The sequence below is a fragment of the Polynucleobacter sp. genome (assembly GCF_044342855.1).
GTDB lineage: Bacteria > Pseudomonadota > Gammaproteobacteria > Burkholderiales > Burkholderiaceae > Polynucleobacter.
In genome coordinates this window covers 1-41,213 of sequence record NZ_JBIIPA010000019.1, presented here as the reverse complement: position 1 = coordinate 41,213, position 41,213 = coordinate 1, and the positions used below count along the sequence as shown (strand labels likewise).

43 protein-coding genes, 1 tRNA gene and 1 pseudogene are annotated in these 41,213 nt (G+C 46.1%); 9 read left to right on the top strand and 36 right to left on the bottom strand.

Annotation, left to right across the window (positions count from 1 at the left end; genetic code table 11):
• Positions 1-21: 21 nt before the first annotated feature.
• From ACIQZ3_RS07545 to petA, 8 genes and pseudogenes are all read right to left on the bottom strand, one after another.
• A pseudogene (locus ACIQZ3_RS07545) lies at positions 22-138 on the bottom strand (transposase); the annotation flags it as partial.
• Positions 139-263: 125 nt separating this feature from the next.
• Positions 264-1,769, bottom strand: coding sequence for a tetratricopeptide repeat protein (locus tag ACIQZ3_RS07540; protein ID WP_397391843.1), 1,506 nt, complete (start codon positions 1,767-1,769; stop codon positions 264-266).
• A 105-nt stretch (positions 1,770-1,874) separates the two neighbouring features.
• A tRNA-Thr gene (locus tag ACIQZ3_RS07535) sits at positions 1,875-1,950 on the bottom strand.
• Positions 1,951-1,968: 18 nt separating this feature from the next.
• Entirely contained in the window at positions 1,969-2,370 is a 402-nt protein-coding gene (locus ACIQZ3_RS07530; RefSeq protein WP_397391841.1) for a ClpXP protease specificity-enhancing factor, read from the bottom strand.
• Positions 2,371-2,401: 31 nt separating this feature from the next.
• Positions 2,402-3,013: a glutathione S-transferase N-terminal domain-containing protein gene (locus tag ACIQZ3_RS07525; RefSeq protein ID WP_015420301.1), complete on the bottom strand. Its 612-nt coding sequence runs from the start codon at positions 3,011-3,013 to the stop codon at positions 2,402-2,404.
• 79 nt (positions 3,014-3,092) lie between these two features.
• A complete protein-coding gene (locus ACIQZ3_RS07520) occupies positions 3,093-3,866 on the bottom strand; it encodes a cytochrome c1 (protein ID WP_397391839.1) in 774 nt (257 codons plus the stop codon).
• 29 nt (positions 3,867-3,895) lie between these two features.
• On the bottom strand, positions 3,896-5,296 hold the full coding sequence (locus tag ACIQZ3_RS07515; protein ID WP_397391837.1) for a cytochrome bc complex cytochrome b subunit: 1,401 nt from the start codon (positions 5,294-5,296) through the stop codon (positions 3,896-3,898).
• A gap of 10 nt (positions 5,297-5,306) precedes the next feature.
• Positions 5,307-5,909 (bottom strand): ubiquinol-cytochrome c reductase iron-sulfur subunit, encoded by a 603-nt coding sequence (petA, locus tag ACIQZ3_RS07510; protein ID WP_015420298.1) that lies wholly within the window; start codon positions 5,907-5,909, stop codon positions 5,307-5,309.
• A gap of 137 nt (positions 5,910-6,046) precedes the next feature.
• On the opposite strand from petA, the gene mscL reads away from it, so the two are divergent.
• Positions 6,047-6,469 (top strand): large conductance mechanosensitive channel protein MscL, encoded by a 423-nt coding sequence (gene mscL, locus ACIQZ3_RS07505; protein WP_397391835.1) that lies wholly within the window; start codon positions 6,047-6,049, stop codon positions 6,467-6,469.
• Between the two features lie 688 nt (positions 6,470-7,157).
• Here the strand turns inward: mscL and ACIQZ3_RS07500 are convergent.
• Entirely contained in the window at positions 7,158-8,378 is a 1,221-nt protein-coding gene (locus ACIQZ3_RS07500) for a porin (RefSeq protein ID WP_397391833.1), read from the bottom strand.
• A gap of 208 nt (positions 8,379-8,586) precedes the next feature.
• On the opposite strand from ACIQZ3_RS07500, the gene ACIQZ3_RS07495 reads away from it, so the two are divergent.
• Entirely contained in the window at positions 8,587-10,062 is a 1,476-nt protein-coding gene (locus tag ACIQZ3_RS07495) for a tetratricopeptide repeat protein (RefSeq protein WP_397391831.1), read from the top strand.
• On the opposite strand, the gene tatC is transcribed toward ACIQZ3_RS07495, so the two are convergent.
• The 10 genes from tatC to hisB form a co-directional block, all read right to left on the bottom strand.
• Entirely contained in the window at positions 10,047-10,844 is a 798-nt protein-coding gene (gene tatC, locus ACIQZ3_RS07490) for a twin-arginine translocase subunit TatC (protein WP_397391829.1), read from the bottom strand. The two genes, ACIQZ3_RS07495 and tatC, sit on opposite strands and share 16 nt — an antisense overlap.
• Before the next feature lie 28 nt (positions 10,845-10,872).
• A complete protein-coding gene (gene tatB, locus ACIQZ3_RS07485) occupies positions 10,873-11,349 on the bottom strand; it encodes a Sec-independent protein translocase protein TatB (protein ID WP_397391827.1) in 477 nt (158 codons plus the stop codon).
• A gap of 28 nt (positions 11,350-11,377) precedes the next feature.
• Positions 11,378-11,611 (bottom strand): Sec-independent protein translocase subunit TatA, encoded by a 234-nt coding sequence (gene tatA / locus ACIQZ3_RS07480; RefSeq protein ID WP_397391825.1) that lies wholly within the window; start codon positions 11,609-11,611, stop codon positions 11,378-11,380.
• Between the two features lie 15 nt (positions 11,612-11,626).
• Positions 11,627-11,983 (bottom strand): histidine triad nucleotide-binding protein, encoded by a 357-nt coding sequence (locus ACIQZ3_RS07475; RefSeq protein WP_397391823.1) that lies wholly within the window; start codon positions 11,981-11,983, stop codon positions 11,627-11,629.
• A 44-nt stretch (positions 11,984-12,027) separates the two neighbouring features.
• The gene (locus ACIQZ3_RS07470) at positions 12,028-12,429 is read right to left on the bottom strand and encodes a phosphoribosyl-ATP diphosphatase (RefSeq protein WP_397391821.1); all 402 of its coding nucleotides are present in this window, start codon (positions 12,427-12,429) and stop codon (positions 12,028-12,030) included.
• Positions 12,430-12,474: 45 nt separating this feature from the next.
• Entirely contained in the window at positions 12,475-12,879 is a 405-nt protein-coding gene (hisI, locus tag ACIQZ3_RS07465; protein WP_397391819.1) for a phosphoribosyl-AMP cyclohydrolase, read from the bottom strand.
• A 40-nt stretch (positions 12,880-12,919) separates the two neighbouring features.
• Positions 12,920-13,678: an imidazole glycerol phosphate synthase subunit HisF gene (gene hisF, locus ACIQZ3_RS07460; protein ID WP_397391817.1), complete on the bottom strand. Its 759-nt coding sequence runs from the start codon at positions 13,676-13,678 to the stop codon at positions 12,920-12,922.
• A gap of 11 nt (positions 13,679-13,689) precedes the next feature.
• On the bottom strand, positions 13,690-14,451 hold the full coding sequence (gene hisA / locus ACIQZ3_RS07455) for a 1-(5-phosphoribosyl)-5-[(5-phosphoribosylamino)methylideneamino]imidazole-4-carboxamide isomerase (protein ID WP_397391815.1): 762 nt from the start codon (positions 14,449-14,451) through the stop codon (positions 13,690-13,692).
• Positions 14,452-14,471: 20 nt separating this feature from the next.
• Positions 14,472-15,134: an imidazole glycerol phosphate synthase subunit HisH gene (gene hisH / locus ACIQZ3_RS07450; protein WP_397391813.1), complete on the bottom strand. Its 663-nt coding sequence runs from the start codon at positions 15,132-15,134 to the stop codon at positions 14,472-14,474.
• 62 nt (positions 15,135-15,196) lie between these two features.
• Entirely contained in the window at positions 15,197-15,784 is a 588-nt protein-coding gene (gene hisB / locus ACIQZ3_RS07445) for an imidazoleglycerol-phosphate dehydratase HisB (RefSeq protein ID WP_397391811.1), read from the bottom strand.
• A 126-nt stretch (positions 15,785-15,910) separates the two neighbouring features.
• On the opposite strand from hisB, the gene hisC reads away from it, so the two are divergent.
• Positions 15,911-16,984, top strand: a complete 1,074-nt coding sequence (hisC, locus tag ACIQZ3_RS07440) for a histidinol-phosphate transaminase (RefSeq protein ID WP_397391809.1) — start codon at positions 15,911-15,913, stop codon at positions 16,982-16,984.
• Positions 16,985-17,022: 38 nt separating this feature from the next.
• Here the strand turns inward: hisC and hisD are convergent, their stop codons facing one another.
• From hisD to ACIQZ3_RS07360, 16 genes are all read right to left on the bottom strand, one after another.
• Entirely contained in the window at positions 17,023-18,345 is a 1,323-nt protein-coding gene (hisD, locus tag ACIQZ3_RS07435; protein WP_397391807.1) for a histidinol dehydrogenase, read from the bottom strand.
• Positions 18,346-18,356: 11 nt separating this feature from the next.
• Positions 18,357-18,983 (bottom strand): ATP phosphoribosyltransferase, encoded by a 627-nt coding sequence (gene hisG, locus ACIQZ3_RS07430; RefSeq protein ID WP_088526716.1) that lies wholly within the window; start codon positions 18,981-18,983, stop codon positions 18,357-18,359.
• Positions 18,984-19,003: 20 nt separating this feature from the next.
• Positions 19,004-20,278, bottom strand: a complete 1,275-nt coding sequence (gene murA, locus ACIQZ3_RS07425; protein WP_397391805.1) for a UDP-N-acetylglucosamine 1-carboxyvinyltransferase — start codon at positions 20,276-20,278, stop codon at positions 19,004-19,006.
• Between the two features lie 33 nt (positions 20,279-20,311).
• Positions 20,312-20,560, bottom strand: coding sequence for a BolA family protein (locus tag ACIQZ3_RS07420; RefSeq protein ID WP_215334184.1), 249 nt, complete (start codon positions 20,558-20,560; stop codon positions 20,312-20,314).
• Between the two features lie 68 nt (positions 20,561-20,628).
• Positions 20,629-21,417 (bottom strand): ABC transporter permease, encoded by a 789-nt coding sequence (locus ACIQZ3_RS07415; protein ID WP_397391803.1) that lies wholly within the window; start codon positions 21,415-21,417, stop codon positions 20,629-20,631.
• Positions 21,414-22,166 (bottom strand): ABC transporter ATP-binding protein, encoded by a 753-nt coding sequence (locus tag ACIQZ3_RS07410; RefSeq protein ID WP_397391801.1) that lies wholly within the window; start codon positions 22,164-22,166, stop codon positions 21,414-21,416. Before ACIQZ3_RS07410 ends, ACIQZ3_RS07415 begins: the two co-directional genes overlap by 4 nt.
• Before the next feature lies 1 nt (position 22,167).
• Positions 22,168-22,428, bottom strand: coding sequence for a lipid asymmetry maintenance protein MlaB (locus tag ACIQZ3_RS07405; RefSeq protein ID WP_397391799.1), 261 nt, complete (start codon positions 22,426-22,428; stop codon positions 22,168-22,170).
• Positions 22,429-22,441: 13 nt separating this feature from the next.
• Positions 22,442-23,089: a phospholipid-binding protein MlaC gene (locus ACIQZ3_RS07400; RefSeq protein WP_397391797.1), complete on the bottom strand. Its 648-nt coding sequence runs from the start codon at positions 23,087-23,089 to the stop codon at positions 22,442-22,444.
• A 73-nt stretch (positions 23,090-23,162) separates the two neighbouring features.
• On the bottom strand, positions 23,163-23,909 hold the full coding sequence (locus ACIQZ3_RS07395; RefSeq protein WP_397391795.1) for a VacJ family lipoprotein: 747 nt from the start codon (positions 23,907-23,909) through the stop codon (positions 23,163-23,165).
• Positions 23,909-24,391: an outer membrane lipid asymmetry maintenance protein MlaD gene (mlaD, locus tag ACIQZ3_RS07390; protein ID WP_397391793.1), complete on the bottom strand. Its 483-nt coding sequence runs from the start codon at positions 24,389-24,391 to the stop codon at positions 23,909-23,911. Before mlaD ends, ACIQZ3_RS07395 begins: the two co-directional genes overlap by 1 nt.
• Positions 24,392-24,412: 21 nt before the next feature.
• Positions 24,413-25,210, bottom strand: coding sequence for a lipid asymmetry maintenance ABC transporter permease subunit MlaE (mlaE, locus tag ACIQZ3_RS07385; protein ID WP_397391791.1), 798 nt, complete (start codon positions 25,208-25,210; stop codon positions 24,413-24,415).
• A complete protein-coding gene (locus tag ACIQZ3_RS07380) occupies positions 25,207-26,073 on the bottom strand; it encodes an ABC transporter ATP-binding protein (protein ID WP_397391789.1) in 867 nt (288 codons plus the stop codon). The genes mlaE and ACIQZ3_RS07380 overlap by 4 nt, the downstream gene beginning before the upstream one ends.
• Positions 26,074-26,083: 10 nt before the next feature.
• Entirely contained in the window at positions 26,084-27,547 is a 1,464-nt protein-coding gene (locus tag ACIQZ3_RS07375) for a glutamate synthase subunit beta (protein ID WP_397391787.1), read from the bottom strand.
• A gap of 38 nt (positions 27,548-27,585) precedes the next feature.
• On the bottom strand, positions 27,586-32,331 hold the full coding sequence (locus ACIQZ3_RS07370) for a glutamate synthase-related protein (protein ID WP_397391785.1): 4,746 nt from the start codon (positions 32,329-32,331) through the stop codon (positions 27,586-27,588).
• A 195-nt stretch (positions 32,332-32,526) separates the two neighbouring features.
• Positions 32,527-33,231, bottom strand: coding sequence for a transposase (locus ACIQZ3_RS07365; RefSeq protein ID WP_397391783.1), 705 nt, complete (start codon positions 33,229-33,231; stop codon positions 32,527-32,529).
• A gap of 12 nt (positions 33,232-33,243) precedes the next feature.
• On the bottom strand, positions 33,244-35,580 hold the full coding sequence (locus tag ACIQZ3_RS07360) for a penicillin-binding protein 1A (RefSeq protein ID WP_397391781.1): 2,337 nt from the start codon (positions 35,578-35,580) through the stop codon (positions 33,244-33,246).
• Positions 35,581-36,116: 536 nt separating this feature from the next.
• Between ACIQZ3_RS07360 and ACIQZ3_RS07355 the strand changes: the two genes are divergently transcribed.
• The 4 genes from ACIQZ3_RS07355 to aroB are packed head-to-tail and all read left to right on the top strand — an operon-like array spanning position 36,117 to position 39,147.
• Positions 36,117-36,401 (top strand): hypothetical protein, encoded by a 285-nt coding sequence (locus tag ACIQZ3_RS07355; RefSeq protein WP_397391779.1) that lies wholly within the window; start codon positions 36,117-36,119, stop codon positions 36,399-36,401.
• A 5-nt stretch (positions 36,402-36,406) separates the two neighbouring features.
• Positions 36,407-37,519 (top strand): secretin and TonB N-terminal domain-containing protein, encoded by a 1,113-nt coding sequence (locus ACIQZ3_RS07350; protein ID WP_397391777.1) that lies wholly within the window; start codon positions 36,407-36,409, stop codon positions 37,517-37,519.
• 12 nt (positions 37,520-37,531) lie between these two features.
• Positions 37,532-38,056: a shikimate kinase gene (locus ACIQZ3_RS07345; protein ID WP_397391774.1), complete on the top strand. Its 525-nt coding sequence runs from the start codon at positions 37,532-37,534 to the stop codon at positions 38,054-38,056.
• An 8-nt stretch (positions 38,057-38,064) separates the two neighbouring features.
• Entirely contained in the window at positions 38,065-39,147 is a 1,083-nt protein-coding gene (gene aroB, locus ACIQZ3_RS07340) for a 3-dehydroquinate synthase (RefSeq protein ID WP_397391772.1), read from the top strand.
• A gap of 13 nt (positions 39,148-39,160) precedes the next feature.
• On the opposite strand, the gene cyaY is transcribed toward aroB, so the two are convergent.
• Positions 39,161-39,544: an iron donor protein CyaY gene (gene cyaY, locus ACIQZ3_RS07335; protein ID WP_397391770.1), complete on the bottom strand. Its 384-nt coding sequence runs from the start codon at positions 39,542-39,544 to the stop codon at positions 39,161-39,163.
• 47 nt (positions 39,545-39,591) lie between these two features.
• On the opposite strand from cyaY, the gene ACIQZ3_RS07330 reads away from it, so the two are divergent.
• Positions 39,592-39,783, top strand: a complete 192-nt coding sequence (locus ACIQZ3_RS07330; RefSeq protein ID WP_215302355.1) for a lipoprotein — start codon at positions 39,592-39,594, stop codon at positions 39,781-39,783.
• Positions 39,780-41,078: a diaminopimelate decarboxylase gene (gene lysA, locus ACIQZ3_RS07325; RefSeq protein WP_397391768.1), complete on the top strand. Its 1,299-nt coding sequence runs from the start codon at positions 39,780-39,782 to the stop codon at positions 41,076-41,078. Before ACIQZ3_RS07330 ends, lysA begins: the two co-directional genes overlap by 4 nt.
• Positions 41,079-41,213: the final 135 nt, after the last annotated feature.

Below are 41,213 nucleotides of genomic sequence, written 5' to 3'. Positions count from 1 at the left end.
CCAACGGAAATCCCTTTAGGGATAGAAAGTGGCACCGCTAATCCCGTGCGTTCGGAGTAAATCGGCCATCGGTAATCCGCTTTCGGCTTCCTTCAATATCCCGACAATCTGGGTTTCTGTAAATCGTGACTTTTTCATAGTGATTCTCCTGTTGTAAATACTGCCATAAACAACAGAAAACGCTACTTTTTAGATGTACGAATCCAGGGGGATACTACAGTGGCAATATTGTTTTTGCCAGAGACAAATCAAACCAATCTAAATCACTGATTTAGTTGCTTAAGTGCTAGTGCACTTAAGTCAATTTTCACTTGCTCTAGAACCCTATTCCAATCACCTGGCCTGGACTGCTGGTAAATCTTTGCCGTAGGATACCAAGGGCTATCTGATCTTCCGCGTAACCAGCGCCAGCAAGAGTCATAGCGATTCAAAATCCAGACCGGTTTTCCCAAGGCTCCAGCCAGATGGGCGATGGACGTATCAACTGAGATTACTAAGTCTAAGTTTTCAATCAATGCGGCTGTATCCGAAAAATCATCCAACCATTGAGCGCAATTAATAATATTGGGCCAAAGCTCATCTTTCTTGGCAATCAACTTGGATTCTGCAGGATCGCCTTTCTGGAGGCTATAAAAGTCCACCCCAGGAATACCTTTTAAGCTTGCAATTTGCTCAAGCTCAATATTGCGACGCTTATTGGTTGCCCATAACTCAGGGTGATCAGACCTAAAACCTCCATTCCAAACAATCCCAACACTTAGGTTTCGATCTGCATTAAGCTTTGATTTAAATTGTAATTTTTTAGCTTGATCACATGTAATGTAAGGAATTTCTGAAGGAATACTCTCAATAGTAGTCTTAAATAAAAGAGGCAGGCTAAGCAATGGGGATTGAAAGTCAAAACTTTCAAGCATAGGATCAATTTTATCAACTAGCGTGCAATATCCACTCATTGAACCTAGTACCTGAACCAAAGGTTTTTGCACAACAAACGTAACAGCGATACCCAACTCCACAAGCGGCTTAATATAGCGACAGAACTGCAGCGTGTCCCCTAAGCCCTGCTCAGCCCAAATCAGAATATTTGCCCCTGAGATATTATGTAGAGTCTCCAACCTTGGAACATTGCCGTACAGAAGCTTGGTTGCATGATTTTTAAACCAGCGAGCCTCGTAGTTCTGCCAACCCATCTCATAATTGCCCCCAGAGAGTTGACCTAAGGCCTTATGCCAATAACCATCTATAAATCTTGGGTTAATAGAGGTGGCAGCATCAAAATGCCCCATTGCCTCATTATGACGTTGAAGCAACTCTAAAGCATTTCCCTTGTTGCTATAGGCTTCAGCATAATCTGGCTGCAGTGCAATTGCCTTGTCATACCACTGAAGCGCTTCTTCATAGCGATGAAGATCCTGTAGGACATTACCTTTATTGTTGTAAGCTTCCGCATAATCTGGCTGCAATTTAATCGCATTATCCAAGCTGATCAAGGCATCATTAAAGCGACACAGCTCTTTGAGAATATTTCCACGATTGCTCTGTGCAACTGCATTATCAGGTGACAAGGAAATTACCCTATCAATCAGCTCCAGCGCGCGCACATAATCAAATTTCATGGCAGCTACTACTGAGAGTAACCGCAAAATGTGCGGATTATCCTGATCGAGGGCATGCGCCTTCAAAAGCAATTCCTTACCCTTCTCAAGCTCTTGAGCACGGATATGGGATAAAGCATTATCAATAAGGATAGAGACGGATTGAGATGTCATGATCTATTTATTGGGTCGCTCCATTTTTGAGCTTCATTAGATTATGCATATTTCCAAATGAAAAAAGGATTCACTAGCTCGCGCAGTAAATCCTTTTGGTATTTTTGGTGCCCCTTGTCCGACTCGAACAGACCACCTACTGATTACAAATCAGTTGCTCTACCAGATGAGCTAAAGGGGCAACAGATAATATTTTAGCCTATTTCACAATCGTTAAGGAAGGTCTTGTGGATTTTGGCTTCTCAACCCCACCCAGACTCGCTTCCTTGGATTTTTTTGCATGAGTGGCATCAAATGGAAACGACATTCCTTGTCCATTTTCTCGGGCATAGATTGCCAGAACATGGCTTACTGGAACCATGATTTTCCTTGGAACACCCCCAAATCTAGCCTGGAAGCTAATCCAATCATTATCTAAATTGAGCTGGTGACAAGCCTCAAGGGATAGATTGAGAACGATCTCATCATTCTTGACAAACTCCATGGGCACTTCCACACTAGAATCTACAAAGACAGCCATGAAGGGCGTAAAACCAAAATCCGTGCACCACTGATGTAGGGCACGGATTAGGTAAGGTTTATTGCTTGGGATATCTGACATGCTTATCTTGCCAGCATGAGCAATGAGCCGCTTAGCGACGCATTACCTTTTCTGAAGGCGTTAAAGCTTCAATGTAAGCAGGTCTGCTGAAAATACGCTCAGCGTACTTCAAGAGTGGGGCCGCATTACGTGAGAGGTCGATACCGTAATGCTCTAAACGCCACAATAACGGGGCAATAGCTACATCCAGCATTGAAAACTCTTCGCCCAACATGTACTTGTTCTTCACAAAAATGGGTGCCAGCTGAGTTAAGCGATCGCGAATAGCTAAACGAGCCTTTTCATGAGACTTCTCTGCTGCCTTACCTTTTTCGTTCTCCAAGGCGGCAACGTGTACAAACAATTCTTTCTCAAAATTGAAAAGGAAGAGGCGTGCGCGTGCGCGAGCAACTGGATCAGGCGGCATCAATTGTGGATGGGGGAAACGCTCATCAATATATTCATTGATGATGTTTGACTCATACAAAATCAAGTCGCGCTCAACCAAGATTGGAACTTGGCCATAAGGATTCATTACCGAGATGTCTTCTGGCTTGTTAAACAAGTCCACATCACGGATCTCAAAGTCCATGCCTTTTTCGAAAAGCACCAAACGGCAGCGTTGCGAGAATGGGCAGTTAGTGCCCGAGTACAACACCATCATAAATTTATTTCCTTAAATATCTACTTCAATACAACAAACGCAAAAATAACTGCGACTTTAAATCTTATAAAAACTTGGCTTAGTGAATATCTTTCCAGTAAGCCTTATTCAAACGTGAAGCTAAGAGCGTGAAGATCGCCAAGAAAATCAGCACAATCACACCCAGACGCTTGCGCTCGAGTTGAACTGGTTCAGCCATCCAAGACATGAAAGCAACTAAGTCAGCAATATTGTCGTCATATTCTTGAGGCTTCATGGTTCCAGGCGTCAACTGCTCAAAACCAACAAATACCTTTTCCATACGGCTTTCGTCATGCGGATCTTTGCGCTCTTCAAACTTTGCAGCACGCTCACCCTGCAATTCCCATAGAACATGTGGCATACCAACGTTTGGATATACCAAGTTATTCCAGCCAGTTTGAGTTGTATCGTCTTTGTAGAAGGTGCGGAAATAGGTATAAAGCCAATCAGTACCACGTGCACGTGCTTCTACAGATAAGTCAGGAGGAGTTTTACCGAAGAACGCCTTACCTTCTTTTGGCGTCATGGAGATCGTCATTAGATCGCCAACCTTAGCGTCAGTAAAAATCAAGTTGTCTTTGATTTGCTGATCAGTCAAGCCAATATCACGCAAGCGGTTGTAACGCATGCTTGTAGCGGAGTGACAGTTCAAGCAATAGTTCACAAATAACTTGGCACCATTTTGTAGAGATGCATTGTTGCTAACGCGATTTGGCGCTGCATCCAATGGAAAGCCGCCTTCATTGGCATTAGCGCTGACGCCAAAGCCTAGGGCGGCAACTAGAACAGTTGCTTGGCAGACGCCCATCAAAGTTTGCAGAATTCGTTTCATACTAGTTCCTAATTTCTCGGGTATCTGAATTAATGGGACTTAAAAGTAACGCGAGTTGGAACCGGCTTGAACGTACCAAGCTTGCTCCAGAAAGGCATCGCCAAGAAGAAGCCCAGATAATAAATAGTACAAATCTGAGAAATCTTTTCAAACACTGGTGATGGCGGCTCGATACCCAAATAACCCAAAATCACGAAGCTCACAATAAATACTCCGTAGATGTATTTATGGAACTGCGGACGGTAACGAATAGACTTGACTGGAGAATGATCGAGCCATGGCAAGAAGAACATAATCACGACAGAGCCGCCCATAATCACAACACCCCAGAACTTCGCATCAAACGCATAGAAGCCTGCAGCCAAGACTAGTGCAATTGCTACGCATGCACCCTTGACTTTAAGGTCCTTAGACTTCAGGGCAAACATTCCCAAAATCACTGCCAAGAAAATCCACAGCGGCAGTAGGAAGTTAGAAGTCGTTGCACGCAACATAGAGTAGAACGGCGTGAAATACCAAACCGGCGCAATGTGCGTTGGAGTCACAAATGGATTTGCAGGGATAAAGTTGTTTGCCTCTAAGAAGTAACCACCCATCTCTGGAGCAAAGAACACAATGCAAGCAAATACCATTAAGAATCCACCCAAATACATCACGTCATGGACGCTGTAATAAGGATGGAATGGGATGCCATCTACTGGATGGCCATTTGCATCCAGCGTATCTTTGATTTCTACGCCATCTGGATTATTTGAACCAACTTCATGCAATGCAAGAATGTGGGCTGCAACCAACCCAATCAATACCAATGGGATCGCAATGACGTGGAATGCAAAGAAGCGATTCAGAGTTGCATCGCCAACTACATAGTCACCACGCAACCACAAAGATAAATCTGGGCCAATCAATGGGATAGCAGAGAACAAGTTCACAATCACTTGAGCGCCCCAATAGGACATTTGACCCCATGGGAGCAAGTAACCAAAGAATGCCTCACCCATCAGGCACAAGAAGATCGCGCAACCGAAGATCCAAATCAACTCGCGTGGCTTGCGATATGAACCGTAGATCAAGCCACGGAACATGTGCATGTACACGACAACAAAGAACATTGAAGCGCCAGTGGAGTGCATGTAGCGGATCAACCAACCCCATGGCACTTCACGCATGATGTATTCAACTGATTCAAATGCTTTAGCTGCATCTGGCTTGTAGTTCATTACCAAGAAAATGCCGGTAATGATCTGAATTGCTAAAACAACGATAGCTAACGCACCAAAAATATAGAAGAAATTGAGATTTTTAGGAGCGTAGTACTCGCTCATATGACGCTTAAACGCTTCCGTTACTGGTAGACGTGAATCCACCCAAGCCATGAGCTTTTGTGCGCTAGAAGCATCTGCAGGGACTTCTTTTTCGTGAAATGCCATTTATCTCTCCTTAGGCCTTCTTATCTTCGCCAACCAGAATCTTGGTATCGCTCAAATACATATGTGGCGGTACTTCCATATTGTCTGGGGCTGGTTTGTTCTTAAATACACGGCCTGCCATATCAAATGTAGAGCCATGGCATGGACATAAGAAGCCGCCTGGCCAAGTATTTGGTAAGGAAGGCTGAGGGCCCGACTCAAACTTCGCTGTTGGAGAGCAGCCTAAATGCGTGCAAATGCCTACTACAACGAGGTATTCAGGCTTAATTGAACGCCACTGGTTCTGGGCGTAAGGAGGGGTAAATTGGGCTGGATCCCTTAACGAATCAGGGTCTGCAAGCTCAGAATCAATTTTAGATAGCTCGGCAACTTGCTCAGGTGTGCGACGTACCACCCAGACTGGCTTACCGCGCCACTCAACCATACGCATCTCGTCTGGCTGCATGCCAGAGATATCAATTTCAACAGCGGCTCCAGCGGCTTTTGCACGCTCCGAAGGCTCAAAACTGTCCACAAAAGGGTAAAGGGCTGCGGCTGCACCAACACCACCGACCGCCGAAGTCGCGATCAACCAATTACGACGATCCTTATCCATACAGGGCTTGTCACTCATTTACAGAATTCCTTGATAGAGCATTTTTAGATGGAAATTGCTTAAAGGTAAGATTTTAAAGTAAAAAGTGGGGTATGCAAGAAAGTTATGGGGTTAATCTTGAGATAATCCCAATGAATTAGAAAAGAGAGGGATTTATGACTGTTTTAAAGGAATTTCGGGACTTTGCGGTCAAGGGCAATGTCATAGATTTAGCAGTTGGTGTGATCATTGGCGGAGCTTTTGGAAAGATAGTCGACTCCCTAGTAAATGACATCGTGATGCCAGTTATTTCAACGCTACTGGGGGGTCATATTGACTTTACCAACCTATTTCTGGTGCTAGGCAAAATCCCAGATGGCGTGCCAAGAACTTTTGATGCCCTCAAGAAGGCTGGAGTACCCATTTTTGCTTATGGCAACTTCATCACCATCTCAATAAACTTTATCCTTCTAGCATTTGTAATTTTTCAAATGGTGAAAGTCGTCAATAGAGTCCGCACTATGGATGCGCCACCAACACCTCCAACACCGGAAGATATTTTGCTACTAAGAGAGATAAGGGATAGCTTGAAAAAATAATTGCAGATCAACCCAAAAACTATTGAGCCCCTTTTGAGGATGCTGAATATCTGGAGTATTGGTTATAAAACAATTTCGTGCAACAGCAAGAGCAAGTGGTATTTTAGTGAGAGCGTCAATTTTGCAATCAAAAGCTTGCATACACTGTTGGTGCTGATAATTAATCAGTACTCCTGTGGAGATTTAGCATAGGCATCGCGGATGTTATTAAACCTCCAACGCCAGTGCAAGCACTATCGACACTATGCAATTACAAGTAAAACAAGCAAAAACGTGCAAAACGAGAACGCATCCATCAACAACAGGTAAAGTTTGACCGCTAGAACAGTATCCTTGGCTGCGTGCAATACGTTTCCAAAAAACCCGCTATGTTTCCACAGCGTGGACTAATTTACATCTCAATATATTAATAATCAACCTCCACCAGGCTGGCAGATTAACGGCCATGTCCAGTCGGGCCCTTTTTGTGTATCGTTATTGCATGCAATACCATCTGGCGAAGTGGTGCTGGCCAAACAACCACTTAATAATAAGATTGGCAAAATTAGAAAAAATGCTCTACAGGAGGAGTTCACGGCAAATCCACTAAAAGTTAATGTTGCATTCCATTTATTAAAAAAACCCACTGTGTCGCCACAGTGGGTTTTAATGCCAAACCAATTGTTAACTAGCTCGCGCTAGCGCTAAATTAGAAAGTGTGACGTACGCCAACTGCGTAGTTACTAGCGTTAAAGCTTACAGGATTGCCACCAGCAACGCTTGAAGCATTAGATGTACCATTTTGACCATAGATTGCGTACAAGTTAGTACGCTTGCTCAAGAGGTAGTTTGATCCAACCTGCCAGCCAACGATGTTAGCTGTAGGTGAGCCAGCACCAAAGGCGCTTACTCGTCCATTACCAGCACTTGCCCAAGCCTCTACTGTTGGAGTAATGAAGCTACGAACACCGATTTCTTGTGCAGTACGCTTAGCAAACTGATTTGCATCAATTTGAGATGTAACCTTGCGGTTAACCCAGCCAGCATAAGCCTTCAAAATACCGAAATCATAAGTTGCGCCAACATAAGCTTGATTGTCTTGTACGTTAGTACCAACACCGAGACCATAAGCAACAGGTGTTCCTGACGTAGTTGTGCTTGTAGTATCAATATTAGTTCCGTAAGGATTTGCTGCTCTGAATGACTGATAAGCAGCTGTAACTAACAACTTCTTCCAACCGTAATCAGCACCCAAGCCCCAACCGTTTTGGTTGTTTTTACCGCCAGAGTAACCAGTTCCACTGTTTGCAGGAGTAGTTTGTGTGTCGTTCTCATTGTTCATTACGAACATAGCACGAGCAGTGAAACCAGCGAAGTCATCTGATTGGAGCTTAACTGTGTTTGTTGTACGGAATGTAAATGCATCAGTGTTTCCGTTTGTATTTCCAGCGTTAACAGATGATGAACCGCCTAAAGTTGCAACACCTGTATAGGATGGGAACAACATGCTACCAGCAATATTGTTTAATTGGCCAGTGATAGTTTTGCCGATAGAGTCAGTAACAACAGTGTTTTGTGTACCAACAGCAGCCTGACCTAAGCCCTTCTTGTTCAAACCAACGAAAGCCGCACGAGTTTGTAAGCTTGAGTAAGTTGCTGAATTTGGCTGAAGTTGTGTTTCGAAATTGAAGAATGCAGATGTACCGCCACCCAAATCTTCAGAACCTTTGAAACCTAAGCGGCTTGTTGATTCAGCTGATTGGCCAATTGTGTTAAATGTTTGCTTACCAACTGCTTTACCAGTGGCTACACGCTCGTTACCACCAACATAACCAACATCCAAAAGACCGTAAACAGTCACTGATGACTGAGCTTGAGCTGCGCCAGCAAATGCTGTCATTGCTGCAACTGCTAATAGCGATTTTTTCATTCTTTAAATCTCCATAAATTGAAAGTAATGCCCAAATAAAACTGGGACTTACGAATTTTGCTTGTTTTGCCCTACTAGACTGGGGGTAAGGGTATTTAGGAGATCTTTTTGCTTGTCAAAAGGCAGTTTTTTGGCTTTCTTCGTTGTATCAGGGCAACAAGGGCTTTGATTTCTGTCTTTTTAGCCTTCTGAATGCCAAAATTGTCATATGGCAAGCCGTGAATTCTTAAAAATCCTCCAATCTGCCCGAATGGGTGATGTATCCGCACAACAAAATTTGGCGTCCGCGTATTTGACAGGGGCATTTAAAACTCCTATTCAACCGGCTAATGCCTTGATTTGGTTGGAAAAATCTTATTTTTCTATTCAAAATCAATTACTTAGCCAATTGGGCTCAAGTGATACTGAAATCGCTGGCTTCCTGGACACTTCCCCAGAGGTCTTGGACATCTTGGAGCAAATTTCAGTCGTTCCTTTGGAGGGGACCTTTAATTCCCCCGCATTTTCTTTTGGCTGGGAATCATTCTGGAAGTTAGCTGAGGCCAATATGGACGCAAGTTATGCAGCGCAGTGGCAGCTCTCAGAACTATTGCTAAGCCCTAGTAAAAAAGATTTGCAGAGTGAATTGTCTGCTTGGCTCTTAAGACAGGGTGATGGGGATGGCTTTCTATCTCTCCAAAAAAAGGCAAAAGATTTTTTGTTTGGCCTGGCAGATTCTGAAACACCATTTACTAACAGCGCAAAAGAACTACTCATTCAGTTGCAACCAAAAGATGAAGCACTCTCCTCGCTTTGGAATGCCTGGCTCTCAGATAAAAATGAAGCTGCACTGATACAAGCTGCAGAACTTGGGCTGACGATTGCCAAACTTACACTGGGATTACGTCTAGCCCAATTTAATGAAGTTGATTCCGCCGCGAAAGATGTGATTGGGGTGGGTGGTGGCAAATCGAATGCCTCTCTCAAGAAAGCAGCCTACTGGTTAGAGCTGGCTGCCAAAGATGGTGATCGTGATGCCTGGTTTGCCTTGGGCGAGATTTATCGTCGCCCACAGTTCTCTGGATACAACGCAGCTGAGAGTGATCACTGCTTCGATCGCGCAGCAGATTTAGGCCATCCAGTGGCTCAATTTAGAAGAGGTGCGAACCTCTGGCGTAAGCGGGAGAAAGTTGAAGAGAAGGTTCGCGGCCTCCAGGCCTCTTACTGGGTTTGGCAAGCACACCAACAAGGAGTACCTGAGGCAAAAGAATTACTCGGAAAGATTTTAGAAAACGTCTCTAATCCTAAAGAGAACGATTGGTTTGAATTAGCCACTTTTGCTGAAAGAGCCTTAAACAATCATGCGGAGCATAAATTGGATGAGGAATGGATCTTGCTATGTCACCGACTCATTATCGCCAATCAATTTAACTTGAGCAAGGCTGAGCTATTGCTATGTGAGGTTGGACAACTTCAGCATGAACATTGTGTCGTAGTAGATATTCGTCACGAGTTACCCAAGATACTGCCTAGATTAATTCAGATTGATACCACTCAGCAGCGGCGATCATTACTTGCAGCAGGAAAAGTATTCGCAGGAAGCGAGTCAGACTTGGAGGGGAATCTCAGGCAAAGGCGCTATCGTTTTGATCGAGTAACAGAATGGCTTACCGCCACCTTCTCGCAAGATCAAACAGTTGCTTGAGTGTCTGGGTTTGCTGTTGCGCCAGCATCGTCGTCTGATGGCTTAGGCACATAAAAACGCGCTATCAACAATCCCAACTCATAGAGCAGACTCATTGGAACAGCGAGAAGCAATTGTGAGAGCACATCTGGAGGTGTGACGATTGCTGAAATCACAAAAGCGCCAACAATCACATATGGGCGAATCTCTCTGAGTTTTTGCAGTGGCACCATACCCATGCGAACAAGCACCACCACAACAACTGGGACCTCGAAGGTGATGCCGAAGGCCAAGAAGGTTGTCATCGCAAAGCTCAGATAATTATCGATATCCGTAGACATCTCCGCACCTAGCGGGGCGTTATAACTCGCCATAAACTGGAATACCGTTGGGAAGACCAAGAAATATGCGAAAGCCATTCCGAAAATAAACAGGCTATAGCTACTGATAACCAAAGGCACTATCAACTTACGCTCATGTTGATACAGACCTGGAGCAATGAATGCCCATAACTGATACATCACCACCGGTAGAGCAATCAAGAAAGCAACCAGCATGGTGACTTTCATGGGCACAAAGAATGAGCCCGTCACATCAGTGACGATCATCTTGCCACCTGCAGGCAAAGCTTTAAGAAGCGGCTGCGCAAATAAATGAAAAATGTCCGGCGCCCAATATACGAGACAAATAAATACAACAATAATGGCCAATGCCGCTTTAATAATGCGATCACGCAACTCAAATAAATGAGACAAGAAGGATTCTTGCAAACCTGAATCTTCAGTTGAATTATTTTGAGTCATTGTTAGAGGTTTTTACTTTTCTTTGGGCTTACTTACCGGCACTGTGATGAAAACGCTTCATACGTGCAGCACCAGACTGAACTCTTGTGCGCATACCAGTGGAATGCTTAAACCATACCGGTCTTGCTGCACGCCTAACACCCCAACTCTTGCGACCCTGACGCATAGACTTACGAAATACTTCTTTTTCATCAAGAGGGGGTCTAGTGAAATTATTCACAAAGATATCAGCTTGATCGCTAAGATTTGCATTCGCTTCGTTGACGGTAGATTGAATACTACTTTCTACCTCCTTGAAAACCGAAGCACTCTCTTCACGAAGTTTCTTAAACTCTTCCACTTCCATCTGGCGACTAACTTCAGACTTCACATCCGCCATATAGCGCTGCGCACGTCCGAATAGATTACCTGCCATACGAGCCACCTTAGGAAGGCGCTCGGGGCCAACCACCACCAATGCAACTACTGCAATGAGTGCAAGCTTTGAAACTCCGAGATCAATCATTCCAGCTACGCATTATTTCCATCCATAATTATTTATTGATGTCTTTTGCCTGAACATCGACAGTTTTTTCTGTTGATGCTTCAGTATTCTGAATTTGTTCTTTGGCTTTGTCTTGTGACTCTTCAGATGTCTTCATGCCATCTTTAAAGCCCTTAACAGCACCACCTAAGTCGGTACCGATATTGCGTAATTTTTTGGTACCAAATACCAACATCACGATTACCAAAACAATTAACCAATGCCAAATGCTAAATGAACCCATTTTTATCTCCTTGGACTATTTTTTCCAGGGGCGCGGACCCCCCATCACATGCAAGTGCAGGTGATAAACCTCTTGCCCACCATCTGCACCATTGTTCACCACCAATCTAAAGCCACCATCTTTTCCAGGACGGCAACCCTGCTCCTTGGCGAGACGCGGTGCTAATTCCATCATTCTACCTAGCAATGGCGCATCTGCCATTTCCACCGATTCCAACATAGGGATATGTTTTTTAGGAATCATCAAGAAATGGATGGGTGCGGCTGGATTGATATCTGTAAAAGCGTAAATCTCCTCATCCTCGTATACCTTTTGGGAGGGGATTTCACCTTTAGAAATCTTACAAAATAAGCAATTAGGATCGTGGCTCACGCTTTCGCCTTCAGTTTTGATGAATTAATCGAGTTTTTATCTATTTACTCTTGGCCAGCAGCTTTTCTGGCTGCCTTCTCTTCGATACCTGAAGTACCTAAACGACGATTGAGCTCCTCCACCACATCTTCTGGGCGCAAACCAAACTGCGACAAGGCAATCAGGCAATGGAACCAAAGGTCAGCCATTTCACCCACTAAGAGCTTTTGCTGTTCAGGGGCTAAGTTGGCATTACGCGCATCCTTAGCTGCCATAACCGCCTCAGTGGCCTCTTCGCCAATCTTTTTGAGGATCCCATCATCGCCTTTGGAGAAAAGCAAAGCGGTATAAGAGGTCTTCGGATCTGCTTGACCGGCCTTAAATGCATCGCGTCGCTGATCCACCACATCAGCCAAATGAGCCAAAGCGGAGTCTAAATTAGAAGGGGTTTGTGCTGGACTAGTCATAAAGCGATTTTATGTCTTTTATTGCCGGGAAAGACTAAGGGGGTCTTATTTATGAGCCTTGGACTCATCTACCCAGGCAGATTTACCGGAATCCCAGCGCAGAAAGAAGCAGCTGTGCTCACCGGTATGGCAAGCAATACCATCCTGTTGCTCAACCATGAGCAAAATCGTATCGCCATCACAGTCAAGGCGGATTTCTTTTACTTTTTGGGTGTGACCAGATTCCTCACCCTTATGCCACAGCTTTTGTCTTGAACGAGTCCAATACACCGCCTCACCCAAACGCAAAGTAGCCAATAGCGCATCGCGATTCATCCAAGCCATCATCAAAATATCTTTACTGCCCACTTCCTGAACAATCACCGGAACTAGACCTTGGTCATTCCAAGTAACGGCGTCAAGCCATGCGCCAGCCTCTAAAGACTCAACTGGGGTAAAGGTATTTTTCATGGTCATCTTCGTATGATTCTCTCAGTAGATCTATTTGCGCTCAAATACGAACAGGAATTCCTTGGCTTGCCATATATTCTTTTGCTTGGCCAACAGTGTATTCACCATAATGAAAAATACTAGCTGCGAGAACTGCATCAGCATGGCCTTTGGTAATGCCATCGACTAAGTGCTGCAAATTACCCACGCCACCAGAAGCAATCACCGGCACACTCACAACATCACTCACAGCGGCAGTTAACTCAAGATCAAAACCGTCTTTACTGCCATCGCGATTCATACTCGTCAGAAGGATTTCTCCAGCGCCACGTTTAGCAACTTCAGAAGCCCATGCCACTACATCCATACCAGTCGCAGTCCGGCCGCCATGCGTAAATACTTCCCAGTTGCCAGCTTCAGTTTTTTTAGCATCAATGGCAACTACGATGCACTGCGAACCGTAATAGGCTGCAGCATCAGAAACTAAATCTGGATTTGCTACGGCGGAGGAGTTCATGCTGACCTTATCGGCACCGGCATTGAGTAAGCGACGCACATCCGCCACCGCACGCACTCCACCACCAACCGTCAAGGGAATAAATACTTGGGAAGCAACATCTTCAATGATGTGCAAAATCAGGTCGCGTCCATCAGAGGTTGCGGTGATGTCTAAGAAAGTAAGTTCATCAGCGCCTTGGGTGTCATAGCGTTTAGCAATCTCAACCGGATCGCCTGCATCACGCAAGCCAACAAAGTTCACGCCCTTCACAACGCGCCCTGCCGTGACATCGAGGCAGGGAATGATTCTCTTAGTTAGCACTGATGGTCACTCTAAAAATTTTTCTTGGCGAACTTCAAAGTTAACTCATCGGCATATTTTTGCGCTGTAGTTAAATCTAAATCACCGGCATAAATTGAGCGCCCTGCAATCACGCCCATGACGCCTTCAGCTTCAGCTTCGCATAAGGCTTCAATATCTTGATTGTTAGATAAGCCGCCACTAGCAATCACCGGTATCCGAATAGCTTGCGCTAATTTAACTGTGGCATCCATATTGATACCCTTCATCATGCCATCGCGACCAATGTCGGTATAGATAATTGCTTCAACGCCGTAGTCTTCAAATTTTTTAGCCAGATCGATCACTTCATGACCGGTAATCTTGCTCCAACCATCGGTTGCTACTTTGCCATCGCGCGCATCTAAGCCCACCATGATGTGGCCAGGAAATGCTGTGCAAGCATCTTGCACAAAGCCAGGACTCTTCACAGCGGCAGTACCAATAATCACCGTACTAATGCCGTCATCCAATAAACGTTCAATCGTTTCGAGATCGCGGATACCGCCGCCTAACTGAACTGGGATCTCATCGCCGACTACTTTCAAAATCGATTTGATGACAGATTCATTTTTCAGTTTTCCGGCAAAGGCACCGTTCAAATCCACGAGATGCAAACGACGCGCGCCCTTGCTAATCCAATGCGCAGCCATCGCTCCTGGGTCCTCAGAAAAAACAGTGGCTTTATCCATGTCACCTTGTTCGAGACGAACACAGTGACTATCTTTTAAGTCAATCGCGGGAATGAGCAGCATAGCGGTAGGTTAGAAATGTATTAGGGTTGCCAAGAAACAAAATTTTTGTAAAGCTTCAGTCCGTATTCTGCACTTTTTTCTGGATGAAATTGCGTTGCAAAAATATTACCCCTTGCAACAGCAGAAGTAAACCAGTCGCCATATTCAGTTGAGCCTGCAATATCTTCTTTGCGCTGCGGCACAACATAGTAGCTATGTACAAAATAAAAACTGGTCAAATCTGGAATGCCATCCCATATTGGGTGCTGACGATCCTGACGCACTTGGTTCCAACCCATATGCGGCACTTTATACGCAGAACCATCTGGCTGCAATTTGCCAGCCAAGTCAAAACGCCGAACTTCACCAGGAATCAAGCCCAAACAAGGTGTCCAGTCAGTATTGGAATTAGTTCGCACTTCAGCGCTTTGATCGAAGAGCATCTGTTCACCAACGCAAACACCCAAAAGGGGTTTATTTTTAGCAGCATCTAGTAGTGCCTCCAATAGGCCAGACTCTTCGAGATGCTTCATGCAATCAGGCATCGCACCTTGCCCTGGGAGTACTACGCGCTCTGCGGAGATGATTTCTTCAGGGGTGTGTGCAATCACTACATTGGCATCGGGAGCCACATGATGAAAGGCTTGATATACAGAACGGAGATTGCCCATTCCGTAATCAACGATCGCAATGGTTTGCGCCAATTGTTAGCCTATGTTCTGTAGTTTGTTGACAGTCTGCTACTCAACACTAGAAATTTTCTAGATTAGAGGCTGCCCTTAGTAGAAGGAACAACACCGGAAGCACGTGGATCAAGCTCCAAAGCCATGCGCAATGCACGGCCAAAGGCCTTAAACACAGTTTCAATCTGGTGGTGAGCGTTAATGCCACGTAAGTTATCGATGTGCAAAGTTACTCCGGCGTGATTTACAAAACCACGGAAGAACTCGATGCTGAGATCCACGTCAAAATCACCCACGCGTGCACGGGTAAATGGAACGTTGAACTCCAAGCCTGGACGACCGGAGAAGTCGACAACAACACGAGAGAGGGTTTCATCCAAAGGAACATAAGAATGGCCATAGCGAGTAATGCCCGCTTTATCGCCAACTGCCTTGGCAAACGCCTGACCCAAGGTGATGCCCACATCCTCAACGGTATGGTGGTCATCAATATGGGTATCTCCTTTGGCAACCACTTTGAGGTCGATCATGCCGTGACGGGCGATTTGATCCAGCATATGGTCTAGGAAGGGTACGCCAGAGGCTAGCTCAGCTTTACCTGTGCCATCTACATTAATGGCAATTTGAATTTTGGTTTCCGAAGTGTTTCGGGTAACGTCGGCTTGCCGCATGCTTCAGTGCGCCGCGAGGCGAAGTGTTGATTGAAGCCTCATAATATCATTCCTAATACAGATATAAATGCCGATTTTGATTGGTGGCGTTTATTCACTTTTGCTGATTTTTGACTAGAGTCCCTCATGAGCCGTTTTTGGAGCCCCGTTGTTCAGACCCTCACCCCTTACGTTCCTGGGGAGCAACCGCAAATAGAGCGGCTGGTAAAGCTCAATACAAATGAGAGCCCTTATGGCCCATCCCCTAAGGCTCTAGCAGCTATAAATCAGCAAAACACCGATGATTTAAGGCTCTATCCAGATCCAGAGGGGGCGGCCCTTAAGAAGGTAATTGCCGATTTACATGGCTTAGACCCAAAACAGGTGTTTTTGGGGAATGGCTCCGACGAAGTCCTGGCCCACGTATTTTTAGGCCTACTCAAGCAAGCTAAGGCTGTTCAGTTTCCAGATATCACCTATAGCTTCTACCCGGTTTATTGCAAGTTATTTGGCATCGACTATCAAACCGTCGCCCTAGGCCCTCATTTTGAAATTCAGACCGAGAATTTCAAAACCCCAAATGGCGGGATTATCTTTCCCAACCCCAATGCTCCAACGGGTCGTGCCATTCCTCGATCAGATATCGAAGCCCTACTCAGCAGAAATACAGATTCAGTAGTGGTCATCGATGAAGCCTACGTGGATTACGGAACCGAGTCTTGCATTCCCCTCCTTCGCGGAAGCGCTTGTCCAGAAAACCTCTTAGTCGTTCATACGCTATCCAAGTCACGTGCCCTGGCAGGATTACGCGTTGGGTTTGCAGTGGGACATCCAGCTCTCATTGAAGGTCTGGAGCGGGTCAAGAATAGTTTTAACTCCTACCCTCTTGGGCGCTTGGCTCAAGCTGGTGCGATTGCTGCAATACAAGATCAAGCCCACCTTGAATCTACGAGTAAAAAAGTTGTTCAAACTCGTGAGGGTTTAGTTTCTGAATTGGCCTCACTAGGCTTTGATACTTTGCCATCAACCGCGAACTTTATTTTTACACATCACTCTAAGCATGCTGGGGCAAAGCTGTATCAAGCTTTACGTGATCGCGGAATTATTGTGCGTCACTTTAAGTTGCCACGCATTGAAGAATTTCTGCGCATTACTATCGGCACCGATGATCAAACCAATGAGTTGATTGCTGCTCTGAAAGAAATTCTGGCTAGCGCCTAAACCCTACTGCAGTCATTTTTTCTAAACCGAGATTAGGTTTATTTCTTAAGACGCATCTCAGCAGCGCGAGCGTGAGCTGTTAAGCCTTCGCCATGGGCAAGAGTACTAGCCACAGTGCCCAAGGTTTGCGCACCGGCTTCACTGACTTCAATCATGCTTGAGCGCTTGATAAAGTCATACACCCCCAAAGGTGAAGAGAAGCGTGCAGTGCGTGCTGTTGGCAAAACGTGGTTTGGGCCTGCACAATAATCACCTAGAGATTCGCTAGTGTAGTTACCCATAAAGATGGCGCCAGCATGACGAATTAACTCCGCCCATCTACGCGGCTCAGCAGCACAAATTTCTAAGTGCTCAGCAGCGATGGCATTGGCAATCTCACAAGCCTCACTCATATCTTTAACCTGAATTAATAAGGCGCGATTAGTGAGTGATGTTTCAATCACTTTCTTTCTTGGCATCTCAGGCAATAGCTTGTTAATACTTGCTTGCACTTGCTCGATAAATTTCTCATCTGGGCAAAGCAAAATAGATTGCGCTAACTCATCGTGCTCAGCTTGCGAGAACAAATCCATCGCAATCCAGTCCGGATTACTAGAACCATCACAGAGAACCAATATTTCTGAAGGACCAGCGATCATATCGATACCAACGGTACCGAAGACTCTGCGCTTAGCAGCTGCTACATAGGCGTTACCAGGGCCAACAATCTTATCTACGGGCGGAATGGTTTGTGTGCCATAAGCTAGGGCAGCAACAGCTTGCGCGCCACCTATCGTAAAGACGCGATCAACACCAGATAAGTATGCGGCAGCTAGGACCAAAGAGTTATGAGCGCCATCGGGGGTAGGCACCACCATGATGACTTCTTTCACACCAGCAACTTTTGCAGGGATCGCGTTCATCAGTACAGAGGATGGGTAGGCAGCTTTGCCACCCGGAACATAAATTCCTACACGATCTAAGGCTGTTACTTTTTGACCCAAGCGGGTGCCATCAGCCTCTTCATACTCCCAAGAGTGACAACCCGCTTCAATCTTTTGCTTCTCGTGATACGCGCGCACTCTCTGCGCAGCAATATCTAAAGCATTTTTTTGTTCTGCTGATAAGCCTTCATAAGCTTTTTTTAATTCTTCTTGAGAAATCTCTAACTCAGTAACGCTAGCAACATTTAGACGGTCAAATTGCTTTGTGAAATCTAGTACCGCAGCATCGCCATGCGCTTTAACTTGCGCCAAAATTTTGACTACTGCAGCATCAATCGCCTCATCATCCGCCATCGGCAAAGAAAGACTGGAGAGCAAGGTTTCTTTAAACCCTGCATCTTTGCTATTTAGGCGTTTGACTTTGACGTCTACTGACATATGAATTTTCTTTACTTCAACAATTCAAAGAATGGCTGGAGCTGTGTGCGCTTACGTTTATACGAGGCCTGATTAACAACCAATCGAGCGCTGATGTCAGCGATAGGCTCAACCTCAACTAAGCCATTCGCACGCAGGGTGTTGCCTGTGGAAACTAAATCCACAATCGCATCCGCTAAGCCAACTAATGGAGCTAACTCCATGGAGCCGTACAAATGAATCGTATCGATATGAACACCTTTATTGGCAAAGTGTTCACGTGCGCAATTGACATACTTTGTTGCGACTTTTAAGCGAGAGCCCTGTTTTACAGCAGCTGCGTAATCAAAACCTTCTTTAACGGCAACTGACATACGGCATTTAGCAATGTTCAGATCAAAAGGAACATATAGACCATCGGTACCGTTTTCCATCAAAACATCCAGGCCGGCAACCCCAAAATCAGCGCCGCCGAACTGAACGTAGGTCGGCACATCGGAAGCGCGCACGATGATGAGGCGCACATCCGGATTTGAGGTTTCAATAATGAGTTTGCGTGACTTTTCTGGATCCTCAAGCGGACGAATACCGATCTTGGATAAGATCTCAGCGGTTTCTTCGAAGATGCGCCCCTTCGAGAGGGCTAAAGTTAACTTCATGGACTAATTATCCATCAGGCTTACTTGATTCGCTGAATGTTGGCGCCTAAGAGGGTCAACTTTTGCTCCATGCGGTCATATCCACGATCTAGGTGATAAATCCGGTCCACCTGGGTTTCGCCTTGGGCAGCCAAACCTGCGATCACCAAGCTGGCAGACGCACGTAAATCGGTAGCCATCACGATAGCGCCAGATAGCTTCTCAACACCCTGGGCAATAGCAGTATTACCCTCAATGGCAATATCTGCACCAAGACGATTCATCTCCTGAACATGCATAAAACGGTTTTCAAAGATGGTTTCTGTAATCGTGGCGTTGCCCTGGGCAATCGCATTGACTGCCATCAGTTGGGCCTGCATGTCTGTCGGGAACGCTGGATACTCCGAAGTGCGGAAGCTAACAGCCTTAGGGCGGCCCTTCATGGAGGCCTTAATCCAATCGGGACCCACCTCCATCTCCAAACCAGCTTCTTTGAGTTTGACGATCACAGCATCCAATGTGTCAGGGCGGCAGTGCTTTACTAACACCTCACCACCAGCAGCAGCAACTGCACACAAGAATGTACCTGCCTCAATGCGGTCAGCAATCACAGCATGTTCTGCACTGTGGAGCTTTTCAACACCCTCAATTACCAAGCGATCTGTGCCGATACCCGCAATCTTTGCGCCCATTTTGACTAGCAACTCAGCCAAGTCCCCCACTTCAGGCTCACGTGCAGCATTCTCCAAAATCGTTGTGCCTGACGCCAAAGTAGCGGCCATCAATAAATTCTCTGTACCTGTTACGGTGATCATGTCCGTCAAGATGGAAGCGCCTTGCAGACGCCCAGTAGCAGATTTGGTTTCTGCTTGAATGTAGCCACTCTTAATCTTGATAGTCGCACCCATGGCCTTTAAACCCTTGATGTGTTGATCAACTGGACGTGCGCCAATGGCACAACCGCCTGGCAGAGAAACCTTAGCGCTATGCATTCTGGCGAGCAACGGACCCAGAACCAAAATAGAAGCACGCATGGTCTTGACCATCTCATAGGTTGCTTCAGAGCTCTTAATATTGGCCGCATTAAGCACCACATGATTGCGATCATTCACATCCGGGAAAGCAACAGTTACACCAATTTCTTGAAGAAGCTTCAGCATGGTTCGTACATCTTGCAAATCTGGAACATTACGCAAAGTAATTGGTTGATCCGTTAGTAAGCAAGCGCACAAAATTGGTAGCGCCGCATTCTTAGCGCCAGCAATGACCACTTCGCCCTTTAGCGGAGTACCGCCAACCATTCGTAATTTATCCATGAATCTGTTCCAGTAAAAATCTAGTGTCGTGTTTTATGTTGGGGTATTTTGAGCAAACTCTTCGGGCGTAAATGCTTTTATTGATAAAGCGTGAACTTCCGCTTTCATGCGATCACCCATTGCGCCATATACCAATTGATGACGCTGAATCAAACGCTTGCCTTCAAACTCCGGACTCACAATCGTCGCAAAAAAGTGCTGCCCATCACCCTCAACTTTGACATGGGTACAGGCGAGTCCTTGCTGAATATAGCCCTCAATTTGTTCTGGGGTTGGCAACATCACAATCTCCTGATTTCTAATTTCTTAACGATTCTCTAATGCTAATTTTGAGACAAGTGCAACTGCACTCAGTTCCTGAGCTTGTAGCCTTTTTGCAGCAAACGCAAAGCGATAGCAGAGACCACAACAAAAAAGCAAGCCACAATTGCCAAACTGTCCCAAGGGGAAATATCTGACACTCCAAAGAATCCGTAACGGAAACCATCAATCATGTAGAAGAATGGATTGAAGTGCGATACCACTTGCCATGCTGCAGGCAAGGAGTGGATGGAATAAAACACGCCCGATAACATCGTGGCAGGCATGATGATGAAATTCTGGAAGGCCGCTAACTGATCATATTTATCAGCCCAGATACCAGCAATAAGACCCATACTTCCTAAAATTGCGGCGCCCAAAAGAGCGAATACCATGATCCATAAAGGATATTCAAAGGATGGCATAGCGAACCACGCTGTAATTAGCAGCACACCAGAGCCCACGACAATTCCACGGAATACCGCAGCTAAGACGTATGCAGCATAAAACTCTAGGTGACTAAAAGGAGCCAGCAGAACAAAAACGAGATTACCAGTCACCTTCGATTGAATGAGTGATGAAGAAGTGTTTGCAAAAGCGTTTTGCAACACACTCATCATCACCAAGCCAGGAATCAAGAAAGCTGTGTAGTTGAGGCGACCATACACTTCTTTGCCCTCAAGCACATGACCGAAAATCATTAAATACAAGACGGCGGTGAGTACTGGTGCCGCAACCGTCTGAAAAGCTACTTTATAAAAGCGCTTAATTTCTTTGCGGAGCAATGTGGGAAAGCCACTGCCATAAGAGATCGGCAGTTTATTCAAGGTCGATTTCATCGAGCGCCTCCCGACATAATGTTGACAAATACATCTTCGAGATCCGTCTTGCCTTCGCCATCTTTTTTCACTGAACCATATTGACTCAGTAAATTGGCGGTTGTGTCCAAAGCCACAATCTTTCCTTGCTTGAGCATAGCGATGCGCTGACACAGCGCCTCAGCCTCTTCAAGGTAATGGGTTGTCAGGACAATGGTGTGCCCATCTTGATTTAGGCGACTGATAAATTGCCACAGAGATTGGCGCAACTCCACATCAACGCCAGCTGTAGGCTCATCCAAAATAATGACTGGCGGTCTATGAACCAATGCCTGAGCGACCAATACCCGACGCTTCATACCTCCAGAGAGGGAGCGCATATTGCTATCAGCTTTACTAGTGAGATCCAAGTTGGCCATGATCTCGTCAATCCAAGCATCGTTATGACGAATACCAAAATAGCCCGACTGAAATTGCAAGGTCTCTCTTACAGTAAAGAAGGGATCAAATACCAACTCCTGAGGCACCACCCCTAACATCCGGCGAGCATCGCGAAACTGACTTTGAACATCAGCACCCATGATTGCAGCATGTCCTCTATCCGCCGTAACTAAGCCAGCCAGAATGGAGATAAGCGTAGTCTTACCGGCACCGTTGGGGCCAAGCAGGCCAAAGAACTCGCCTTGCTCAATTGATAACGAGACATCATCTAGCGCTTGTAGTGCGCCATAATTTTTTGATATGTTTTTAATCGATATTGCGGCGTGCATGCTATGACAAACCTAGCAGCTCGGCAACACCATATACGCCAGCCAATACAATTAATTTTTCAGGTGCGTTTTGCACAGAAATTTGCTGACCATCAGCTTGTAATTTTTTCTGCCAGGCCAATAAAACAGTTAACACTGTGGAATCAAAATCTTTTAGATTGCAGGAATCCACTGTTCGTAGCGCAGCTAAATTCAGCAAGCCATCTTTTTCTAACTGCAACACATTATCTTGCGTCACTGAAGCGGGTAATAAAAATGGCATTTACTATTTATCTTTAGTTTGCTGGCTTTGCAGCAGCAAGCTGTTTGTTGCGTTCTTGCAAGAACTTTACTAAACCCTCAACACCATTCTGGCTAATTTGGTTCGCAAACTGATTGCGATAGGCCTCAACCAACCAAACACCCATGATGTTCATGTCATAGACTTTCCAGCCGCTAGCGGTTTTTTCTAGGCGATAGTCAAGCGGAATGGGATCACCACGACCAATCACTACAGTCTTTACAACCACCTCTTTATCGTCTGGAGCTGCACGCAAAGGCTTGAATTGAACAGCTTGATCTCGCAGCTGGCTTAAAGCACCTGAGTAAGTGCGCATGAGTAAATTCTTAAACTCACTAACCAATTGGGCCTGTTGCTCTGGAGTCGCTTTTTTCCAATTAGGCCCCATCGCCATTTCAGTGGTACGGCGCATATCGGTATAGGGAATAATTTTCTTATCCACCAAATCCACAATACGCGTAATATTCCCTTTTTGAATTTCGGGATCAGACTTCACGGAAGCCATGACATCAGAAACTACAGTCTTAATCAAGCCATCTGGCGTGGACTGATCAACCGCTTGCGCAAAAGCGCTGCCTACAAACAAAAACAAGCTTGATAGCAATGCTGCGCAGTATTTTTCAATGGTTTTATGGCTTTTCATGTGTCCTCGATTATGACTGGTCATTAGAGCTCATTTTAGCCCTTTAAGGAAACTAAGCTAGGCTTGAGCGCCTTTATTCATAGGGATTCTGATAAGGGGGCATTAATACCTCCTCGTCTTCACGCCCTTCATTAATCTGATACTCACGTCGCTGAATATAGGCATCTCGCATAAAGCTGTATTTATCAATGGCGGCGCCGTCCAAGAGGTCGCCTGCTTCATAATAGGTATTACGAGCATTAACCACCCGCAAGCCAGTAATACTATTTCGCAAACCAATATCTTTGACATAGCTAAATAGGTAGTCAGATTCCAAATCGGCTACCGCACCAAAGGTATCGCGCACACTACTTGAACCAAAGAATGGCAAAACGACATATGGGCCAGAAGGAATGCCCCACACACCAAAGGTTTGACCCCAATCTTCCTTATGTTTTGGAAGTCCACCGGGCGTAGCCATATCAATCAAACCACCCAAACCAAAGGTGGTGTTGACTACCACCCGCATCAGATCACTAAAGGCATCGCTTGGCTTACCCTGCAAAAGATTCTGCAATGCAGTGTTGATGTCGCCGTAGTTACTAAAGAAGTTATAAATGCCCTCACGTACAAATTCTGGCAAGACAAAGCGGTAGCCAGCAACTACTGGCTTTAGCAGGTAGGCATCTAAACCTTCATTGAATTCAAAAACGGAGCGGTTGAACGGCTCCCAAGGATCATGTGGGGAAGGCTCCACTCCAGCAGGAATAGAGGCACAACCAACCATGCCAGCTACCAAGCCAAGCAGCACAAGACGTTTGAGTTTGATGAGCCACTGCATTACTTTTCAGCACCCTTATCTTTACCGCTATCGGCCGCCTTGTTATACAAGAACTGGCTAATGAGGTTTTCTAAAACCACAGCAGACTGAGTCTGAGTAATCTTATCTCCAGCAGCCAACATATCATCTGAACCACCGGCCTCAAGTCCAATGTATTGCTCGCCTAACAAACCAGAGGTCAAAATCTTTGCAGAAGAATCTTTAGGAAACTTATAGGTATCTTCGATCGTTATAGTGACGGTTGCCTGATAAGTCTTGTCATCAAAAGAAATATTGGCAATACGGCCAACAACTACCCCAGCGCTTTTGACTGGTGCACGTGGCTTTAATCCACCGATATTGTCAAAGCGCGCAGAAATTTTGTAAGTAGGCGCAAAAGAAACGGCATTCATATTGCCAACCTTCAATGCCAAAAACAAAGCAGCCAGCAAGCCAATGGCTACAAAGATTCCGACCCAAACATCAATTGCACTTTTTCTCATAAGAGTCCCAGTTTATTCTTTTTAATTCGAGAACATCATCGCGGTGAGCAAGAAGTCCAGCGCTAAAACCGATAAGGAGGAAATCACCACCGTTCTGGTGGTTGCTTGTGATACGCCCTCAGGCGTAGGTTTTGCCTCATAGCCCTGATACAGCGCTATAAAGGTCACCGCCACACCAAATACCAGACTTTTAATCAGGCCATTACCAATATCAGAAAAGAGGTCTACCCCGCCCTGCATCTGAGACCAAAAGGCACCAGAGTCCACGCCAATTAAGGGAACCCCAACAAAGTAGCCGCCCATCACACCAACCGCTGTAAAGATCGTAGCCAAAATCGGCATTGCAATAATGCCGGCCCATAAGCGTGGAGCAATCACCCGACTTAGTGGATCTACCGCCATCATTTCCATGGCACTTAACTGTTCACCAGCCCTCATCAAGCCAATCTCTGCTGTAAGTGATGTGCCAGCGCGACCAGCAAATAGGAGCGCAGTAATTACTGGACCCAATTCACGGGTAAGCGATAGGGCAACCAATAAACCTAAGGCCTGTTCAGAGCCATAACGATTGAGCGTGTAATAACCCTGCAAGCCCAAAACAAATCCAACAAATAAACCAGATACCGCAATTATCACAAATGAGTGATTGCCCACAAACAGAATCTGATCAGAAACTAAGCGAGGTCTTTTTAATAAAAATCCGGAACGCCAAATCACTGCAGCGAACATGCGTGCAGCTAGACCAAGACTGGTTAAGTTGCGACGAACAAAAAAACCGAGGTCGCCGAAAAGATCTAAGGCCTTATTAAGCACGCTCATTTCAAGCTCACTCCAAAATCTTCCGCAAGGCTTTGACCTGGATAGTGAAAAGGTACAGGACCATCCGGTGAAGCGTCCAGGAATTGGCGAACGAAAGGATCACTTGATCGGCTCAACTCTTCTGGCGTACCTTCAGCACCAATGCGCCCATTGGCAATGAAATACACATAATCTGCGATCTCAAAAGTCTCTTCAACATCATGTGTAACTAATAAGCTTGTTGCACCCAAGGCTTGATTCAGATCGCGGATCAAGCGTGCGGTAATTCCTAAAGAAATCGGATCCAAACCAGCAAAGGGCTCGTCATACATGATCAAGGGTGGATCAAGCGCAATCGCTCTTGCCAGAGCAACACGACGCGCCATACCGCCAGAAATTTGTGATGGCATTAAATCGCGTGCACCACGCAAACCCACTGCATTGAGTTTCATGAGAACCAAAGAGCGCAATAGCTCTTCACTTAAATCGGTGTGCTCACGCAAAGGGAAGGCAACGTTTTCAAAAACACTAAGGTCAGTAAAGAGTGCGCCGAACTGAAAGAGCATTCCCATGCGGCGACGGGCTGCCATCAATTCCCTGCCGCTCATTTTGCCAATGTCATGGCCTTCGAATAAAACTTGACCAGACTGCGCGGCAAACTGGCCGCCAATGAGTCTCAGAATAGTTGTCTTACCACAACCGGAGCCGCCCATCACAGCAACGACTTGGCCACGACGGAATTCCATATTGAGTCCCGATAGAATTTGCCGCTCACCAGGGGCATAGGAAAAGTTGACGTCCTTAATTTGAACCACAACTTCGCCATGGCCACCGCTAGAGGTTTTTTGCTTCACTTCCACCGAGTTGGAGCGGCTACTGTTCATATCCTCGACATTATCGCGGTAGAACAGAAGATCCCATTAAATACTCATCTACCGCCTGAGCTGCTTGACGACCTTCACGAATCGCCCAAACTACCAAAGATTGTCCACGACGCATATCGCCAGCAGCAAATACCTTAGGAACGTTAGTTTGATAGGCATTTTGGCCGTCAACTGTCGCTTTGGCATTGCCGCGAGCGTCTTTTTCAACACCAAAGGCATTAAGAACTTGTGCTGCAGGTGAGACAAAGCCCATCGCCAAAAACACTAAATCTGCCTTCATCTCGAATTCAGAATTTGGCATTTCTGTCATCTTGCCGTCTTTCCACTCCAAACGAACACAGATTAATTTCTCTAACTTACCGTCTTTACCTTCAAAACGCTTTGTAGCAACAGACCAATCGCGCTCACAACCTTCTTCGTGCGAAGAAGATGTACGCAACTTGGTTGGCCAGTAAGGCCATACCAAAGACTTGTTTTCAGTTTCTGGTGGCTGTGGCAACAATTCAAACTGAGTAATCTTGGCAGCGCCATGACGGTTGGATGTTCCCACGCAATCAGATCCAGTATCACCACCACCAATTACTACTACATGCTTGCCCGCTGCAGAAATTTCATTTTTGAAGTCACCTGCATTTTCTTTGTTCTGAGGAATCAAGAATTCCAAAGCGTAATGAACGCCCTTCAACTCACGACCAGGAACTGGCAAGTCACGTGGCTGCTCAGATCCACCGCTAATCACAACAGCGTCAAAATCTTTCATCAACTGATCGGGTGAAACTGTCTTTGTGGAGTAGTTTTTTACTTCAGCGCCAATCGCTTCTTTACCAACAAATACGCCAGTCTCAAACTTCACACCTTCAGCCTGCATCTGTTCGACACGACGATCGATCAACCACTTTTCCATTTTGAAATCAGGAATCCCATAGCGTAACAATCCGCCAACACGATCATTCTTTTCAAATACGGTAACGTCATGACCAACACGCGCTAATTGCTGCGCAGTGGCCATGCCAGCAGGACCACCGCCAACAACAGCAACTTTTTTACCGGTCTTGGTTTTGGAAGGTTGTGGCTTAACCCAACCATTCTCCCAACCTTTATCAATAATGGCGTGCTCAATAGACTTAATGCCAACCGCCTCGCTATTGATTCCTAAAGTGCATGCAGCCTCGCAAGGTGCTGGGCAGATACGGCCAGTGAACTCGGGGAAGTTGTTAGTAGATTGCAAAACATCTAACGCATTCTTCCAATCACTATGAAATACCAAGTCATTGAAATCAGGGATGATATTGTTTACAGGGCAACCGCTATTACAAAATGGAATGCCGCAATCCATACAGCGTGCACCTTGCACTTTCGCTTCATCATCCGTTAATGCCGCAACAAACTCTTTGTAGTGATGGAGGCGTTTAACAGGAGCTTCGTAGGTTTCATCTACGCGTTCAAACTCCATAAATCCAGTGACCTTACCCATATTGAATCCTTAGTATCTTTTCTTAATATCTATATTGATTAAGCTGCAACAGTTTTGTTTTGTGCTTTTTCCCACAACTCACCAAGAGCACGTTTGTACTCAGTAGGCAGCACTTTCATAAAACGACCGCGGGCATTTTCCCAATCGGCCAAGAGTGCTTTTGCACGCTCTGAACCGGTGTGGCGGAAATGACGCTCGATCAAGCCCTTTAGAATTTGCTCATCAGTCATACGCTCGCCACCATCCTTAACATCAACAGGGGCATGCCACTGCGATTGAGGCATCTTGGCAATCTGTTCAGCGGAAAGCAATACTTTTTCCAAAGTTGCCATACTGGTATTGCAACGCTTCTCAAAGAGGCCATCTTCGTCATAGACATAGGCAATTCCGCCGCTCATACCTGCTGCAAAGTTACGGCCAGTTGCGCCCAACACCACTACAGTGCCGCCTGTCATGTATTCACAACCATGATCGCCAGTGCCTTCAACTACAGTTGTTGCGCCAGAGTTACGCACTGCAAAACGCTCGCCAGCCACGCCGTTGAAGAATGCTTCGCCGCCGATTGCGCCATAGAGCACAGTATTGCCAACAATGATGTTCTTTGCTGTGTCGCCACGGAACTCATGTGGGGCACGCACAATCACACGTCCACCGGATAAGCCTTTACCAACGTAGTCATTACCGTCACCAACCAAGTCCAAGGTAATGCCGCGTGCCAAGAAGGCAGCAAAACTTTGACCAGCAGTGCCATTCAATTGAATATGAATGGTGTCATCAGGCAAGCCGGCGTGGCCATAACGTTGAGCGATTTCTCCGGAGAGCATCGCGCCAACAGTACGGTTTACGTTCTTCACTGGAACAATGAAAGAGACTTTCTCGCCACGTTGTAATGCTGGCTCACTCTTCTCAATCAGAATGTTATCGAGCGCACTACCTAAGCCATGCTCTTGAGTCAGTATCTGGTAGCGCGGAACATCTTTAGCGACATTAGGTTCAGCAAAAATCTTGCTGAAATCCAAGCCATGCACTTTCCAGTTCTCAATACCTTTACGGGTATCCAAGAAGTCAACGCGACCGATCAAATCATCAAACTTACGAATACCGAGTTGAGCCATGATCTCGCGTACTTCTTCCGCAATAAAGAAGAAAAAGTTCACAACGTGCTCTGGCTTACCGGAGAACTTTTTACGCAACTCTGGATCTTGTGTAGCAACGCCAACTGGGCAGGTATTCAAATGACACTTACGCATCATGATGCAACCCTCAACAACCAATGGAGCAGTTGCAAAACCAAACTCGTCTGCGCCCAATAAAGCACCGATCACGACGTCACGACCAGTTTTCATTTGACCGTCGGCTTGCACACGAATACGGCTACGCAAACCATTGAGCACTAAGGTTTGTTGAGTTTCAGCTAAGCCTAATTCCCATGGGGAGCCAGCATGCTTAATAGAGGACAGTGGTGATGCCCCTGTACCGCCATCATGGCCAGCGATCACAACGTGATCTGCTTTCGCTTTGGCAACACCGGCTGCAATCGTGCCAACACCGACTTCAGAAACCAACTTCACAGATACGTCAGCAGCTGGGTTCACGTTCTTCAGATCGTGAATCAACTGGGCAATATCTTCAATGGAGTAAATATCGTGGTGCGGAGGAGGAGAAATCAAGCCAACGCCTGGCACAGAGAAGCGCAGCTTACCGATGTAATCGGAAACTTTACCACCTGGCAACTGACCGCCCTCACCTGGCTTAGCGCCTTGAGCCATCTTGATCTGAATCTGATCAGCAGAGCGAAGGTATTCAGTAGTAACGCCGAAACGTCCAGAAGCAACCTGCTTAATTTTGGAGCGCAATGAATCGCCATCGAGCAAAGGAATATTTGCTTCAACAACATCATCACCCAAAATGCTGGCTAGGGTTTCACCCTTCTTAATAGGAATGCCTTTAAGCTCATTCACATAACGATTTGGATCTTCACCACCTTCACCAGTATTGGACTTACCGCCAATACGGTTCATGGCAATTGCCAAAGTAGCATGCGCTTCAGTAGAGATCGAACCTAAAGACATCGCGCCAGTAGCAAAACGCTTAACGATTTCTTTTGGGGATTCGACTTCATCCAAAGGAATTGCTTTAGCTGGATCAATCTTGAACTCAAACAAGCCGCGCAATGTCATCTGACGCTTAGTTTGGTCGTTGATGATGTTGGCGTACTCTTTATAGGTTTGATAACCCTTCTCGATACCAATGCGAGTGGAGTGCTGTAACTTCGCAATCGTATCTGGGGTCCACATATGGTCCTCACCTCGGATACGGAATGCATACTCACCACCCGCCTCGAGCATATTAGTGAGAACTGGATCATTACCAAAAGCAGACTGATGCATGCGTAATGCTTCTTCAGCCACTTCAAATACGCCAATACCACCTACGTTGGATGGAGTGCCTTTGAAGTAATGGTCAATAACGTCTTTATTCAAACCAATCGCTTCAAAAATCTGTGAGCCGGTATAAGACATATAAGTAGAGATACCCATTTTGGACATCACTTTTTGCAATCCCTTACCAACCGCTTTCACATAATTCTTGACCGCTTTTTCGGCTGACAGATCGTCTGATAAACCTTTAGCCATCTCAGCCAAAGTTTCCATTGCTAAGTACGGATGAACTGCTTCTGCGCCATAGCCAGCCAAGAGGGCAAAGTGATGCGTCTCACGCGCGCTACCGGTTTCAACAACGAGGCCAACGCTAGTGCGCAAACCTTTTTCAACCAAGTGTTGATGAATTGCAGATGTTGCTAGCAATGCAGGAATGGCCACATGCTGCTCATCAACCTGACGATCGCTCACGATCAAGATGTTGTAACCAGAGCGAACGGCATCAGCCGCTTCTGCGCATAAGGACGCTAAGCGAGCTTCGATACCCGCCCTACCCCAAGATGCTGGGTAGCAAATATCTAATTCATATGAACGGAACTTACCGTTGGTGTAATGACCGATGTGACGAATCTTAGTCATATCGTCAAAATCTAGAATTGGCTGGCTGACTTCCAAACGCATTGGTGGGTTGATATTGTTTGTATCCAACAAATTCGGCTTAGGTCCAATGAAAGACACCAAAGACATCACCATGTTTTCGCGGATGGAGTCAATCGGAGGATTGGTCACCTGTGCAAACAATTGCTTAAAGTAGTTATAGAGCGGCTTATTCTTATTAGAGAGCACGGCTAATGGGCTATCGTTACCCATCGATCCAATGGCCTCTTCTCCATTCATAGCCATTGGCGCCATGAGGTACCTGATATCTTCTTGGGTGTAACCAAAAGCCTGCTGGCGATCTAATAATTTGGCTGCCGGACGAATCGTGGTTTTTTCATCCACCAAGTCGTCTTTGCTTGCATTAACTTCATCAAGCTTCACACGTACCGCATCGATCCAGCTCTTATATGGCTTCGCTTTAGAGACGGCATCTTTTAATTCAACGTCATCAATAATGCGGCCCTGTTCCATATCAATCATGAACATCTTGCCTGGTTGCAAGCGCCATTTTTGAACAATCTTGCTCTCTGGAATTGGCAATACGCCTGCTTCAGAACCCATGATGACCAAGTCATCATCAGTCACGTAGTAGCGCGCTGGACGCAAACCATTTCGGTCAAGGGTAGCGCCAATCTGGCGGCCGTCTGTAAACGCCATAGCAGCAGGACCATCCCATGGCTCCATCATTGCTGCATGGTATTCATAGAATGCGCGGCGGTTTTCATCCATCAATGAATGTTGTTCCCATGCCTCTGGAATCATCATCATCATGGCTTGTGCCAATGGATAACCTGACATCACCAATAACTCTAAGCAGTTATCAAAACAAGCTGTGTCAGATTGACCTGGATAAATGAGCGGCCATAATTTTTTAAGGTCATCGCCAAGCACCGGGGAGCTGATAGCACCTTCACGTGCATTTACCCAATTGACGTTACCTTTAACAGTGTTGATCTCACCATTGTGCGCAATCATGCGATATGGGTGAGCCAATTCCCACGCTGGGAAAGTATTTGTTGAGAAGCGTTGATGCACCAATGCTAATGCAGATACAGTGCGTGGGTCTTGCAAATCTTTGTAGTACGCGCCCACTTGGTTGGCTAACAACAAACCCTTGTAAACAATGGTGCGAGCAGACATGGATGCAACAAAATATTCTTTACCGTGCTTTAAATGTAAATCTTGAATTGCGTGACTTGCAGTTTTGCGAATCACATACAACTTACGCTCAAGCGCATCGGTTGTCATGATGTCGCGGCCACGTCCAATAAAAATTTGACGGATAAATGGCTCTGTCATTTGCACAGTTGGAGACATCGGCAACTTCACGTCAATCGGAACATCTCTCCAACCCAATACAACTTGACCTTCCAAGCGGACGGTGCGCTCTAATTCTTGCTCGCAAGCCAAACGGGAGGCATGCTCTTTAGGCAAGAAAATCATGCCGACGCCGTACTCACCAAACGGTGGCAACTCGATACCCTGCCTTGCCATTTCTTCGCGATACAAAGTATCGGGAACCTGAATCAAAATTCCAGCACCATCACCCATCAATGGGTCGGCACCAACTGCGCCCCGGTGGTCTAAGTTCTCGAGAATTTTCAATCCTTGAGCAACAATCTCATGTGACTTCTTGCCCTTGATGTGGGCAACGAATCCAACGCCGCAAGCATCATGCTCATTTTGTGGATCGTAGAGACCCTGTGCGATTGGACGAAGGTCTGTATTCATTTTTGTAGTCATGGTAGTTCCGTGTGCCCCTTGGGGCCTGATTACTTTTGGAGGATCAAATATAGGTGAATACCCATGCTGATGCAATAGAAATAAAATTAGTCTGTCCCATTTAAATTGGGTCAGCACCAAAATGAATTGCTTTAAAAGGGACAGAGTCGTTAGATTACGGCAAACCATTCAATTCCCCAATCCTTAGAATACTATCTAAGTTGTTGAATTAATTGATATTATTTTCTTAGGCCGGCCACGATATCGAATTAAGGTCTGATCGGGATCATCCTTAAATAGCTTTTTAGCGTAAATATCACTCACCCAAGGCTTAGATCTCACCAATGCCTCAGTAATTTGTCGATCCTCCCAATGGGGGGCACCCTCCTTCACAAATCCGGCCCAAGTCATTTGCCTCTCAAAAGGGGTATTACCCAATTTCCAAAAGTGCTGATGATCAACCAACCAGGGTTCCGCATGTCCGCCAATATGGGAAGCAAAACTGGTCCACCTGGAATCTTGGGGGTTGGATTCAAAACCGGCCCGCACAGGATTGAGCTCGATATAGCGCTGACAGCGCAAAAAATAATCTGGGTCAATTAGTGATGAGCGATACCGCCCTTCCCAAATAGTTCCCGAACGGTGGTGCTGTTGATTGAAGTACTGGGCATAACGCCTGCCTAGAGATTGCATGGTTTTTGCAAGCGAGTCAGCATTTTGGGGGGTCATCAATAGATGCACATGATTAGGCATCAAAGCAAACGCGTGAACTGCACTCCCAAATTGCTTTGCAGCTTCTCGCAGCCAATCTAAATAGATACGGCGATCCGCATCATTAAAAAAAAGCACTTCTCGGTTATTGCCGCGAACCATGACATGCATTGCTTGGCCGGGAATAATGGTACGCGCTTGCCTTGCCATTGCTAAAACGAACTACTGAAGTTCGCGCACACCACCATTATTAGAAAACTCAGGGATAAACCAATCTCCATCAACTTGAGTTACACCAGCCGGTACTTCGCGACCTTGTTGTGGCTCATCCTTCAGCGCGGTGCTCATATAAGAAATCCACATTGGCAAAGCAAGGCCACCGCCAGTTTCACGATCACCCAAACTTGCCGGCTTATCAAATCCAATCCAGGCAATAGCCACTACCTTCGGGTTATAGCCTGCGAACCAAGCATCATGTGAGTCATTTGTCGTACCCGTTTTACCAGCGATATCACTACGACCCAATTTCGCTCTTGCACTTCCTGCAGTTCCAGTCTTAGTAACCTCTTGCAACATACTATCCATTACAAAAGCAGTTCTTGCATCCAATACGCGAGGCGCATCCTCTCGAGCATGGGTAGGCTTAGCCTCAAACAAAACAGTACCTTTTGAATCTGTCATCCTGTTAATCAAGAATGGGTCTACGCGGTATCCGCCGTTAGCAAATGCGCTATAGGCAGATGCCATTTGCAAAGGCGTTACAGAACCCGCGCCCAAAGCCATTGTTAAATAAGGTGGATGCTTTTCTGCCTCAAATCCAAAGCGCTGAATATATTCTTGTGCGTAAGATGGGCCGATGGCACGAATCAATCGCACGGATACCAAGTTCTTCGATTTAGCTAAAGCGGTACGCAAGCGCATCATGCCTTCATACTTGCCATCATAATTCTTTGGCTCCCAAGCTTGGCTACCCGTTTCCATGCTGCCAATAGATAGTGGTGCATCGTTCACCATCGTGCTCGGAGAAAAGCCTTTCTCGATGGCAGCGGCGTAAATAAATGGCTTAAATGAAGATCCCGGTTGGCGCTGAGCCTGAGTGACGTGATTGAATTGATTGCGACGGAAATCAAAACCGCCTACCAGGGAGAGTATCGCGCCCGTCTCCGCATTCATAGAAACAAAGGCTGCCTCAACTTGGGGTAGTTGCGCTAACTTCCAAACACCACCATCCGAAAGCAATCTAATGATGGCGCCAGGGCGTAAGCGTTTCTTGGGTTGAGTGCTATCCGTTAAAGAGGCGGCAGCCAGTTTCATGCCTTCACCTTTCAGTGTGATCGTATCCCCCGTCGAAATCATCACCTGCATTTCTTTTGACTTGATATCAAGTACAACACCGGACTGCAAGTCATCTAACTGGGGGTAAGCCAACAAGGCTTCATCAATCGCACGCTGACGCTTGACGTGATCTTCTGGCAAATCAATAAATCCTTCTGGGCCACGATAAGCGTGACGCAAGTCATATTCAAAAATACCGCGACGTACTGCCTTATATGCTGCATCTTGATCCACCTTCAAGATCGTAGTGTACACATCGATACCCTGGGAATAAATTGCTTCACCGTATTGCGTAAACAGTAATTGACGCACCATCTCCGAAGCAAAATCAGCGCGGATACTAAATTCATTTCCAAGACCACGAATATGCAATTCTTCTGCCATGGCGATTTGATACTGCTCGGGAGTGATGTACGACAAATCGCGCATCCGCTGCAAAATATATTCCTGGCGAATCTTGGCGCGACGGAAGTTGCTTACCGGGTTATATGCAGATGGTGCTTTTGGTAAGCCTGCCAACATCGCTGACTCCGCAATTGTGATGTCTTTTAATTCTTTACCGAAATAGATTTGGGCTGCACTAGAAAATCCATAAGCCCGTTGTCCCAAAAAGATCTGATTCATATAAATCTCAAGAATCTTGTCTTTACTTAATTGAGACTCAATTTCCCAAGATAGGAGAACCTCGTAAATCTTGCGACTAAAGGTCTTCTCGTTACTCAGGAAGAAGTTCCGGGCTACCTGCATCGTGATAGTTGATGCTCCCTGAGATAGATTTCCGCGCAAGTTGGTAAGAGCGGCTCTCAAGATACCGACGTAATCCACTCCACCATGGGAATAGAAGCGGTCATCTTCAATAGCCAAGACTGCATTACGCATACTCATGGGGATTTCATTCAAAGGAATCACCTTACGGCGCTCTTCCCCAAACTCACCGATCAGGACCTTATCAGCCGTATAGATGCGTAATGGTGTTTTAGGGTTGTAATCAACCAAGGCCGAGATCTTCGGCAAATTCGGCTTTGCTATTAAGAAGGCATATCCCAATAACAAAGTAATTACCACCGCAAAGACCATGCTGATAATCAGCAGCGCCTTAATCAGGGGATTGCTTCCTGATTTTCTGGATGAGACATGCTCCGCTCTATTCTGACCGGGACGTCTATCAGGCTGTCGGTTAAACCGACGATTTAAGGGCGGCTTGTCTTTTGGGGGTGGGGCCATAGATTCAAATTATAGGGTGCTTATGCAATTTTCCCGAAAGCTCCAAAACCCTTGTTTGAAAGATTTTGAGTTGGATTTTTCTGACGCTCAATTCCGCTTTCCCTGATGGTTTTTACTATCCCCGGGGCAAACAATATGGCATGCCTCCACGCCACATTTCCCCCCAATCTTTTGATGACATCTTGAGTGAACTGGGGGATGACCCTGCCATTCCAGATCCCCACGGAATTCGGAAACCTTCCTCTCCCTCCAGGGAAGATTTCGCAACTCAAACAAAGACCGCCAAGCCCTCTTCTTTGACCAAGCCCTTTGAGATAAGCAGGATAAATTTCGGCTCAATTTGGATTTTTTGCGCCTTGTTATTGATCTGCGGTGGGGGCCTCTTTTTCTATTTTGACCTCAATAAATCTGACTCTGAAGGGGAAATAAGTAGCCTGCAGAATCAGCTACTGACCCTCAAGAAAGAATTTGAGTTATCTCAAAGTGAATGGGCATCTGAGAGAGTGGATCTATATGAAGCAATAGATGAAATAGAAGTGAGTATTCACTCAATTGAGATAAAGCCGCCAACACAGGCAGCTCAAAGTAAGTCCGCAGCCATTCCACATGAGGCAGAGCTTCGTCGCTGGAGATATTTGGGCATCACCCGTATGGGGGCAGCGGAGCAAGCTTTTTTTCACACCGGGAAGTCCACCAGAATGGTGGTTAAACAAGATCTAACTTTGGGGGAATGGCGCCTGACTCAAGCTGAAAAAGAGTTGGCTATCTTGACTCACCCCAAAGGCAAATCCATCACTTTTAAGTCAACCCAATCAGAGTAACTTTATTGAAGATCTTAGAAAAATCCCGTGTCGCCCTGCTCGCCTTAGTAGTAGTTTTTTTGCTCAACCCAGCCCTGGGAAATCCCCCTGAAGGAAGCCCTTCGAGCACCCTCAAAGATAGTCGCATTAGCCTGCAATTTAGCCAAATTGAAATGACTGAACTTTTGCAGGTCTTGGCAAAAATGGGGGATACCAACTTCCTGCTCAGCGAATCTATTCAAGGCAAGATCTCGGTCGATCTCAAAGACACCCCCTGGCAAACTGCCCTCCATTCCATTCTTGCTAGCCGCGGGTTACGACTTGTCCGGAACGGGGATATTTACTGGATTGGTCCTCATGCAGAAATTCAGAGTTTCCAAAAGTTTCGACGGGAGGATGCCGCCCTACCTTTTGGAGGAGATCACATTAATAGCCCTCGACAAATACTTATTGAGGCTCGCATCGTCGAGGCCGATCAGCGCTTTGCCCGCGAACTAGGAATAAAGTTGGGATATCAGGCCAACGGGATTGGCAATCACCCCGACCAAAATGCCAGCGCCAATCTGGATCTCGCAGGGACTGGTCTAGCAGGCTTTAACCCAGCTACTCTGGCTGCAACCCTAGTTTCCAAGAATGCAGCCAGGCTATTGCAAATAGAGCTTTCAGCCCTTGAATCTGATGGCCAGGGCAAGATTCTCTCCAACCCCCGAATCATGACTGGCGATCAAGTTAAAGCCACAATTGAGCAGGGAACTGAGCTCCCGTATCAAGTGAGCTCTCAAAGCGGGAGTAAATTGCAGTTCCGCAAAGCCAATTTACGCCTAGAGGTCTTACCCAAGATTCATCCTGATGGGAAGATCTCGATGTTGGTGGGGATCAATAAAGACACTATTGGCATGAAAACCGAACAGGGCTATGCAATTGATACCAAAAACCTCAGCTCTGAGGTAACCGTTGAAAATGGGGGCACAGCCATCATTGGGGGTATCTTTCAAACCACCGAACGCGATGATGAAATCAAGGTTCCACTTCTCGGTGACATTCCCTTGATTGGGCATTTATTTCGACACAAATCCAAATTAGCAGATAAAACTGAGCTATTAGTCTTCTTAACTCCCACCGTGCTGGACAAACACTAATAAAATCAAAGGGTGAACTCTTCATCCAACAATATCTTTCTGATTGGCCTTATGGGCGCCGGGAAGTCGACCGTCGGTAAATTGCTGGCTAAAAAATTGGGGCGTCACTTTTTAGATGCCGACCATGTGATTGAAGATCGCTGTGGAGTCAAGATTCCCGTCATCTTTGAAATGGAAGGTGAAGATGGCTTTCGCAAACGCGAGGCTCAGGCTATCAAGGACATTACCGCTGAACATGATGTCATTCTGGCAACCGGCGGTGGCGCTGTACTACTGCTCGAGAATCGCCAGCTCCTCAGCGAAAGAGGAACAGTCATTTATCTCCATGCCAATCCCATGGAGCTATGGCATCGCACTAAAGGTGGTGAAGGTAGACCGCTCCTTAAAAATGGTGATGCAAAAAAGATTTTAGAAAACCTATATGCCATTCGTGATCCTCTGTATCGCGAAATCGCTGACTATGTAATTGAGACTGGAAAGCCCAGCGTTAATCAACTAGTCAACACCCTCATCATGCAACTCGAACTCTCAGCATAAATTTATCCATGAAAACATTAGAAGTTGATCTAGGCAATCGTAGCTACCCCATTCATATCGGTACAGATTTAATAGATCAGCCAGAATTATTTAAGGCCTGCAAAAAAGCGACATCGATTTATATCGTCACCAATACGACCGTTGCTCCTTTATATGCAGAGCGTCTCACCAAGACTCTAGAGAAACTCGGCAAGCCCGTTAGAGCGATTGTGTTGCCTGATGGAGAGTCTTTTAAGGACTGGAAAAATCTTCAATTGATTTTTGATGACCTCCTTAAATTTGGCGCTGATCGCCAAACCATGTTGGTGGCTTTAGGTGGTGGCGTGATTGGCGATATGACTGGCTTTGCTGCTGCCAGCTTTATGCGCGGCATCCGCTTCATTCAAGTGCCAACAACCTTGCTGGCTCAGGTGGACTCTTCTGTCGGCGGCAAAACAGGCATCAATCATCCACTCGGTAAAAATATGATCGGAGCATTCCATCAGCCGGCAGCGGTGATTGCCGATCTAAACACATTGAAGACATTGCCAGCACGCGAACTCTCTGCCGGCCTGGCTGAAGTGGTTAAGCATGGCGCCATTGCAGATGCTGATTTCTTGGACTGGATTGAAGTAAATGCAAAAGCATTATTAGCGTGCGATACCGCTGCAATGGCGCATGCAGTGTTACGTTCTTGCGAAATTAAGTCAGCTGTTGTTTCGGCGGACGAGAGAGAAGGCGGCATCCGTGCCACCCTCAATTTCGGACATACCTTTGGTCACGCGATCGAAGCTGGCATGGGTTACGGCGAGTGGTTGCATGGTGAAGCTGTTGGCTGCGGCATGGTTATGGGCGCAGACCTCTCACGACGTCTGAACTTCATCAATCAAGATGAGGTCAATCGCTTAACTCAAATTATTCAATCCATGAATCTGCCGATTGCGCCTCCTAAGTTTGGCGCTCAGCGTTATATGGAATTAATGCAGGTAGATAAAAAGGCTGAAGGCGGCGAGATTCGTTACGTCGTTTTAGAAAAGATTGGCAAAGCTCAAATTAAGAGCGTCCCTGATGCTCAGGTCATCGAGACCCTCACAGCAACTGGGGCCGTTTAATTTACTAGCTTGCTTATTTCTGAAGTAGGCCAATAGTGATTGCCTGCCCACCTTGGGCGCTAGCAAATTCAGATAAATCAGCGAGAAGCTCGCGCCCTGTTTTGGTATCTAACCATAGGGGCGTAGCTAAAGTTCCTGCCCAACGATAGTGATAACCGCCAGATTTAGCTGCCACCCAGATTTCATGTAAAGGCGCTTGAGTATTGACCACAATTACGCTGCGATCCCTAAACCGAATATTGATCACGTTCCCGCCCTGGCGCTCTACATCGAGGTCTAAATCCAGTGCATCGTCTGCAGCCTCTAGAGCCACTTCTATCGACTGCAATAAATTGCTGCCCAACTGATGAAATTGCTTATCGTCAATGGTTTCCACAGTCAAATTGCCTAGCTTCATATTAGAGTCCTGCATGCTATATTCAATCATTCGTTTTAGAGACATTCATGATAGCGATTCTTAAAAGAACTCTTGGTATTAGCCTTCTAATATCCCTTGTTGGGTGTGGGGTTAGAGGGCCCTTGTATTTGCCAAATGTGCCACCGGCGCCTAGCCCTCCCTCTGAGCCCGAACCCAAAGGCAAGCTCTATCCACCCCAAAGCCCTGCTGCAACTAACCCATCATCGGCCAAGCAATGACAAGTAAAGCGATTCCACTCCCCAACCTAGCTGGATTTATAGAACGTAATGGCAATTGGTATGCAGAAGAAATTCCTTTGGCAGATTTGGCAAAAGAATTTGGCACACCTTTGTATGTCTATAGCAAAAAAGCTTTGGTCGAATCCTATCAATCTTACGACAAAGCTTGCGTAGATTCTTCTGGCAAAAGACGTGCTCGCGTTCACTATGCGATGAAAGCAAATAGCAACTTAGCGGTAATCGATTGCTTTAAAAAATTAGGCTCTGGCTTTGATTTAGTCAGTGGCGGTGAATTAGCTCGCGCCCTGGCAGTTGGCGCAGATCCAAAGAGTTTGGTATTTGCAGGCGTTGGCAAATCTGCCCCTGAAATTGCGCAGGCATTAGAGGCTGGCGTTAAATGCATCAATGTGGAATCGATTGCAGAGCTGCATCAAATTAATCGTGTAGCTACAAAGCTCAATTGCCGCGCCCCAATTTCTTTGCGTGTGAATCCTGATGTTGATGCACAAACACATCCCTATATCTCAACTGGATTAAAGGGAAATAAATTCGGCATTGCTTATCACGAGGTTCTAAAAACATATCGTGAAGCTGCATTGCTTTCACAAATTGATGTGGTTGGTATTGATTGCCATATTGGCTCACAAATCACTACAACTGCGCCCTACCTTGATGCGCTTGATAAGGTACTCGAGTTAGTTGCTCAGCTGAAAAAAGAAGGTATTGAAATTCATCATCTCGATTTAGGTGGAGGCCTCGGTATTTCATATGGCGATGACAACCCACCAGACATTACCGAGTTCACCAACACCTTACTGAATCGCGTTGCAGAGCGTGGTTTTGCACATCTTGATGTAGTCTTGGAACCCGGCAGATCCCTAGTAGGTAATGCCGGCGTGCTTCTGACCCAAGTCGAATACCTCAAGCCTGGCGCCGAGAAAAACTTTTGCATTGTAGATGCAGCAATGACAGAGTTGATGCGTCCAGCTCTCTACGAGGCTTATCACGGCATCGTTCCAGTCCAAACCAAACAAGTTGCAAGCTCTACTTATGACATCGTTGGCCCTGTGTGTGAATCCGGTGACTGGCTTGGAAGAGATCGCATGCTAGCAGTTGAAGAAGGTGATCTACTGGCCATTCTGTCAGCAGGGGCATATGGTTTTGTAATGGCATCTAACTACAACACTAGACCAAAGCCAGCAGAGATTATGGTTGATGGTAAGAATGCCTATGTCATTCGTGCGCGGGAAAATGTTGCCGATCTCTTTGCTAATGAAACCACCCTGCCAAACTAAATTTAATTAATAATTCACTTAGCTTGGTAAATTTCCAGGATCGAGTAGGCTGAGGGATTACTCCCTCAGCCCTCTAACACCACCGTAGGTGCGGTTCCGCATACGGCGGTTCAAATAGCGCGCTGAAGATTTTGG

What these genes read in the sequence shown, in the direction of transcription:
- ACIQZ3_RS07540 (WP_397391843.1), bottom strand. Translation starts at nt 1,769, where the DNA reads ATGACATCTCAATCCGTCTCTATCCTTATTGATAATGCTTTATCCCAT.
- ACIQZ3_RS07530 (WP_397391841.1), bottom strand. Translation starts at nt 2,370, where the DNA reads ATGTCAGATATCCCAAGCAATAAACCTTACCTAATCCGTGCCCTACAT.
- ACIQZ3_RS07525 (WP_015420301.1), bottom strand. Translation starts at nt 3,013, where the DNA reads ATGATGGTGTTGTACTCGGGCACTAACTGCCCATTCTCGCAACGCTGC.
- ACIQZ3_RS07520 (WP_397391839.1), bottom strand. Translation starts at nt 3,866, where the DNA reads ATGAAACGAATTCTGCAAACTTTGATGGGCGTCTGCCAAGCAACTGTT.
- ACIQZ3_RS07515 (WP_397391837.1), bottom strand. Translation starts at nt 5,296, where the DNA reads ATGGCATTTCACGAAAAAGAAGTCCCTGCAGATGCTTCTAGCGCACAA.
- petA (WP_015420298.1), bottom strand. Translation starts at nt 5,909, where the DNA reads ATGAGTGACAAGCCCTGTATGGATAAGGATCGTCGTAATTGGTTGATC.
- mscL (WP_397391835.1), top strand. Translation starts at nt 6,047, where the DNA reads ATGACTGTTTTAAAGGAATTTCGGGACTTTGCGGTCAAGGGCAATGTC.
- ACIQZ3_RS07500 (WP_397391833.1), bottom strand. Translation starts at nt 8,378, where the DNA reads ATGAAAAAATCGCTATTAGCAGTTGCAGCAATGACAGCATTTGCTGGC.
- ACIQZ3_RS07495 (WP_397391831.1), top strand. Translation starts at nt 8,587, where the DNA reads ATGGCAAGCCGTGAATTCTTAAAAATCCTCCAATCTGCCCGAATGGGT.
- tatC (WP_397391829.1), bottom strand. Translation starts at nt 10,844, where the DNA reads ATGACTCAAAATAATTCAACTGAAGATTCAGGTTTGCAAGAATCCTTC.
- tatB (WP_397391827.1), bottom strand. Translation starts at nt 11,349, where the DNA reads ATGATTGATCTCGGAGTTTCAAAGCTTGCACTCATTGCAGTAGTTGCA.
- tatA (WP_397391825.1), bottom strand. Translation starts at nt 11,611, where the DNA reads ATGGGTTCATTTAGCATTTGGCATTGGTTAATTGTTTTGGTAATCGTG.
- ACIQZ3_RS07470 (WP_397391821.1), bottom strand. Translation starts at nt 12,429, where the DNA reads ATGACTAGTCCAGCACAAACCCCTTCTAATTTAGACTCCGCTTTGGCT.
- hisI (WP_397391819.1), bottom strand. Translation starts at nt 12,879, where the DNA reads ATGAAAAATACCTTTACCCCAGTTGAGTCTTTAGAGGCTGGCGCATGG.
- hisA (WP_397391815.1), bottom strand. Translation starts at nt 14,451, where the DNA reads ATGCTGCTCATTCCCGCGATTGACTTAAAAGATAGTCACTGTGTTCGT.
- hisB (WP_397391811.1), bottom strand. Translation starts at nt 15,784, where the DNA reads ATGCGGCAAGCCGACGTTACCCGAAACACTTCGGAAACCAAAATTCAA.
- hisC (WP_397391809.1), top strand. Translation starts at nt 15,911, where the DNA reads ATGAGCCGTTTTTGGAGCCCCGTTGTTCAGACCCTCACCCCTTACGTT.
- hisD (WP_397391807.1), bottom strand. Translation starts at nt 18,345, where the DNA reads ATGTCAGTAGACGTCAAAGTCAAACGCCTAAATAGCAAAGATGCAGGG.
- hisG (WP_088526716.1), bottom strand. Translation starts at nt 18,983, where the DNA reads ATGAAGTTAACTTTAGCCCTCTCGAAGGGGCGCATCTTCGAAGAAACC.
- murA (WP_397391805.1), bottom strand. Translation starts at nt 20,278, where the DNA reads ATGGATAAATTACGAATGGTTGGCGGTACTCCGCTAAAGGGCGAAGTG.
- ACIQZ3_RS07420 (WP_215334184.1), bottom strand. Translation starts at nt 20,560, where the DNA reads ATGTTGCCAACCCCAGAACAAATTGAGGGCTATATTCAGCAAGGACTC.
- ACIQZ3_RS07415 (WP_397391803.1), bottom strand. Translation starts at nt 21,417, where the DNA reads ATGAAATCGACCTTGAATAAACTGCCGATCTCTTATGGCAGTGGCTTT.
- ACIQZ3_RS07410 (WP_397391801.1), bottom strand. Translation starts at nt 22,166, where the DNA reads ATGCACGCCGCAATATCGATTAAAAACATATCAAAAAATTATGGCGCA.
- ACIQZ3_RS07405 (WP_397391799.1), bottom strand. Translation starts at nt 22,428, where the DNA reads ATGCCATTTTTATTACCCGCTTCAGTGACGCAAGATAATGTGTTGCAG.
- ACIQZ3_RS07400 (WP_397391797.1), bottom strand. Translation starts at nt 23,089, where the DNA reads ATGAAAAGCCATAAAACCATTGAAAAATACTGCGCAGCATTGCTATCA.
- ACIQZ3_RS07395 (WP_397391795.1), bottom strand. Translation starts at nt 23,909, where the DNA reads ATGCAGTGGCTCATCAAACTCAAACGTCTTGTGCTGCTTGGCTTGGTA.
- mlaD (WP_397391793.1), bottom strand. Translation starts at nt 24,391, where the DNA reads ATGAGAAAAAGTGCAATTGATGTTTGGGTCGGAATCTTTGTAGCCATT.
- mlaE (WP_397391791.1), bottom strand. Translation starts at nt 25,210, where the DNA reads ATGAGCGTGCTTAATAAGGCCTTAGATCTTTTCGGCGACCTCGGTTTT.
- ACIQZ3_RS07380 (WP_397391789.1), bottom strand. Translation starts at nt 26,073, where the DNA reads ATGAACAGTAGCCGCTCCAACTCGGTGGAAGTGAAGCAAAAAACCTCT.
- ACIQZ3_RS07375 (WP_397391787.1), bottom strand. Translation starts at nt 27,547, where the DNA reads ATGGGTAAGGTCACTGGATTTATGGAGTTTGAACGCGTAGATGAAACC.
- ACIQZ3_RS07370 (WP_397391785.1), bottom strand. Translation starts at nt 32,331, where the DNA reads ATGACTACAAAAATGAATACAGACCTTCGTCCAATCGCACAGGGTCTC.
- ACIQZ3_RS07365 (WP_397391783.1), bottom strand. Translation starts at nt 33,231, where the DNA reads ATGGCAAGGCAAGCGCGTACCATTATTCCCGGCCAAGCAATGCATGTC.
- ACIQZ3_RS07360 (WP_397391781.1), bottom strand. Translation starts at nt 35,580, where the DNA reads ATGGCCCCACCCCCAAAAGACAAGCCGCCCTTAAATCGTCGGTTTAAC.
- aroB (WP_397391772.1), top strand. Translation starts at nt 38,065, where the DNA reads ATGAAAACATTAGAAGTTGATCTAGGCAATCGTAGCTACCCCATTCAT.
- cyaY (WP_397391770.1), bottom strand. Translation starts at nt 39,544, where the DNA reads ATGAAGCTAGGCAATTTGACTGTGGAAACCATTGACGATAAGCAATTT.
- ACIQZ3_RS07330 (WP_215302355.1), top strand. Translation starts at nt 39,592, where the DNA reads ATGATAGCGATTCTTAAAAGAACTCTTGGTATTAGCCTTCTAATATCC.
- lysA (WP_397391768.1), top strand. Translation starts at nt 39,780, where the DNA reads ATGACAAGTAAAGCGATTCCACTCCCCAACCTAGCTGGATTTATAGAA.